The sequence below is a fragment of the Tepidibacillus infernus genome (assembly GCF_048898065.1).
In the GTDB taxonomy this organism is placed as follows: domain Bacteria; phylum Bacillota; class Bacilli; order Tepidibacillales; family Tepidibacillaceae; genus Tepidibacillus_B; species Tepidibacillus_B infernus.
Genome location: NZ_JBLWFI010000001.1, coordinates 1,394,780 through 1,452,450 on the forward strand (window position 1 = coordinate 1,394,780; position 57,671 = coordinate 1,452,450).

General features: G+C 37.6%; 47 protein-coding genes and 1 other annotated feature (1 of these 48 cut by a window edge). Of the genes, 10 read left to right on the top strand and 37 right to left on the bottom strand.

Features of this window, described 5'->3' with window-relative positions:
* The 22 genes from TEPIDINF_RS07090 to TEPIDINF_RS07195 form a co-directional block, all read right to left on the bottom strand.
* On the bottom strand, positions 1–464 hold a 464-nt coding region (locus TEPIDINF_RS07090), incomplete at its 3' end, for a CHASE3 domain-containing protein (protein ID WP_421691627.1).
* An 11-nt stretch (positions 465–475) separates the two neighbouring features.
* The gene (locus TEPIDINF_RS07095) at positions 476–1,486 is read right to left on the bottom strand and encodes a substrate-binding domain-containing protein (RefSeq protein WP_068725148.1); all 1,011 of its coding nucleotides are present in this window, start codon (positions 1,484–1,486) and stop codon (positions 476–478) included.
* A 122-nt stretch (positions 1,487–1,608) separates the two neighbouring features.
* Complete coding sequence (locus TEPIDINF_RS07100; protein WP_421691628.1) at positions 1,609–3,387, bottom strand: acyl-CoA dehydrogenase family protein; 1,779 nt, start codon at positions 3,385–3,387, stop codon at positions 1,609–1,611.
* Positions 3,388–3,416: 29 nt separating this feature from the next.
* Positions 3,417–4,595 (bottom strand): acetyl-CoA C-acetyltransferase, encoded by a 1,179-nt coding sequence (locus tag TEPIDINF_RS07105; RefSeq protein ID WP_421691629.1) that lies wholly within the window; start codon positions 4,593–4,595, stop codon positions 3,417–3,419.
* 15 nt (positions 4,596–4,610) lie between these two features.
* Entirely contained in the window at positions 4,611–7,013 is a 2,403-nt protein-coding gene (locus tag TEPIDINF_RS07110; RefSeq protein WP_421691630.1) for a 3-hydroxyacyl-CoA dehydrogenase/enoyl-CoA hydratase family protein, read from the bottom strand.
* A 74-nt stretch (positions 7,014–7,087) separates the two neighbouring features.
* A complete protein-coding gene (locus tag TEPIDINF_RS07115; RefSeq protein ID WP_421691631.1) occupies positions 7,088–8,230 on the bottom strand; it encodes an acyl-CoA dehydrogenase in 1,143 nt (380 codons plus the stop codon).
* Between the two features lie 23 nt (positions 8,231–8,253).
* Positions 8,254–9,393, bottom strand: a complete 1,140-nt coding sequence (locus TEPIDINF_RS07120; protein ID WP_068727555.1) for an acyl-CoA dehydrogenase — start codon at positions 9,391–9,393, stop codon at positions 8,254–8,256.
* Position 9,394: 1 nt separating this feature from the next.
* Positions 9,395–10,246, bottom strand: a complete 852-nt coding sequence (locus TEPIDINF_RS07125) for a 3-hydroxybutyryl-CoA dehydrogenase (protein WP_421691632.1) — start codon at positions 10,244–10,246, stop codon at positions 9,395–9,397.
* Between the two features lie 86 nt (positions 10,247–10,332).
* A complete protein-coding gene (locus TEPIDINF_RS07130; RefSeq protein ID WP_421691633.1) occupies positions 10,333–11,508 on the bottom strand; it encodes an acetyl-CoA C-acetyltransferase in 1,176 nt (391 codons plus the stop codon).
* A gap of 19 nt (positions 11,509–11,527) precedes the next feature.
* Positions 11,528–13,618 (bottom strand): (Fe-S)-binding protein, encoded by a 2,091-nt coding sequence (locus tag TEPIDINF_RS07135; RefSeq protein WP_421691634.1) that lies wholly within the window; start codon positions 13,616–13,618, stop codon positions 11,528–11,530.
* 62 nt (positions 13,619–13,680) lie between these two features.
* The gene (locus TEPIDINF_RS07140) at positions 13,681–14,661 is read right to left on the bottom strand and encodes an electron transfer flavoprotein subunit alpha/FixB family protein (RefSeq protein WP_421691635.1); all 981 of its coding nucleotides are present in this window, start codon (positions 14,659–14,661) and stop codon (positions 13,681–13,683) included.
* Between the two features lie 15 nt (positions 14,662–14,676).
* Positions 14,677–15,435: an electron transfer flavoprotein subunit beta/FixA family protein gene (locus TEPIDINF_RS07145; protein WP_068725169.1), complete on the bottom strand. Its 759-nt coding sequence runs from the start codon at positions 15,433–15,435 to the stop codon at positions 14,677–14,679.
* Between the two features lie 17 nt (positions 15,436–15,452).
* Complete coding sequence (locus TEPIDINF_RS07150; RefSeq protein ID WP_068725171.1) at positions 15,453–16,232, bottom strand: enoyl-CoA hydratase-related protein; 780 nt, start codon at positions 16,230–16,232, stop codon at positions 15,453–15,455.
* Between the two features lie 18 nt (positions 16,233–16,250).
* Positions 16,251–16,838, bottom strand: coding sequence for a TetR/AcrR family transcriptional regulator (locus tag TEPIDINF_RS07155; RefSeq protein WP_068725173.1), 588 nt, complete (start codon positions 16,836–16,838; stop codon positions 16,251–16,253).
* Positions 16,839–17,003: 165 nt separating this feature from the next.
* Positions 17,004–18,704, bottom strand: coding sequence for an AMP-binding protein (locus tag TEPIDINF_RS07160; RefSeq protein ID WP_421691636.1), 1,701 nt, complete (start codon positions 18,702–18,704; stop codon positions 17,004–17,006).
* A gap of 155 nt (positions 18,705–18,859) precedes the next feature.
* Positions 18,860–19,471, bottom strand: coding sequence for an anthranilate synthase component II (locus TEPIDINF_RS07165; RefSeq protein WP_068725178.1), 612 nt, complete (start codon positions 19,469–19,471; stop codon positions 18,860–18,862).
* A complete protein-coding gene (trpA, locus tag TEPIDINF_RS07170; protein ID WP_068725180.1) occupies positions 19,468–20,259 on the bottom strand; it encodes a tryptophan synthase subunit alpha in 792 nt (263 codons plus the stop codon). Before trpA ends, TEPIDINF_RS07165 begins: the two co-directional genes overlap by 4 nt.
* Positions 20,256–21,467, bottom strand: coding sequence for a tryptophan synthase subunit beta (gene trpB / locus TEPIDINF_RS07175; protein ID WP_068725182.1), 1,212 nt, complete (start codon positions 21,465–21,467; stop codon positions 20,256–20,258). Before trpB ends, trpA begins: the two co-directional genes overlap by 4 nt.
* Complete coding sequence (locus TEPIDINF_RS07180) at positions 21,464–22,075, bottom strand: phosphoribosylanthranilate isomerase (protein WP_082732443.1); 612 nt, start codon at positions 22,073–22,075, stop codon at positions 21,464–21,466. Before TEPIDINF_RS07180 ends, trpB begins: the two co-directional genes overlap by 4 nt.
* Positions 22,072–22,863: an indole-3-glycerol phosphate synthase TrpC gene (gene trpC / locus TEPIDINF_RS07185; RefSeq protein ID WP_421691637.1), complete on the bottom strand. Its 792-nt coding sequence runs from the start codon at positions 22,861–22,863 to the stop codon at positions 22,072–22,074. The genes TEPIDINF_RS07180 and trpC overlap by 4 nt, the downstream gene beginning before the upstream one ends.
* Complete coding sequence (gene trpD / locus TEPIDINF_RS07190) at positions 22,860–23,882, bottom strand: anthranilate phosphoribosyltransferase (RefSeq protein WP_421691638.1); 1,023 nt, start codon at positions 23,880–23,882, stop codon at positions 22,860–22,862. Before trpD ends, trpC begins: the two co-directional genes overlap by 4 nt.
* A 16-nt stretch (positions 23,883–23,898) precedes the next feature.
* The gene (locus TEPIDINF_RS07195) at positions 23,899–25,419 is read right to left on the bottom strand and encodes an anthranilate synthase component I family protein (protein ID WP_068725188.1); all 1,521 of its coding nucleotides are present in this window, start codon (positions 25,417–25,419) and stop codon (positions 23,899–23,901) included.
* Between the two features lie 557 nt (positions 25,420–25,976).
* On the opposite strand from TEPIDINF_RS07195, the gene scfA reads away from it, so the two are divergent.
* Positions 25,977–26,129: a six-cysteine ranthipeptide SCIFF gene (gene scfA / locus TEPIDINF_RS07200; RefSeq protein ID WP_068725191.1), complete on the top strand. Its 153-nt coding sequence runs from the start codon at positions 25,977–25,979 to the stop codon at positions 26,127–26,129.
* A 51-nt stretch (positions 26,130–26,180) separates the two neighbouring features.
* Positions 26,181–27,572 (top strand): thioether cross-link-forming SCIFF peptide maturase, encoded by a 1,392-nt coding sequence (gene scfB, locus TEPIDINF_RS07205; RefSeq protein ID WP_421691639.1) that lies wholly within the window; start codon positions 26,181–26,183, stop codon positions 27,570–27,572.
* A gap of 38 nt (positions 27,573–27,610) precedes the next feature.
* Here scfB and TEPIDINF_RS07210 read toward each other — a convergent pair whose 3' ends face one another.
* Positions 27,611–28,342 (bottom strand): pseudouridine synthase, encoded by a 732-nt coding sequence (locus tag TEPIDINF_RS07210; RefSeq protein ID WP_068725193.1) that lies wholly within the window; start codon positions 28,340–28,342, stop codon positions 27,611–27,613.
* Between the two features lie 300 nt (positions 28,343–28,642).
* On the opposite strand from TEPIDINF_RS07210, the gene rpsD reads away from it, so the two are divergent.
* On the top strand, positions 28,643–29,242 hold the full coding sequence (gene rpsD / locus TEPIDINF_RS07215) for a 30S ribosomal protein S4 (RefSeq protein ID WP_068725195.1): 600 nt from the start codon (positions 28,643–28,645) through the stop codon (positions 29,240–29,242).
* 100 nt (positions 29,243–29,342) lie between these two features.
* On the opposite strand, the gene tyrS is transcribed toward rpsD, so the two are convergent.
* Entirely contained in the window at positions 29,343–30,599 is a 1,257-nt protein-coding gene (tyrS, locus tag TEPIDINF_RS07220) for a tyrosine--tRNA ligase (protein WP_421691640.1), read from the bottom strand.
* A 139-nt stretch (positions 30,600–30,738) separates the two neighbouring features.
* Positions 30,739–31,022: a binding site (T-box leader), on the bottom strand.
* 135 nt (positions 31,023–31,157) lie between these two features.
* On the opposite strand from tyrS, the gene TEPIDINF_RS07225 reads away from it, so the two are divergent.
* A complete protein-coding gene (locus tag TEPIDINF_RS07225; RefSeq protein WP_421691641.1) occupies positions 31,158–34,187 on the top strand; it encodes a PBP1A family penicillin-binding protein in 3,030 nt (1,009 codons plus the stop codon).
* Between the two features lie 271 nt (positions 34,188–34,458).
* Here TEPIDINF_RS07225 and ccpA read toward each other — a convergent pair whose 3' ends face one another.
* Together ccpA and TEPIDINF_RS07235 are read right to left on the bottom strand one after the other, a co-directional pair.
* On the bottom strand, positions 34,459–35,457 hold the full coding sequence (gene ccpA / locus TEPIDINF_RS07230) for a catabolite control protein A (protein WP_068725201.1): 999 nt from the start codon (positions 35,455–35,457) through the stop codon (positions 34,459–34,461).
* A gap of 295 nt (positions 35,458–35,752) precedes the next feature.
* Entirely contained in the window at positions 35,753–36,820 is a 1,068-nt protein-coding gene (locus TEPIDINF_RS07235; RefSeq protein ID WP_421691642.1) for a bifunctional 3-deoxy-7-phosphoheptulonate synthase/chorismate mutase, read from the bottom strand.
* A 297-nt stretch (positions 36,821–37,117) separates the two neighbouring features.
* Here TEPIDINF_RS07235 and TEPIDINF_RS07240 point away from each other — a divergent pair, with 297 nt between their 5' ends.
* Together TEPIDINF_RS07240 and TEPIDINF_RS07245 are read left to right on the top strand one after the other, a co-directional pair.
* Complete coding sequence (locus TEPIDINF_RS07240) at positions 37,118–38,374, top strand: IS110 family RNA-guided transposase (protein ID WP_415802040.1); 1,257 nt, start codon at positions 37,118–37,120, stop codon at positions 38,372–38,374.
* A gap of 251 nt (positions 38,375–38,625) precedes the next feature.
* Positions 38,626–40,785, top strand: coding sequence for a cell division protein FtsA (locus tag TEPIDINF_RS07245; RefSeq protein ID WP_421691643.1), 2,160 nt, complete (start codon positions 38,626–38,628; stop codon positions 40,783–40,785).
* Between the two features lie 50 nt (positions 40,786–40,835).
* Here the strand turns inward: TEPIDINF_RS07245 and larE are convergent, their stop codons facing one another.
* The 4 genes from larE to TEPIDINF_RS07265 form a co-directional block, all read right to left on the bottom strand.
* A complete protein-coding gene (gene larE / locus TEPIDINF_RS07250; RefSeq protein ID WP_421691644.1) occupies positions 40,836–41,645 on the bottom strand; it encodes an ATP-dependent sacrificial sulfur transferase LarE in 810 nt (269 codons plus the stop codon).
* Positions 41,646–41,888: 243 nt separating this feature from the next.
* Positions 41,889–42,665: an anti-sigma factor family protein gene (locus TEPIDINF_RS07255; RefSeq protein WP_068725206.1), complete on the bottom strand. Its 777-nt coding sequence runs from the start codon at positions 42,663–42,665 to the stop codon at positions 41,889–41,891.
* 13 nt (positions 42,666–42,678) lie between these two features.
* On the bottom strand, positions 42,679–43,218 hold the full coding sequence (locus tag TEPIDINF_RS07260; protein WP_161937311.1) for an RNA polymerase sigma factor: 540 nt from the start codon (positions 43,216–43,218) through the stop codon (positions 42,679–42,681).
* A 107-nt stretch (positions 43,219–43,325) separates the two neighbouring features.
* Positions 43,326–43,754, bottom strand: coding sequence for a Fur family transcriptional regulator (locus TEPIDINF_RS07265; RefSeq protein ID WP_308789510.1), 429 nt, complete (start codon positions 43,752–43,754; stop codon positions 43,326–43,328).
* 279 nt (positions 43,755–44,033) lie between these two features.
* Here TEPIDINF_RS07265 and TEPIDINF_RS07270 point away from each other — a divergent pair, with 279 nt between their 5' ends.
* Positions 44,034–44,933, top strand: a complete 900-nt coding sequence (locus tag TEPIDINF_RS07270) for a DUF1002 domain-containing protein (RefSeq protein WP_068725211.1) — start codon at positions 44,034–44,036, stop codon at positions 44,931–44,933.
* A gap of 231 nt (positions 44,934–45,164) precedes the next feature.
* Here the strand turns inward: TEPIDINF_RS07270 and TEPIDINF_RS07275 are convergent, their stop codons facing one another.
* Positions 45,165–45,506, bottom strand: coding sequence for a DUF1294 domain-containing protein (locus TEPIDINF_RS07275; RefSeq protein ID WP_235589083.1), 342 nt, complete (start codon positions 45,504–45,506; stop codon positions 45,165–45,167).
* Positions 45,507–45,695: 189 nt separating this feature from the next.
* Between TEPIDINF_RS07275 and TEPIDINF_RS07280 the strand changes: the two genes are divergently transcribed.
* Together TEPIDINF_RS07280 and TEPIDINF_RS07285 are read left to right on the top strand one after the other, a co-directional pair.
* Complete coding sequence (locus tag TEPIDINF_RS07280; RefSeq protein ID WP_421691645.1) at positions 45,696–47,453, top strand: ABC transporter ATP-binding protein; 1,758 nt, start codon at positions 45,696–45,698, stop codon at positions 47,451–47,453.
* Between the two features lie 15 nt (positions 47,454–47,468).
* Positions 47,469–49,571, top strand: a complete 2,103-nt coding sequence (locus TEPIDINF_RS07285; protein ID WP_421691646.1) for an ABC transporter ATP-binding protein — start codon at positions 47,469–47,471, stop codon at positions 49,569–49,571.
* 107 nt (positions 49,572–49,678) lie between these two features.
* Here TEPIDINF_RS07285 and TEPIDINF_RS07290 read toward each other — a convergent pair whose 3' ends face one another.
* Positions 49,679–50,065: a hypothetical protein gene (locus TEPIDINF_RS07290; protein ID WP_068725218.1), complete on the bottom strand. Its 387-nt coding sequence runs from the start codon at positions 50,063–50,065 to the stop codon at positions 49,679–49,681.
* A gap of 196 nt (positions 50,066–50,261) precedes the next feature.
* Here TEPIDINF_RS07290 and TEPIDINF_RS07295 point away from each other — a divergent pair, with 196 nt between their 5' ends.
* Complete coding sequence (locus tag TEPIDINF_RS07295) at positions 50,262–50,720, top strand: hypothetical protein (protein ID WP_421691647.1); 459 nt, start codon at positions 50,262–50,264, stop codon at positions 50,718–50,720.
* 81 nt (positions 50,721–50,801) lie between these two features.
* Here the strand turns inward: TEPIDINF_RS07295 and pdxA are convergent, their stop codons facing one another.
* The 5 genes from pdxA to acsA form a co-directional block, all read right to left on the bottom strand.
* Positions 50,802–51,797 carry a 4-hydroxythreonine-4-phosphate dehydrogenase PdxA gene (gene pdxA / locus TEPIDINF_RS07300; protein WP_421691648.1) on the bottom strand — a complete coding sequence of 332 codons (996 nt, stop codon included), beginning with the start codon at positions 51,795–51,797 and terminating at the stop codon, positions 50,802–50,804.
* Positions 51,790–53,091: a four-carbon acid sugar kinase family protein gene (locus TEPIDINF_RS07305; protein ID WP_421691649.1), complete on the bottom strand. Its 1,302-nt coding sequence runs from the start codon at positions 53,089–53,091 to the stop codon at positions 51,790–51,792. The genes pdxA and TEPIDINF_RS07305 overlap by 8 nt, the downstream gene beginning before the upstream one ends.
* Positions 53,092–53,227: 136 nt before the next feature.
* Positions 53,228–54,175, bottom strand: coding sequence for a 2-keto-3-deoxygluconate permease (locus tag TEPIDINF_RS07310; protein ID WP_421691650.1), 948 nt, complete (start codon positions 54,173–54,175; stop codon positions 53,228–53,230).
* A 183-nt stretch (positions 54,176–54,358) separates the two neighbouring features.
* The gene (locus tag TEPIDINF_RS07315; RefSeq protein WP_421691651.1) at positions 54,359–56,188 is read right to left on the bottom strand and encodes a sigma-54-dependent Fis family transcriptional regulator; all 1,830 of its coding nucleotides are present in this window, start codon (positions 56,186–56,188) and stop codon (positions 54,359–54,361) included.
* A 114-nt stretch (positions 56,189–56,302) separates the two neighbouring features.
* Positions 56,303–57,671 carry the 3' portion of an acetate--CoA ligase gene (gene acsA, locus TEPIDINF_RS07320; RefSeq protein ID WP_421691652.1) on the bottom strand. It continues 314 nt past the right edge of the window, so 1,369 of the gene's 1,683 nt are visible here — the last part of the coding sequence; its start codon lies off the right edge, out of view; the stop codon is at positions 56,303–56,305.

The window sequence follows — 57,671 nt, forward strand, 5'->3', positions numbered from 1 at the left end:
AATTTAATATATTCACTTATTTCATTAGATCTTTTAAAACTTGCTATATATTCACTACTAATTCTTCCCCTTTTAGCCATTATGGCACGATCGGTTTCTTCAAGTAAATGATCAATCATATACCCTATATCTTTCAACATTAGATCATCCAACTCAAAACTGGGTTCTCTAGAGATCTTTGCTGATTTTTCCTGAAGGCGATTATAATAAGTGTAATAATTTAAAAGAGCATCCGATGATTTAGATGTTAGATATTTTTCTACCTCTGTTGTAAGTAATGTCACTTCGTTATTTAAATTATTTAAATAAATATAGTCTACAAAAATATCTTTTACTTTCGACAGCATTAATTTGGCATTATAATACGAAAAAGTACTGGTTGCCCCTAATAAAATAATTGTAATTAAATAGTAAATCATCAGTTTTTTTCTAATCCCTGTAAAACGAAACAAGCTCTTGAACATCTCTTCACCGTCTATTCTACTTTACTATATCTGATATTTTGATAATCTTGCAGATTTTTCATCGTAATCACTTTTACTCCTGTATCGATAAAAGTAGATGTTGTCTTTTTTTCTTTAATATCTATTAATGCTTCAATACTTTCATAACCCATTTTGTATGGATCGCTCATTACAGTACCATATATAATACTTTTCCCGATATATCTTAGGATGTTTTCTGTATCACCATAACCAACTAATGTAACAACCCCAACTTTATTACTATCAACGATAACTTGAGCTGAACCTAAAGTATCTACTGAGTTAGTTGTATAGATCGCATTTACTTGAGGATAATCTTTTAGGATAGATTGAGTGATCTCCTCCGCGCTTAAAATCCCTAGCCTTGAACTAAATATTTTTATGACTTCCATTTCTTTATAATCTCTTATTGTACTGAAGAAACCGTTAATTTTAAGATTTTGACTTACTTCATCCAGTTCATAATCATTGTTCATGATAATAGCAATTTTTGCTTTTCCGGCTGTTGCTTGAACCATTAAATTTCCTGCCTCTTTTCCAAGCAGGAAGCTATTTGTACCAACAAAGGCATTTCTGCTACTATTTACATCATCATTTTCCACAGTTACCACAGGTATATTTTTTAGATAAGCTCTATCTATTACATCCTTAAAATTCGCATTAGGTGATACATGGGTAATAATACCGTCAACATGTGAAGCTACAGCAATATCTAGATATTTTAATTCTTCTTCAGGATTGTTAAATCTAGGACTATTAAATTCGACTGCCACATTATTCTGTTTGGCTGCCTTCTCAATTCCAAGCCTAATCTCCTCCCAAAATGGATCAACAGAACTTTGCAAAATCACAAAAAAATGATATTTTGGTTTTTGTAAAACTTCTATTTGTTCATAGGTTTGAATCTTATAAAAAATAAAACTAATGGTCACAATCAAAATCAATAAAATAATATTGATATATTTCTTCAATTTGTAAGTAAATCTTGATCCTTTTTCCATTACATGAATTGTCTCCCTACTGATCAACTATCATTATATTCAACATATTCGACACAAGGGTTCAAAATCCTTTTGACACTCCCTGCGAGGATGGCTTTCTACAGCCATCCTCTTTCATTTCCTTACACCACGTATTTCTCCGCCTCCAAAATACGTGCAGCAATGTTGCGTTTTAATTGAACCGTGTTGATAGGGGTGTAACGAGTGAGTTTCTTTAAGATCGAGAGTTGGGTTCTTAACACATCCCCCTCTTCCAACGACGCTAGGGTCACCTTTGCTAGTTGAGACAATCTTTCAAAAGTCTCTTGGAAGTAGACTTGGGTCATTTCAATCTTTTGGATAGACTTCTCTACGCCGACCTTGTTTATGGATTTTAATGTCCGTAAAAGAATACTTTCTAATCCATAGATTTCGATGATCATATCGGAAATATTGCGCAAAATTTCTTGTTCCTGTTCTAGCTTTTGTTGATATTTTTGAACTGCGATTCCAGCCACCATTAGTGCCATTTTCTTGGTTTTTTCTAGCAGATCCTTTTCTTGGTTTAATGGAGTTTCTTCAAGTATGGAAGGCATGATTCCCATCAGTTCTTGTTGTAACCCTTGTGCTTTTGCTAAAAGTGGGAGTTCGCCTTTTAATGCCTTTTTCAATAGAGTTCCCGGGATTAAAAGACGGTTAATCTCGTTCGTTCCCTCAAAAATTCGATTGATTCGAGAATCTCGATACAATCTCTCAATTTCATATTCCTCAATAAAGCCATACCCTCCATGGATTTGAACCCCTTCATCTACAACAAAATCTAAGGCTTCTGAACCGTAAATTTTGTTTATGGAACATTCAATTGCATATTCGGCAATTCCATTAGCCACTTTTCGCCCTTCGTCTTCTTTGACACCTTTTAATGCGTTTAATGAATCCTCAATTAATCCACCCGTCCGATAAACAGTGGTCTCATTCACATACGTTCGAATTACCATATCTGCCAACTTCTCCTGAATCAGTGGGAATGAGCTAATCGGGGTCTTGAACTGCTTCCGTTCCTTGGCATACTTCACCGCAAGATCAATTACTCGTTTGGAAGAACCCACTGTACCAATTCCCAATTTGTATCGACCAATATTTAAGATATTAAAGGCGATCACATGACCTTTTCCGACTTCCCCTAAAAGATTTTCCATTGGAACCTTTGCATCCTCAAGGATCAATGGACGAGTCGAAGAACCACGGATTCCCATTTTCTTTTCCTCCGGTCCAACTGATACGCCTTCGAACTCTCTCTCCACGATAAAAGCAGAAAATTTATCCCCATCAACTTTCGCATAAACGACAAAGACATCAGCAAAACCTGCATTGGTAATAAACTGTTTCGTTCCGTTTAAAATATAATATTTGCCATCTTCACTTAATACGGCGGTTGCCTTTGCCCCTAATGCATCAGAGCCTGATGTAGGTTCGGTTAAGGCGTAAGCGGCGATCTTCTCCCCAGATGCTAAAGCTGGGAGATATTTTTGACGTTGATCTTCATTTCCAAAAAACACAATGGGAAGTGAACCAATCCCGACGTGCGCTCCATGACTTAAGGCAAATGATCCTGCTTTTGCGATATTCTCCGTAATTAAGGACGAGCTGATCTTATCTAACCCAATTCCGCCATATTCCTCAGGTACATCTGCACCGAGTAGCCCTAATTCTCCTGCTTCTTTTAATAGTTTCACAACCAAATCAAAATTTTTGTGTTCGATCGCCTCAGCTTGAGGGAGGATTTCTCCTTCGACAAAGTCCCATGTCGTTTTAGCGATCATCACATGCTCCTCATTAAAATCCTCTGGTGTAAAAATATCTGTTGGCTTTACATCCTCAATTAAAAAACTACCACCTTTGATTTGCTTTTTATCTTCCATCCGAATCCCCTCCATCACATCTATTATTTTTATAACAGTTCAAAGACTCCTGCGGCTCCCATTCCTCCGCCAATACACATCGAAACCACACCATATCTTCCATTTCTTCGTTTTAATTCATGTAAGAGTGTCACAGAGAGTTTGGCACCTGTGCAGCCTAATGGGTGCCCGAGTGCAATTGCTCCACCATTAACATTTACTTTTTCTGGATCAAGTCCTAATTCGCGAATGACATAAACTGCTTGTGCGGCAAAGGCTTCATTTAATTCAAACAGATCAATATCCTCAAGTGTTAATCCTGCTCTTTCGAGTGCTTTTGGAATCGCCGTTACAGGCCCAATTCCCATGATATCTGGTGCAACACCTGATACTGCATAACTTATAAAACGAGCGATTGGTTTTAATCCAAGTTCCTCGGCCTTTTCCCTTGACATGACCATCACTGCAGCAGCCCCATCACTGGTTTGTGAGGAGTTCCCCGCTGTCACCGTGCCATTTGCCATAAATGCGGGTTTTAACTTTGCTAATGCTTCCATTGACGTATCCGTACGAACCCCTTCATCGGTGTCAAAGATAATCTCTTCTTTACGTACCTTGCCTGTTTCATCCATCATTGTTTTCGTTACCTTAACAGGGACGATTTCCTCTTTGAATTTCCCTTCCGCAATTGCCTTTGCTGCTCGCTGATGACTTTGTAATGCGAAAGCATCCTGTTCTTCTCTAGAGACTTCGAATTGCTTTGCGACTTGTTCTGCCGTTAATCCCATCGCCATATAAGCTTCTGGCATATGTTCCATTAACCATGGATTCGGAGCTAGCTTATTGCCACCCATTGGAATCATACTCATACTCTCTGCGCCACCGGCAATAACCACATCAGCAAACCCGACCATAATTTTTTCAGCTGCAATTGCAATCGTCTGAATCCCAGAGGAACAATAACGGTTCACCGTCATTCCTGGAACGGTTTTTGGTAATCCCGCACGCAAGACAATATTCCTAGCCATATTCATTCCCTGCTCCGCCTCTGGAAAAGCACAACCGATGATTACATCATCAATTTCTTCTGGTTTTAAACCTGGTGTTCGACGTAATAATTCTTCAATTACATAGACTCCTAAGTCATCAGGGCGAGTATCCTTTAACATGCCTTTAGGTGCTTTACTCACCGCAGTTCTTACTGCTGCAACAATGACAGCCTCTCTCATTTTCCATCCTCTCCTTTAGTTTCGAAGTGGTTTCCCAGTTGTTAACATATATTGCATTCTTGCTTGTGTTTTTGGTTCACCAACCAAGCTTAAAAATGCTTCCCGTTCTAAATCGAGCAAATATTGTTCGGAAACCATTGTATTGGCTGGTACACTACCTCCTGCGAGAATAAAGGCTAATTTCTCAACAATCTTTTGATCATGTTCACTAATCATGCCACTAACGAGGAAGGAATAAATTCCTAGGCGTAAAGTGTTATAGCCCGTTTCTCCTACTACTGGAATTTTCTTTGGCTTTGGTGGCCGATAGCTAAGTTGATCAAGTGCTATAACCGCTTGTTTCGCATCATAGATTTGCGTATCCCGATTCACTGATATTCTATCCTGCTTTCTGAGATAACCAAGCGTTTTTGCATCTTTTGCGCTCGTCGAAACTTTTGCCATCGCAATCGTTTCGAATGCTCGATTCACAAGTGGCTGAACATCCATTGTTAGACCATCTGGAATTCCTTCCAGACTGCGAAGTAATAATTCTTTCGTTCCGCCCCCACTAGGGATGACGCCAACACCAACCTCGACAAGTCCCATATAGGTTTCTGCGGCCGCCTGAACATAGTCCGCTCCAAATGCGACTTCGGCACCACCACCTAATGTCATTCCAAAAGGTGCAGCTACAACAGGCTTATCTAAATATTTCAACTTCATGTTGGCATCTTGGAACATCCGAATCATTAAGTCTAATTCATCCCAATTTTCATCCTGTGCTTCCATTAAAATCATCATTAAATTGGCACCAACGCTAAAATTCTTCGACTCATTGCCAATCACAAGACCTCGATAGTTCCTCGACACTTCTTCTGCGCTCTGGTTGATCATCGAAATAATATCCGTAGCGATCGAATTATTCGGAGAATGAAATTCAAGTAAAGCCACATCATCGCCTAAATCAATAAGACTAGCACCAGAATTAGACTTGATCACCTTCTTTTGTTCTTTTAAGTCGGCTAAAGAAATTTTCTTAGGATTTTTTGAAATGCTTTCAAAGTTTCCATTCATAGACAGATAGAATCGTTTGCTTTCTACTTTCTCATAGAAATGAGTTTTACCACTTTCTAGAAGTGTTTTTACAAATAGAGGAATCTGAACACCCTCTTCTTCCATTCGTTTTACAGATTTTTCAACACCAATGGCATCCCAGATTTCAAAAGGTCCTAATTCCCAGTTAAACCCCCATTTCATCGCTTGATCGATATTCACAATATCGTCAGCGATCTCACCTAATTTATTGGCTGAATAGAGCAATACTTGTTTTAACGTGTTCCAAGCAAATTGTGCCGCTTCATCTTTGCCATAAACAAGTGTCTTTAATTTATCTTTTAGGGTTTTGGTCTGTTTCGCCATTTCAACGGATGCCGATTTGAATTTTTCCTTTGGCACATATTCCATTGTCTTCTGGTCAAATACAAAGATTTCTTTGCCCTTTTCAGTCATCACCTTTTTATAAAAACCTTGCTTGTTCTTATCACCAATCCATCCCTGTTTTACCATTTCAAGAATATAACTTGGAATCGTAAAGACGCGTTTTTCCTCTTCATCCTCTGAGTTGTCTCTTACATTATTGGCCACATGGACAAATGTATCGATTCCAACCAAATCTAACGTTCGGAAAGAGGCGCTTTTTGGCCGTCCCATTAATGGTCCTGTTATCAAATCCACCGCATCTGCCCGTAATTCCATCTTCTCCATCTCATGTATGGTAACCATTAATCCATATGTGCCAATTCGGTTGGCAATAAAGTTAGGTGTATCCTTTGCCAACACAATTCCTTTGCCAAGGACGTTCTCACCAAAATCCATCATAAATTCCACAATTTCTGAATCGGTTGTTTCTGCAGGAATTACTTCTAATAGTTTCATATAGCGTGGTGGATTGAAGAAATGAGTACCTAAGAAGTGCTTTTTGAATTCATCGGATCGATCCGCCACCATTTCGTTAATCGATATCCCTGATGTATTGGAACTGACAATGGTTCCTGGCTTACGATATGTTTCAATCGTTTCTAGCACTTTCTTTTTTATTGCTAGATTTTCCACAACAACTTCGACGATCCAATCCACCTCTGATAAACGATGCAAATCATCTTCCAGATTGCCGATTTGGATGAGGTCAGCATCTTCAACTGAGTAGAGTGGCGAAGGTTTCGTTTTTAATAGAGCTTGTTTTGCAGTAGCTGCCAGTCGATTTCTTACTGCTGGATGATCAAGTGTAAGACCTTTTTTCTCTTCATCAAGCGTTAGTTGCGTTGGAACGATATCCAATAGATAAACAGATATTCCTACATTGGCCAGATGGGCTGCGATTCCTGAACCCATCACCCCTGAACCTATCACCGCGGCTTTTTTAATTTTCCTTTTCATGGACAAACCTCCATTTCAATTTCAATGTTCAGTGTCAAATTAAGGAGATCATATACACCTTTTCTATTTTTTCATTACTCTTTCAATAAGTAGTTAGCTATAACTACCCGTTGAATCTCATTTGTGCCCTCATAGATTTGCGTAATTTTGGCATCTCGCATCATCCGTTCTACTGGATAATCTCTGGTATAGCCATATCCACCAAAGATTTGAACGGCTTCAGTGGTAACCTCCATCGCCGTATCTCCAGCCATCAATTTGGCCATGGCCGATTGTTTGCTATATGGAAGACCGTGATCCTCTAGCCATGCTGCTTGATAGGTTAAGAGTCTTGATGCTTCAACTTTTGTTGCCATATCTGCGAGTTTGAATTGAATCCCTTGTTGGGCGCTAATCGGTTTGCCAAATTGAACCCGATCCTTCGCATAGTTCAGCGCTGCATCCAAGGCTCCTTGAGCAATTCCAACCGCTTGTGCCGCAATTCCATTTCTTCCACCATCTAATGTCATCATTGCAATTTTGAACCCTTGCCCTTCTTCCCCTAATAAATTTTCTTTTGGAACCCGTACGTTCTCAAAATGCAATTCAACGGTTGTAGATGAACGAATTCCTAACTTCTTTTCTTTCTTTCCAAAGGTAAAGCCTTCCATCCCTTTTTCTAAAATAAAGGCACTGATCCCTTTATGTTTTTTTCCTTTATCTGTAGTGGCAAAGACAATATAGGTGTCTGCCTCCATTCCGTTTGTTGTAAAAATCTTTGAACCATTGATCAGGTAATCATCCCCATCCTTCACCGCCGTGGTTCTGAGATTGGCAGCATCAGACCCAGCACCATTTTCCGTAATTGCAAAAGCACCTAGTTTTTCTCCCGTTGCTAGAGGCTTTAAGTATTTCATTTTCTGTTCCTCATTGCCAAACTTATAGATGGGCCAACTGGCTAAAGATATATGGGCTGACAAGGTAACGCCAACCGATGCATCGACTCTTGAAAGCTCTTCAACGGCAATCACATAACTCAAAAAGTCTGATTCTGCCCCACCATATTCCTCTGGCCAAGGAATCCCTGTAAGTCCTAATTCTGCAATCTTTTCAAATATCTCTCGATCAAAAAACTCTTGTTCATCCCTAAGTGCCACTGTTGGTTCCACCTCATTCTCCGCAAAGTCCCGTACCATCTTCCGAAACATTTCTTGCTCCTCAGTTAAACGAAAATCCATATCACTCGCTCCCCCAAAGCTTTCTATTTAAATAGTTGATTCGCAATCACCATTCGCTGAATTTGATTTGTACCTTCGTAAATTTGTGTAATCTTCGCATCTCGAAAATATCGCTCAACTGGATAATCTCTCATATACCCGTATCCGCCCATAATCTGAACCGCTTCTGTTGTCACTTTCATCGCGACATCACTGGCAAACATTTTGGCCATGGATGACAATTTTGTACTATTCCCCTTTGCTTGATGAACTGATGCTGCTTGATAGATGAGTAATCTTGCTGCTTCAATCTGTGTGGCCATATCTGCAAGCTTCCACTGGATCGCTTGAAAGGTAGAAATCGGCTGTCCAAACTGTTTTCTTTCTTTCGCATACTGGATACTTGCTTCAAGGGCTGCTTGCGCGATTCCTAGTGCCTGAGCACCAATACCGATTCGTCCCCCGTCTAAATTGGACATTGCAATTTTGAAGCCTTCACCTACTTGCCCTAACTGATTAGCTTTTGGTACTTTGGCCTGATCAAAATGAAGCATCGTTGTATTGGAACCATGAAGTCCCATCTTTTTTTCCTTTTTGCCAATCGTAAACCCGGGCGTATCCTTCTCTACAATAAAAGCCGAAATCCCCTTTGTTCCTTTGGTTGGATCGGTAACGGCAAAGGTTACATAGAGATCTGCAACTCCACCATTGGTAATGAAGATTTTGCTTCCATCCAATTGATAATGGTCATCTTTGTCGATCGCTATAAGTTTAATTCTTCCAGCATCTGAACCTGCCTGTGGTTCTGTCAAAGCAAAGGCACCAATCATCTCCCCTTTTGCTAGCTTTGTTACATATTTTCCCTTTTGTTCCTCTGTACCAAAGTTGAGGATAGGTAGCGTTCCAACGGAAGTATGTACCGCTAGAATGACACCAACCGCAGCACTTGCTTTTGAAATCTCTTCGATTGTAGCAATATAGGAAATAAAATCAGCACCTACCCCACCCCACTCTTCTGGGATTGGAATACCTAGAAGACCAAGTTTCCCCATTTTCTTGATTAACTCCAAAGGAAATTGATCACTTACATCGATTTGGGCTGCAATTGAGGCAATCTCGTTTTTCGCAAAATCCCGTACCATTTTTCGTATATACTCTTGCTCTTCGGTAAAATGAAGATTCATCTTATTCATAGACATAGAAACCACGTCCTGTTTTTCGACCAAGCCATCCAGCTTTAACATACTTTCGTAAAAGTGGACAAGGGCGATATTTGGAATCCCCTAATCCCTCATGAAGAATCTCCATGATTGACAAGCAAGTATCCAAGCCAATAAAATCGGCTAATTCTAAAGGACCCATCGGATGATTCATCCCTAGCTTCATCACTTGATCCACGGCTTCTGGTGTGGCCACTCCTTCATAGACGGTATAGATAGCCTCATTAATCATCGGCAATAAAACACGATTGGAGATAAAACCTGGAAAATCATTCACTTCTACAGGTGTTTTTTTCATTGTTTTGGCTAAATTTTCAACCGTTTGGTACACAACATCCGTTGTAGTTAATCCACGAATCACTTCCACTAGCGGCATCACAGGAACCGGATTCATGAAGTGCATTCCAATCACTTGATTTGGTCGACCAGTTACCGCTGCAATTTCCGTAATCGGTAATGAGGAAGTATTGCTTGCTAGAATCACGTCGGGTCTAGCGATTTGATCAAGTTCTTGAAAGATTTTCGTTTTGATTCCCATATTTTCCGTTGCAGCCTCAATAATGAAGTCCGCCTCACTCGCCAAGCCTAATTCCGTCGTCAGTTGGAATCGAGCAAGGATCTGCTCCTTTTCTTCTTCTGAGATTTTTCCCTTTTCGATATAGCGAGTAAGATTTTTTTCAATCACCTTTAGACCTCGTGCAAGATATTCATCTTTAATATCTTGCAAAATGACTTGAAAACCTGTTTGAGCAGCCACTTGGGCAATTCCGCTTCCCATCTGCCCTGCTCCGATCACCATGATCTTTTGTATGGACACTTTCCTCAACCCCTTTCAATATCCCAACCTTATACCCAAACTTCAATAAACCTACCATTACATCAATCAAACGAAGAACATAAACTCTAAACTTGAACAAGAATAGCATCCCCTTGACCGCCACCACTACAGATGGCTGCTATTCCCAATCCTCCACCCCGACGTTTTAATTCATAAATTAGGGTGAGTAAGATTCTCGTTCCGCTTGCGCCAATTGGATGACCAAGGGCAATCGCTCCCCCATTGACATTCACTTTTTCCGGGTTCCATTTGGCAATTGTGGCACTGGTTAAAACGACGGAAGCAAAGGCTTCGTTAACCTCAATCAGATCGATTTGGTCAATCATATATCCTGTCTTTATCAACAATTTATTAATCGCTTGACCAGGGGCAATGGCTAAATAAGGAGCTTCCACTGCGACTTGTGTATGACCGAGAATGGTTGCTAATGGTTGCAAACCATATTCTTGAGCCTTTTCTTCTGACATCAGTACCATCGCTGCTGCCCCGTCATTAATTCCTGGTGCATTTCCTGCTGTAACACTCCCATCCTGTGTAAATACCGGGGGTAATGTTGCTAGTTTTCCTAAGCTCGTATCTCTTCTCGGTGATTCGTCTGTATCAACAACCAGCGAATTCTTTTTTTCCTTAATGGTGACAGGAACAATCTCTTCGGCTAATTTGCCATTATCGATCGCTGCAATAGCAAGTTGATGGCTACGTAACGCCCATTCATCCTGTGCTTCACGGGAAATTTCATATTCCTTAGCCACATTACTTCCATGGACCGCCATGTGAACATTATGAAAGGCACAGATTAAGCCATCATGAACCATGATATCGATCAACTCGTCATTCCCCATCCGCATTCCGAATCTTCCATTTTTCAACGCATAGGGAGCTTGGCTCATACTCTCCATTCCCCCAGCGACAATCGTATCCGCATCACCACTACGAATGATCTGGTCGCCTAAGGTCACACTTCGTAAGCCTGAAGCACAAACCTTGTTAATCGTCTCTGTAGGAACATCCCAATCCAATCTTGCTTTCCTTGCTGCTTGTCGAGAAGGGATTTGGCCTGCTCCACCTTGCAGAACCATCCCCATTATCACTTCATCTACCCAATCATTTTGAACTCTCCCCCGATCTAGGGCCCCCCGTATCGCAATTCCACCTAGCTCGGATGCCGACATGGATTTGAATGCTCCACCTAATTTTCCAAATGGTGTACGAGCGCCACTTACAATCACAGTTTTCCTCACAATGACTCTCCTCCTTTTACTAAACCAAAGATCTTTCTAATAGCTCCACCACATCAAGCGTTTTCACATCTTCTTCGACTCCTTTAGCTTTGGTACCGTCAGAAATCATGGTTAAACAGTACGGACAAGCGGTTGCAATGGTAGTTGGGTTTAACTGTAAGGCCTGCTCCGTTCGAAGGACATTAATCCTTGTTCCCTCTTTTTCCTCTAACCACATCAAGCCACCACCTGCACCACAGCACATCGCATCCTGTTTACTTCGTTCCATTTCTACTAATTCCACACCGGGGATAGATTTGAGGATCAAACGTGGTGTATCGTAGTTCTCGTTGTACCGTCCAAGATAACAAGAGTCATGATAGGTAATTCGTTCTTTTACTTCTTTTTGTGGTTTAATTCTTGCCTCTTGAATTAGCTTTGCAAGGACTTCTGTATGATGATAGACCTCTGCATCTAAACCAAACTCTGGATACTCATTTTTAAATGTGTTATAGGCATGAGGATCGATCGTTACAATCCTTTTTACGTTATACTTTTGGAAATTAGCGATATTTTCTTTCGCTAATTGTTGGAACAGATACTCATTCCCTATACGACGTGCAGAGTCTCCTGAATTCTTTTCGTCATTCCCTAAGATGGCAAAGGTGATTCCTGCCTTTTGGAAGATTTTCACTAAGGATTGGGCAATTTTTTTACTGCGATTATCAAACGAACCCATCGAACCCACAAAGAATAGATACTCAAATTCCTTCGTTTCTTTTACCGTTGGTACCATAATATCCTCTCGTTCCTGCCGCCAATTGGCTCGTTCCTTTCGATTTATTCCCCAAGGATTTCCTTGCCGCTCAATATTATTTAAAGTCCGTGCCGCTTCTGGACTCATCTCTCCTTGAGTTAAAACTAGATAACGCCGTAAGTCGACGATTTTGTCCACATGCTCGTTCGTTACCGGACATTGATCCTCACAGTTCCGACAAGTGGTACATGCCCATATCTCTTCTTCTGTGATGACATCTCCAATTAATTGCAGTTCATGAAGCGGTTTTAATGCCGTTGCACCATCCGTTGTTGCCGCAGCCTCTTGACGGGCAAGTACCGACGGGAGCCCAACGGATGCGGGATCTTTAAAAATATGTCCCGGAGCCCATGGCGTTGTATGTGGAGCAACAACCTCCCCTTTTTCTGTAAGATGATCTCGTAGTTTTGTAATCAGTCTCATTGGCGATAAAGCTTTCCCTGTGGCAGAAGCAGGGCACATATTGGTACAACGACCACATTCTACACAGGAATAGAGATCCAATAATTGCTTTTGCGTAAAATCTTCAATTTTCCCTACACCAAATTCTTCTTGTTCTTCATCTTCAAAGGAAATAGTAGATAACTTTCCAGGTGAATGTAATCTCTTAAAATAGACGTTGACGATTGCAAAAATCTCATGAGCCTGCTTAGATTGAGGGAGATAGACGAGATAAGATAATAGAAGTAAGATGTGTGCCCACCAAGCCGCATAAAAGAGGATATATGCTACGTTAGTTGGAATGTTTTGAATGACAAAATAGATAAGAGAAGAGAATGGTTTGTAAATGGTTGCATCCTCATGTAGAATCACCATTTCAGCTCCACCGGCAACAATGACAGATGTCATTAATGGAGCAAGGAACCAATAGACAAGCCCTGCTCGAAAACTCCGTTGTAATCGTGGCAGTTTTTCTACATATCGTCGATAAGCCATAAAAAGTACCGCAAAGAAAACGGATCCAACTAATAGTTCTTGAGATAATGTAAAGAAATGATAGAAAGGCACTGGGAGGTACCATCCATTGACCATCATAAACCCTTTCCCAATTAAATCGATTGCTCCGAATTGAACAAGAATCGCACCATAAAATAAAAAGACGTGCATCACCCCACTCTTTTTATCCTTCAGCAGCTTCTTTTGACCTAATACAAATGTAACGATTGATTTCCATCTTGCCTTGGTATTCTTCTCTAAGTTGGGATCTTTCCCTAATTTTATATAGGTGTAACGAGCATATAACACTCGGTAAAATAGCCAGAAACCATAGATAACTACAGCGATAAACGCAAATAGGTTAAACAGTTGCCACATTCATCTCCCTCCTATTTTCTTGTTTCATAATAGCGATGTTTCAGAATATATTGAGTCGATGTTCATTCATTTTTAAGTACTTTGAGTTCGTCGACTAAGATGGGCAAGACATCGAATAAATCACCGACGATTCCGTAATCAACAATTTGGAAGATGGGGGCTTCTGGGTCTTTATTCACAGCAACAATAACCTTTGAATTGGACATTCCTGCCACATGTTGAATCGCACCAGAAATACCTAAAGCTATATATAAATCGGGTGTAACGACCTTACCTGTTTGACCAACTTGTAAGGAGTAATCAGCGTACTCGGCATCACAAGCACCACGAGAGGCACCAACAGCGGCTCCAAGAAGATCTGCCAATTCATAAAGCTTCTCAAAACCCTCTTTGCTTTTCATTCCCCTCCCACCAGAAACGACAATTTTCGCTTCACTCAGATCTACACCCTTGCTTGCTTTACGAAGAACATCTCGCACCTTTACTCGTAACGCATCATTAGAAGGAGTGAAGGAAAGTGGAATCTTCAGTCCACTTCGGGAAGAATCTGCATCTTCCATTGCGATATTATTTGGACGAATGGTCGCAAAAACAAGTGAATCATTGCTTACTTTTTTCACAAATGCTTTTCCTGCATAAATCGGTCTAGTAAAGACAATCTTTTCATCTACCATTTCTATTGCAATAGTATCTGTTATCAACCCAACTTGTAACGCGGCTGCAATCTTTGGTGCCATATCTCGAACGATGGATGTATGACCCATTAAGATCACATCAGGTTGAAACTGGTTCACTACCTCAAGAAAAGCTTCTTTGTACACATCAGTTACATATTGCGTTAATAATGAATCTTGAACGACAAAAACCTTATCCGCACCATGTTCGACTAGTGCTTGAACGTATTCATTTGCGTCAGTACCGAACAAGACACTGGCAATTTCCCCACCGTCGACTATTTTTTTTGCTGCTGCTAATACTTCAAAAGAGACATTACGCAGCTTTCCGTTTTTTTCTTCCGCAAAAACCAATACCTTTCGGCTCATTTTGTCTGCTCCTCTCTATATCACTTTTGCCTCGTTATGCAATAACTGAATTAATTCTTTTGCCTGCCCATTGATTTCACCAAAAAGAATCCTTCCTGCACTTTTCTTCGATGGTAGATAAGTTTCGAGCGTTTCTGTCTTTGCTTGAATCGCTTCTTTCTCTATCTCGACATCTGGGCGACTTAATGGTTTTTTCTTGGCCTTCATAATACCTGGTAAAGAAGGATATCTGGGTTCATTCAATCCTTGCTGAGTCGTAATTAAAACAGGTAGTGAAGCTTCTACAACTTCCGTATCCCCCTCAACATCCCGATGAACGGTTACATGTTGATCATCCAATTCAATTTTGACGGCGGTTCCGATAAAAGGAATACCTAAAATCTCCGCGATCCGTTGTGGCACCTGTCCAGAACCATCATCTACTGCTACATGACCCGCCAAAATCAGGTCATAGGATTGTTCTTGAATCACTTTTGCAAGAACTTGTGAAACCGTATATTCATCCCCAAATAAGTTCTCATCATCTAGTAAAATGGCCTGATCTGCTCCCATTGCGAGTGCTGTACGTATCGAGCTCTCAAAACGATCTGGTCCCAAGGAAAGGAGAGTAATCGTCCCACCATGGTTTTCCTTGATTTTTAAGGCCTCTTCGACCGCATACTCATCATAGGGGTTAATGATGAACTCTACACCTTCTTCACTAATTTGCCCATCTTTTAAGACGATTTTTTCTTCTGTATCAAAGGTTTGTTTTAATAGGACTAGAATATCCATCCATTTTTCCTCCTCTACTATTTATCTTCAAAAAAAGGAACACGTTTTTCTAGGAAGGCTTGAGTTCCCTCTTGTTTATCATCAGTGGTACAAACCTCACCAAATAACTTTGCCTCGTTCTTCAATCCTTCTTCTAACGTTCCTGCCAAACCTTGATCAATTGCCTCTATCGATTTTGCAATCGCGATTCCACCCTTTGTTGCAATATGATGAGCCAGTTTTTTCGCCTCGACTAAAACGCTTTCATGTGGAACAACATGATTAACAACCCCGACACGATAAGCTTCTTCTGCTGAATAAAGGTTCCCTGTTAAAATCCATTCGATCGCAATAGAACGGTTGGTTAAACGAGTGAGTCGCTGTGTCCCTCCAAAACCTGGGATAATTCCCAAATTGATCTCCGGTTGACCGAATTTCGCTTGATCTCCAGCGATCCGAATGTGACAAGCCATTGCTAACTCCATTCCACCTCCAAGACATACCCCGTTGACGGCGGCAATCACTGGTTTTTTCATCTTTTCGATTTGATCAAACAATTGTTGTCCCGTACGTGCTAATCGTTCCCCTTCTTCTTGAGAAGAAATTGCGGCAATCTCTTTAATATCTGCACCTGCTATAAATGCTTTTCCCTGTCCTGTTAACACCACCGCTTTCACTCGTGAATCCACACACATCGCTTCTAGAGCTGTCTCTAGCTCCTGCAACGTCTTCATACCTAACGTGTTGACTGGCGGATGATTAATCGTAATCACAGCAACTCGATCCTCTAATTCATAATTCAAACGTTCAAATTCCATTTCGTTTTCCACTCCTTTTTATTTGCATTTCAGTGCATTCATTAATAAGAAAAATACTGGCTGTACCAATGAAAGCAAATCATATTTCATTTCTTTCATCACCCAAGATGTCACTGTTTCATCAATCGTCCCAAAGATCATTTGCCGCATCACTCGAATATCTAACTGCTGATGAAATTTTCCTTCATCAATTCCTTGGCGGATCAAGTCTTCTATCAGTTGGTGATAAATTTTGAGTGTAGCTCCAATTAATTTCCGAATATCTCGGTTGGATTGCCTTAACTCAATTTGTGTGACTATCGCAAGGTCTTGATCCATTGCCAATTGTTTAAAATGCATATAAATTAACTGATAGAGCTTTTGCTCCACGGTATCGACTAACTCGATTTGATGTTTAACCTTCTCAACGAATCGAGTCATTTTTAAGCGAAATAAAGAGATAAGAAGGTCATCCTTACTTTCAAAGTATAAATAGATCGTCCCGTCTGCTACTTGAGCTTCTCGTGCAATCTTTGTCACTTGTGCATTGTGATAGCCATGTTCAGCTATTACTTTGACCGCCGCATCAATAATCGCATGATATTTATCTCCAGCTTTTTTCACCATAATCCTGTTCCCCTTTATACTGAATGATGATTCATTCATGTATAGTTATAGAATAACGTTAAATGAACGAAAAATCAATATATTTTAAATATTCAGAAAATTTTAGGGACAAATAGACATTTTTTTATGTTGTCGTTCATATACTGTTATTTTAGTTACGATCAACTAACTCACCTTATCCTGATCTATTTTTTTCTTTTCCTCGTCAACGAGTGCTCGTCGTAATATTTTTCCTACCATGGTTTTTGGAAGTTCCGTTCTGAATTCATACGCTCTCGGAATTTTATATGCAGCTAAGCGTTCCCGACAAAAAACATCCAACTCTTTTTCTGTGATTGTTACTCCCTGTTTTAGAACGATAAATGCTTTAACTGTTTCACCGCGATACGGGTCAGGAATCCCTATAACAACTGCTTCTTGAACGGCCTCATGTTCGTATAGAACTTCCTCAACCTCTCGAGGATAAATGTTGTACCCACCTGCAATGATCATATCTTTCTTCCGATCTACAATGTAAAAGTACCCTTCGTCATCCATTGTTGCCATATCTCCAGTTAGTAACCAACCATTTAAAAATACTTTTGTCGTCTCTTCTGGACGATTCCAATATCCTTTCATCACAACTGGCCCTTTGATAGCCAATTCTCCAATTCCTCCGAATTCTACATCTTCAGCTGTAACTGGATCGACAATTTTGGCGTCAATGTCTGGCCATGGCAAACCAATACTTCCTGTTTTTCGTTTCTGCCAAATTGGATTGGCATGGGTTACAGGCGAGGTCTCGGTTAAACCATACCCTTCAACCAATCTTGCTCCTGTTAATTTCTCGAATTTTTCCTGCACTTCTAAAGGTAATGGAGCAGAGCCACTAATGCAAGCATTGATGGATGAGAGATCATATTGTTTGACATTTGGATGGTTGAGAAGAGCAATATACATGGTAGGAGCACCCGGGAAAAAGGTGGGCTTTTCTCTTTGAATCGTCTCCAAAATTTCCTCTGCTTTGAAACGTGGAAGTAGGATCATGGTAGAAGCCAAGTGAATACTTAAATTCATAACAGAAGTCATTCCAAACACATGAAAAAAAGGTAACACACCTAAAATTCTTTCCTGTCCTTTCTTTGCCTGATACAGCCAATGAGTTTCCTGGACCACATTCGCAACCAGATTATAATGTGTAAGCATGACTCCTTTTGCTACCCCTGTTGTTCCCCCTGTATATTGTAAAAGAGCAATATCTTCTTTGGGGTCAATCGAGACACGGATTGGAAATACCGGCTGACTTTTGAGTAATTTAGAAAAGAAACAAACACCATCTTGTTTGGGAATCGGCACATACTGTCCTTCTTTTTTTAACTTCAAATTATAGAGTAGGTTCTTGGGGAAAGGTAAATAATCTTTAATGCTCGTAACAATAATGGTCTTGAGGAACGTTTTGGATCGAATGTTCATCACTTTTGGATATAATAAGTCCAGAGTCACTATCGTTTCAGAACCTGAATCCACCAATTGTTGTTCTAATTCTCTCTCGGTATACATGGGATTATTTTGAACCACGATGGCACCTAGTAATAACGCTCCATAATAGGAAATGACGGATTGTGGGGAATTAGGGAGTAAAAGGGATATACGATCCCCCTTCTTAATTCCTAATTGCTTTAACCCATGAGCAAATTTGTATACATCATTCATTAATTCATTGTATTTCATCGTTTTGCCCATGAAAGAAATGGCGTCGTGATTAGGAAAGTCCTTTGCAGATTGAACTAGCAAATCCGTAACAGGAATCTCTGGATATGCGATACTTGCCGGAACTTCTTTTGGATAGGAAGATAACCAAACTTTATTAAATTCATCCTTGTTCATCTTTTCCCTCCTCAATATATTTTTTAATGTGTATCTCTATTGTATATAATTTTCAGAACATTTTGAATATTTTTTTTAAATTTTCTATTTTATTTTTAATAAAAAAAGGTAGGCGATAAACAACCTACCTACACTTAAAATAGAACCCGTACTTTTTAAGCGTACCTTTTTCCCTTTTTATTGCTGGCTTTATGTTCTCCTTTATAATACTGGATAAAATTTTGCAAAATTTGCCTTCCGTAAGGGGTTAAGATGGATTCGGGATGAAATTGTACTCCTTCAATTGGATACTCCTTATGGCGAATGGCCATGATCTCTCCTTCTTCTGTTACTGCTGTAACTTCGATTTCTTCAGGCAAAGACTCTCGATCAACTACCCAGGAATGATATCTCCCTGCTTCAAATAGTTCTGGAACTTGAGTAAAAATTTTTTGATGATTATGGGAAATGGTTGATGTTTTCCCATGCATCAATCGTTCAGCTAACTTTATTTCTCCTCCAAAGGCTTTCGCAATTGCTTGGTGTCCTAAACATACCCCTAATGTAGGAACTTCTGTCCCTAATTGTTTAATCACTTCTAAGCTAATCCCGGCATCCTCAGGAATCCCAGGCCCTGGTGAGATAAGAATAAAGTCAGGATTTAATTTACGTATCTCTTCTACTGTGGCTTGGTCATTACGGATGACGTAGCATGTTTCTCCTAGATCTTCAACCAATTGCACTAGATTATAGGTAAAGGAATCATAATTATCAATCACTACGATCATTGAAGAACCTCCCTCAAGTAAAGACGGAGTTCTTCGATCAATTGCTTTTCAAATTGCTTTGAGATTGCTTCATCCTGCAAAATATTTTCTCTTGTTAGTAATCGTTGTTCGATCTCTGTAATTGCTCGAATCAATGCACTTCCTATCACAAAGCCATCTAGATTTTCAGCTAAAGGCTCAAGTTGAGACTTTTCCTTAATGCCAAAGCCAAGCACGATAGGAACCTTAGCCACATTTTTTACTTCATTAATTAATGTCGCGATTTCTTGATGAAAGGTTGAACGTTCACCTGTCACACCTAAGGAAGAGACAATGTAAATAAATCCTTCTGCTTGCTCGGCAATTTGTCTGATTCTTCCTTTAGAAGTAGGGGCAATCAACGAGATGATTGGAATCTTGTATGGTTGTAAAGCTTCTTTCAAAGCACCGTTTTCTTCTAAGGGTAAATCTGGGACAAGAATCCCATTAAAGCCACTTTCAGATAATCTTCTGGCCAATCGGTCTAAGCCCATTTGCAATAGGGGGTTATAATAGGTAAACAAAACTAAAGGAACTTGAAGCCCTTCTTTTCTTACCTCGCTAACTAGCTCTAAAGTTCTTTCTAAATTCATGCCTTGGTCAATCGCTCTAAGAGAAGATTGTTGAATGACTGGCCCATCTGCTAAGGGATCAGAATAAGGAACACCGATCTCAATCATCTCAGCTCCTTCTTCCTGCAACAAAAATAGAATTTTCTTGAATAATGACTCTGTTGGAAAACCTGCAGTAATAAAAGGAATAAACTTCATTCGACTCCCTCCCCTGTAAAGAACTGATGGATCGTGTTCATGTCTTTATCTCCTCTTCCAGAGAGATTGACAAGAATAATATTCTCTTTTTTCAGGGTAGGAGCTAGTTTGATTGCTTGAGCCAAGGCATGTGCTGACTCAATCGCAGGAATAATTCCTTCCTCTTGACTTAATCGCTTTAACGCATTCATGGCTTCTTCATCAGTAATCGTGGTATAGGTAGCTCTTCCACTGGAATGTAGATAAGCATGTTCTGGCCCAACCCCTGGATAGTCTAATCCTGCTGAGATAGAATAGGCTGGTTGAATCATCCCGTGATTATCTTGAAGTAAGTAGGTATAGGCTCCATGAATAATCCCTGGTTTGCCTTTGGTTAAGGTTGCTGCATGCTCTGAATCGAGGCCTTTTCCTGCCGCCTCTACACCTACAAGCTGTACTTGCTGATCTTGGATAAAGGGATGGAAGATACCAATCGCGTTACTTCCCCCGCCAACGCTAGCGATCACCACATCAGGCAAACGACCCTCTTGGTCAAGCATTTGTTGACGTGCTTCAATTCCAATCACCTTTTGAAAATCTCTTACCATCGTTGGATAAGGATGAGGACCGACAACAGAACCAATTAAATAATGAGTGTCCTCTACATGGGCAGCCCAATACCGAATCGCTTCATTGGTTGCATCTTTCAATGTTCCTCGGCCACTATGAACGGGAACGACTTCTGCCCCTAACAACTGCATTCGAAACACATTTAACTTTTGTCGTTCAATATCTTCTGCTCCCATAAAAACTTTGCATTCTAAGCCAAGCCTAGCAGCGATCGTTGCCGATGCGACTCCATGTTGGCCTGCACCAGTTTCAGCGATGATTTTTGTTTTTCCCATCCGTTTTGCTAGTAATCCTTGACCAATCGCATTATTAATTTTATGTGCACCCGTGTGGTTCAGATCCTCACGCTTAAGATAGATTTTGGCTCCACCTAAAGATTCACTCAGTTTATCTGCATAATAAAGTAAAGTTGGCCGTCCTGCATACATCTTCACCCATGTTAAATATTCTTCTTTGAACGCTTCGTCCTCCCGAATTTCTTGATATGTGGCTTCTAATTCTTTTACCGCATGCATCAAGGTTTCTGGGATATAAGTCCCACCAAATTCTCCAAACCTTCCATTATCCAGTTCAACAGTCCATTCCTTTGGATTGATCATTTTCTAGCCTCCTCTAAAACCTCTACAATCTTTTCCAAGGATTTTAATCCTTCTACCTCTACTCCACTGGATAGATCAACACCATCAATCGAATATGGTTTAAGTTGCTTTAGATCATTTGCTGTTACTCCACCAGCAACCAGAATAGGCAACTTGATTTTCTCCCAAGTTTCTTTGTGAACTCCCCAATCGAATTTGGTTCCAGTACCGCCACGATTCGCTCCTGCTGTATCAAAGATAAAACCATCTACCACATCAAGATAAGGTTGGTAGGGAAGATGAAGCTCTTCTCCTTCTACGGAAAGGACTTTCCAAATCTGCTTTCCAGTCATATCTTTGATAAGTTGGCAATAGTTAGCTGTTTCGTCTCCATGTAATTGAATGATATCTACTGGAGCTTCAACGATTTGTTCTATACTTGGATTTACAAATACGCCAACCGTTTTAACAAAATTTGGAATATGCATTTTCCATTGTTTAACTTGTTCAGCACTGACTTGTCGCCTACTTTTCGTAAAAACAAAACCGATATAATCTGGCCAAATCTGCCTTTCCTTTAATTCAACCAGGGTTTCTTCTTGAAAAATACCACAGATTTTCACTTTCATCTTTTTCCCACCAACTCGTATATCGCTTCAACTTGGTTAGCCGCTTTTACGATCCTTTCGCCAACTAATACCCCTTTAATTCCTAAATTGCTTAGAGTTTCTACTTGTTCATGGGAATGAATTCCGCTTTCGCTGATCAACAACGTTTCCTTTGGAAGTTGACCCAACAACTGATGAGTATGTTGGATTGAAGTATTAAAGGTCGTTAAATCACGATTATTGATGCCGATCATTTCAGGAGTAAAAGCTTTAAGCACTTTTTGAATATCGTCTTGATCGTGAACTTCTGTTAACACTTCTAATCCGAGTTCTTTTGCTTGAAGATAAAGTTCTTGGTATTGACTTGGTTCTAAAATCGCCGCGATTAGTAAAATTACGCTTGCTCCATATCCTTTGGCCTCATCTACTTGGTAGGGGTCAATGATAAAATCCTTCCTTAATAAAGGAATCGTTTCCGTTAATTCTCGTATTTGTAAGAGGTGATTGATACTCCCTTGAAAAAATTCCTGATCCGTTAAAATGGAGATTCCCTCAACTTTCGCCTCTTTATACTTCTTAAAGAGAACCGTTGGTTGGTAATCTTCCATCAAAACCCCTTTTGAAGGAGAAGCTTTTTTCATCTCAGCGATGATCCCAACAGGCCTAGGTGTTTCGATTAGATTTTTTCTTAAAGAACAGGTGGATGCATGATAATAAGGCAAAGACCTTAGTTCAGATTGACTGATTCGTTGTTTACTTTCAGCGATGATTTCTTTCTTTTTGGATACGATGCGATCTAAGATATTCATGAAACATGATCCACCTTCTTTGAGAACCTTTGTAGCTTAAGGATCTTTTGATAGACTTTGCCTGTATCCACTAATTCTCGTGCTTGTTCGATTCCTTCCGCAATATTGCTAGCTTTTCCTGTTACATAAAAACTGGCTCCGGCATTGATCAAAATAAAGTCGCGCTTTGGACCTTTTTTCCCTTGGAAAATATCTAATAAATCTTTTGCATTTTCTTGGGGGGTATCTCCTCGTAGATCAGATAATGAAGATCTAGTAAAACCAAATTGTTCAGGAGTTACAAAGTAAGTTTGGATTTCCCCATCTCTCAATTCTGTCACCTTGGTTTCGTTCGTCATCGTGATTTCATCCATTCCGTCAAGGCCAGATACGACAATTGCTCTTTTTACCCCAAGGCCTTGTAACACTTTTGCAATTGGTTCTGTCAAGTTAGGATGATAGACGCCCATCACTTGATGATCTGCTTTTAAAGGGTTGCTTAATGGCCCAAGGACATTAAACACGGTTCGAATTCCTAGCTCTTTTCTAGAAACGGCTGCATGCTTCATTCCTTGATGAAAGATTGGGGCATATAAAAACGCAATATTTTCTTCATTTAATAGTTGTTCTAGATCTTCAGGGGATTGTTGAATAGGAATATCCATTGCTTCAAGAACGTCGGCACTGCCACTTTTCCCTGAAACGGCACGATTTCCATGTTTGGCAACTTTAATTCCACCAGAAGCTGCAATCAATGCGGCTGCAGTCGATACGTTGATCGTACCGCTGCCATCTCCTCCTGTTCCACAGGTGTCAAGTAAGGGACCATTGATCTGAAATGGGGTCTTAACCTGCTCCCTCATCGCTTCAACCATCCCGATAATCTCTTCTGTTGTTTCTCCTAATACCTTTAGTCCAACCATAAAAGCGGTCACTTGGTGGGGAGGTACGTTCCCTAAAATGATTTCCTCCATAAACTGTTTACTCTCTTCTCTTGTCAAATGGTTACCAGCTAACAATTTTTCTAATATCTTTCTCATCTCTACTAATCTCCTCTCAACTTAAACTCTCTGAAATCTCAATCGCTTTTAACATCGCCTTTGCCTTATTCATGGATTCCATATATTCGTTAAGCGGTACAGAGTCGGCGACAATCCCTGCACCTGCTTGCACATAGGCGGTTTCTTCTTTAAAAAAGATCGAACGAATCGTAATACAAGTATCCAAATTTCCATTAAAGGCAAGCGCTGCTACCGCACCAGCATAAGGACCTCGCTCGATTGGTTCTAGTTCAGCAATTAGTTCCATCGCTCTTACTTTTGGTGCCCCCGAAACCGTTCCTGCTGGGAAAACCGCTTTTAATACATCAAATGCAGATTTCTCTTCCTTTTGTTGGCCTATCACTTTTGAAACAATATGCATGACATGAGAATAACGTTCAATTTTCATCTTTTCTGCCACAATGACAGAGCCTGGTTTACTTACTTTGCCGATATCGTTTCTTGCTAAATCTATCAACATTACATGTTCTGCTCGTTCCTTCTCATCGGCCAAAAGCTCCTGCTCTAAAGCGAGATCTTCCTGCTCTGTCTTTCCTCTTGGCCTTGTGCCGGCAATGGGGAATGTAGAAATTTCCTCGTTGAACACTTTGACCAGTGTTTCAGGTGAGGCACCAACAATCGTTTCATGATTCATTTGCAAATAAAACATATAGGGAGAAGGGTTGATTTGCCGCAATACTTGATAAACGATTGCTGGATGTACTTTTGTCTTCGTGATCAATTTTTGCGAAAGAACCGCTTGGAAAATCTCCCCTTTAAGAATATTTTTCTTAATCGTTTCTACTGCTGCCATAAATTGATCGGGCAAAAAAGGTTGTTCAAAGTTTTTCCTTATTTCAGGTAAATCATGAAGTGGGATGGGTTTCTGTAAACACTGCTCTATACGTTCTTGCCAAAATTGAGCTCGCTGTTTCAGATATTCAATAGCTCGCAAATATTTGTCTTTCTTTTGTTCTTCTGTATCTTCCGTTTCAATCATTACGTTATAAAACAGTTGTAATTCTTTTTCCGCATGGTCATAAACGAGTAACTCTTTAACAAAAGCTAGATGGATTTCTGAAAATAGGGAAGGCTTCTGATTAGCATTTTCTATTCTTTCAAGCCTTTTGATAAATTCATAGGAAAAATATCCGATTCCCCCGCCTGTAAAAGGTGGGTATCCTAAAATTCTAGGTGAACGGTATCTCTTGCTAATATTTTCAATCCCACTTACTGGATTATCAATAATCTTTTCATATAGGCCATTTGTTTTTAACTGTTGAAACTCATCAGGATCGGCCTCGATCTTCACTTGATTGTCCTCTACTTGAATCACTAAAAAAGGTTGGTCAGCAAAATAGGTGAATCGACCCCTTTCCTTGCCATGTTCACCACTTTCTAATAACAAAGAATAAGGGTAATCTTGGCTAAGCTTAAATAAATCAAGTTGAAACCATTCAAAAGAACCCAATGAATTTTTTAATGGGATGACAGAATAATGAGTAGCTAATTCTAAAAAATGTTCTAGGGGTAACATTGTGATACGCTCCTCTCTTGTACCTGTTTAGAAGGATGATTTCCTTCTTGCAAGAAGAGGAGTGAGGAATAGGAATAAGAAGTAAAAAATAGAAAAAACTAGGAATACTCCTAGTAGTAAGCATACTTACCCTAAGCAATTCCTCCACTCAACTTTTCTCTTCTTAACTAAACTCTTCTCTCTACTCAACTAAACTCATACTTAGGATTTCATTTTTGATAAACAAAATCGTTTAATTTAACAATAATCTTACTTTACTCTAAACTTGTCTGTCAAGGAAAGATGCAAAAAAACACAATTTTATTATTTTCTGCAACCATGTTGATGAGTTGTATGATAAGTTGTTCAATTCTATTGATTTTCTCCTCCAACTTTAGTCACCTCTATACATACAGTCTAACATTATAAAAAAATTGGGACAATATTCAATTTATATTAGAAAACCGAAAATTCTAACAATCTAATTTCAAATTGAAAATGTTGATATTTTACTTTACGAAAATGTAATTTATGGTAAAATATAATAGTCAAATTGCTTTATGAGGGGGGGAAGAAACATGAAACACATCAAAGTTTTATCTCGCAATCGTCTACAAGATACTATGTTATCTGGAACTTGTAGTAAATGTTCTGCTTCTTGCCAATCAGCATGTAAAACCTCTATCACTGTAGGTAATACAATTTGTTATGCTAAGATTGAAATGAAGTAGATAGAAGATTGCTCCCTTCGGGAGCCGTTTTTTTTTGAGAGGAGAGCAAAAATGATAAAGGGACAAGTACATGTATTCACTTATAAAAATTATAATATTGTCCTTGATGTAAACAGTAATTCTTTATTCACGATAGATGAATTAGCAAAAAAAATAATTGAGTTATATCCTTCTTTTTCATTAATTGAAATAAAAGCAAAATTAGAGAATGAATATGATGAAAATAAAATTTATGAAGCATATGAGGAAATAGAAGAGCTTATTCGGGAAGGTATTTTATATTCTGAAGGCGTTACTCCAAACGAAGAGTATAACCCGGAAGAATTTGAAATGAAATCAATGTGTCTGCATGTATCACATGACTGTAATTTAAGGTGTAAATATTGTTTCGCCGGAACTGGCCCGTACGGACAAAAAAGAACTCTTATGTCAGCAGAGACGGGTAAAAAAGCAATTGATTTTTTGGTTGCTCAGGCTAAGTATACGACTCATTTTGAAATAGATTTTTTTGGCGGGGAGCCTTTAATGAATTTCCCTGTTATTAAAGAAATTGTGGCCTATGCGAGGGAAAAGGAAAAGCAGATAGGGAAGACATTTGAATTTTCTTTGACAACTAATGGTGTCGATTTAAATGAAGAAGTTGAAGAATTCGTCGCACAGGAAAACATAAATCTGATCTTAAGCATTGACGGACGCAAAGAGGTTAATGACCGGATGAGGCCAATGGCAGATGGTGCGGGGTCCTACCAAACCATTGTCAATAATTTTTTGCGTGTAAATTCGAAGCGTTATGGTTCTGCTGATAACCGTTACGGCAAAGGCATCTATACTTATTTTCGCGGAACATTTACCAGTGAGAATTTAGATTTCTCCAATGATGTTTTACATCTGTCTGATCTTGGTTTTAAAAGGATTTCTGTCGAACCAGTTATTTTGCCGGAGAATCGAAAATACGCTATAACAAAGGAACATTTACCTGAACTGTTTAAGCAATATGATATTTTAACTGATGCGTATCTTGAAAGGAAAAGTACTGATAAGGAATTTCATTTTCATCACTTTGAAGTAGATATGGAAGAAGGTCCTTGTTTTTCTAAACGTGTAACAGGATGTGGTGCCGGTTATCAGTATATGGCGATCACACCGGAAGGAGATATCTATCCTTGCCACCAATTTGTAGGTAAAAAGGAAACGAAAATCGGTAATCTTGAAGAAGGTTTTACGAATAAAAAACTAATGAATCAGTTTAGAAATACAAATATTTATACAAAACCTGAATGCAAAACCTGTTGGGCCCGTCATTTGTGTGGCGGTGGCTGTCATGTTAATGCTTATGGTTTTAATAATGATTTAAGTAAGCCCTATGCAGTTGGCTGTGCATTAACAAAAAAACGTTTTGAAAATGCACTTTATCTAAAGGTATTGGAATTGGAAAAGGAATAAAACTAAAGGAAGTCCATTAAAGGCTTCCTTTTTGAATACTAAGTAAGAAGGTGAATTATCCCTATCTCTTCTTCTGTCAATTCACGATATTCTCCAGGTTCTAATGTTTCATCCAAAAGGAGTGAGCCCATTGAGAGCCTTTTTAAAAAGATAACCTTTTTGCCAATGGCTTCAAACATTCGCTTAACCTGATGGAATTTTCCTTCATATATGGTTAATTCAATTTCAGACTGATGTCCTGACTGAAGAATCTTAAGTTCTGCCGGCAAGGTTAGATAGCCATCATCAAGATAGACCCCTTTGTGGAAGGCTTTTTGGTCTTCCTCTGTCACCACTCCTTGAATCATGGCAAAATAGGTTTTGGGAACATGCTTTTTTGGAGACAAAAGCTGATGAGCCAATTGACCATCATTGGTTAGTAGAAGAAGTCCTTCAGTATCTTTGTCTAATCTTCCTACGGGGAAAGGATCAAATACCGCGTGCATCGGTTCTAGAAGATCGATTACGGTTTCTGTAAAATGATCCTCAGTTGCTGAAAGAACCCCTTGTGGCTTATTCATCATCAAATAAATGAATTCTCGATATTTAACAACTTCATCATCAACAATGATTTGATCAAGGGTTGGAGTGACTTGCATTCCTGAGTCTTTTGCATAAGCCCCATTTACAGTAACTCTCTTTTCTTTGATCATTTTTTTGATTTGTTTGCGAGTCCCAAATCCCATATGGGCTAATATTTTATCTAAACGTTGTCTTTCTTTTCCGGACATGTTCTCACCTCACTTATCCTTTTCAATCCACCATCTTATCATATTTTCTTCCAGCGCCGAAGAGATATTGACATTGTCCTTAGAAAAGTTATATTATATAAGTTGTGATTATGGGTAGCTTTATCATTTAAATGGTAAAAAGGACGTGAACACCCTCGCTCTTTTTGTGCTTATAAGACGCGGCTGATTTATTCTTATAAGTCATAAATTGTTGCTATCCCGCAATTTATGTAAAACAAATAGAGCACGTCATATTAGACCATCCTAAAATATTTATTTTGAGAGGGGTTATTGTTTAATATGGCACGTTATACAGGACCAAAACACAAATTAAGTCGTCGTGTAGGAATTTCATTAAGTGGTACAGGTAAGGAGATGAAGCGTCCTTATCCTCCAGGTCAACATGGACCAGGCCAACGTAAAAAATTAAGCGAATATGGTTTACAGTTAAATGAAAAGCAAAAGCTTCGTTTTATGTATGGCTTAAACGAAAAGCAATTTGCTAACCTTTTCGAAAAAGCAAACAAAATGTCTGGCGTTGTTGGTGAAAACTTCATGGTTCTTCTTGAAACTCGCTTAGACAATCTTGTTTATCGTATGGGATTATCTCATACTCGTCAAGGTGCTCGTCAATTAGTCAACCATGGACATATCACTGTAAATGGTAAAAAGGTTGATATTCCTTCCTACCATGTGCAAATTGGTGATGTGATTGGCGTTCGTGAAAGAAGTCGTAATTTAACTGTTATTAAAGAAGCTTTAGAAGATCGTAACTATCTTCCAGATTACGTCACATTTGACGATAAAGCAATGGAAGGTAAATTAATTCGCTTACCAGAGCGTTCTGAATTGCCACAAGAAATTAACGAAAAACTTATCGTTGAGTACTACTCAAGATAGGATGAACGAAAAGCATCCATTGGAGAAATCCTTTGGATGCTTTTTATTTTTAAATAACTAAACTTCATGGTTGAAACCCATTAGTGATGGGCTTCTTCATCTAATTGAGCTTGATTTTTGCAAATTTACGTTTTCCTACTTGAATAATCATTCCGTCTTCAACAATCACTTCATAATCAACATCTTCAACTTTTTCTCCATTGATCTTAACGGCGCCTTGCTGGATCATGCGACGCCCTTCGCCATTCGATGGAACTAATCCCAAATCTACCAGCAATTTAACAACCCAAATTTTTCCATCCCCCAATTTGCTTTGGTCTATTTCAGTAACAGGGATATCCTCAGGAATGTCTCTTTTTTGGAAAACCGTTTTAAAATGGTGTTCAGCTTCCTTGGCTGCTTCTTCTCCATGATACATTCGGACAAGCGTATAGGCCATCTTCATTTTTGCATCTCTTGGATGAATCGTTCCTTCCTCTAATCCTTCCACCATGACTTGAATTTCTTCATGTGGGAGATCGGTTACTAACTTATAATATTTAACCATTAACTCATCAGGAATAGACATGGCTTTCCCATAGATTTGATTTGGCTCTTCATTGATACCAATATAGTTTCCTAAACTCTTACTCATTTTTTGAACACCATCAAGTCCTTCAATCAATGGTAACATTAACACCGCTTGTTGAGCTTGTCCGTATTCTTTTTGTAATTGTCTGCCCATTAAAAGGTTAAATTTCTGGTCAGTTCCCCCTAATTCAACATCTGTTTTTAGAGCAACGGAATCATAACCTTGCATCAGAGGGTAGAAAAATTCATGGACACTGATCGCTTGATTGTTATTAAATCTTTTTTCAAAATCGTCACGTTCTAACATTCTTGCTACGGTTGTTTTTGCAGCTAATTGTACAACCTCAGCAAACGTTAATGGAGCTAACCAAGTACTATTATAATGAACCTCTGTTTTAGCTGGATTTAACACTTTAAATAGTTGCTCGATATAGGTCTTAGCATTTGCTTTTACTTGTTCAGGTGTCAATTGTTTCCTTGTTTCTGATTTACCAGTAGGATCGCCAATTTGTCCGGTAAAATCGCCAATAACTAATTGAACAATATGGCCTAAATCTTGAAATTGTCTTAACTTCTGTAATGGCACCGTATGACCAATATGAATGTCTGGTGCAGAAGGATCTAATCCTAATTTTACTTTTAAAGGGTTCTTTTTGATAATCGCCTTTGCTAATTTCTGCTTGAACTCATCTTCAGGGATGATTTCAACAGCCCCACGGCTAAGAATCTCCCATTGTCTTTGTAATTCTTGTTCCTGTTCCTTTGTTAATTCAAATTCATTTGTCATCGTGTCAACCTCCATTTTTATGATAAACCACACAAGTGTCGATATCCTTCGAGGCCTATTACGATTACTATTATGAGGCCCCATTATAATTGTGAAAAGAAAGTTATACTTTTTGATAAAAAAAACCACATCCCATCTAGCTAGGGACGTGGTTTAGACGCGTTACCACCCTACTTAAAAAAACAGGAAAATTAATGCCCACAAATGTGATGCCCTCCTTAAAAGCTATTCTAATTACTTTTGTGGGGTCTGTCTTCTTCACTTCATTGCATAACGGGATTCCCGGAAAAGACGATTTTTCAGCTTCGTCTATTCAGCTCTTGTAGGGTAATTCGGTTTGATAATAATGTACCGATTTTCACCAACCACCGGCTCTCTAAAAAGCAGTCATTACCACCTACTAACTACAATCATCGCGATTTCTTATTCATTTTAATTGTATTTTCAATTCAACTCTTCTTTTATCATATTATACTAGCAATGTCAATGCAGATGATTGAAAATGTACTTATCATTCTTATTTATGCTATAATACCTTTATTAAGGGGGAATTATTTTATGACATCATCTCATTCGCCCAATAAATCAAAGAGAACAAATGGGCTTCGACCAAGGAATTTATTAAAGTTTATATTAATAGTAATCTTTTTAGGATTCTTTTTGGGTGCAGGGACTGCCACAGGTTTTGTTGCCGCACTTGTAAAAGATGAACCAGTTCGGAGTGCTGAGGAAATACGCAAACAGGTATTTAAAAACACGGAAACTGGTTTTGCATACTTCTCTAATCAAGACAAGAATGGTACCTTTGAACTGATCGGTGCTTTTAGAAATGATGAAGATCGTCGGTTTGTAAAATTTGAGGAGATTTCACCAAACGTAAAAAATGCTTTTCTTGCGGTAGAAGACCGTGCTTTTTATGATCATCATGGTGTTAATTTTAAGGCTTTCACACGTGCCGTTCTTCAACAGATTTTTCAAAGTGATGTTCAAACGGGTGGAAGTACAATTACTCAACAATTAGCCAAAAATACGTTCTTTTCTTTAGAAAAAAGCTATCAAAGAAAGGCAAAGGAAATCTTTCTGGCCTTAAGAATGGAACGAGTGATGCCAAAAGATGATATCTTCACCGCCTACTTAAATAAAATCCCGTTTGGTAAAGCTGCTAATTTAAATAATGTCTATGGAATTCAAGCAGCTGCAAAAGGATATTTTAACAAAAATGCGAGTGAACTTAATCTAGCCGAAGCTGCTTATTTAGCTGGAATCCCCCAACGCCCTACTGCATATTCTGCATTTAATAGCAAGGGGTTTGATGAGGAAGGCTACAATTTGGCAAAGAAACGTCAGGAATTAGTACTTAAGAGTATGCTGGAGGAAAAATTTATTTCTCAGCAGGAATATGAAGAAGCCCTTAGATTTGACATTAAGGCTGCTTTTGATACCTCCACTAAAAAAGCGTATAGTAAATATCCCTACTTAATCTTAGAGGTGGAAAACCAAGCAGCTGAAAAGTTTGTTGAAGCGCAAGGGATTACGCCAGATGCTAAAGAGTATAGCGAAGCATTAGAAAATGCCAAACAAGAGATTTTAAGTGGTGGTTACAAAGTTTACACGACCGTAGATCGTAAAATCTATGAAGCGATGAATAATGTGGCAAAAGACCCTAAGAATTTTCCAAATCCAATCTCCTATAACTTCTCTTTAGGAGATGGAAAAACGAAACACCTTGAAAATGAAGATATCCAAATCGGTGCTACACTCATTCATAATAAGACAGGAGCTATCTTAGGTTTTATTGGTGGACGCGATTATAATGTTTCTGCTGTCAACCATTCTAATTTTAGAGGAACGACAAAAAGACAACCCGGTTCATCGATTAAACCATTGTTGGATTATGGTCCAGCTCTTGAATTAGGTAAGGTTCAGCCAGCAACTCCAATTGATGATATCCCATTAGGTGGAAAATGGGAGCCAGACAATTGGAACAGCAAATATAATGGCCGTATAACGGCTAGACATGCATTAAATCAATCATTTAATATTCCTGCCATAAAGGTATATAAAATGGTTGGCCCAGAAAATGGCTACGAATTTTTAAGTAAACTTGGTTTTCAATTAAATAAAAAAAGATTCCTTGAAGCTGGTTTGACTCCAGCGATTGGTACGATTGAATCATCACCAGAAGTGATGGCTAGTGCTTACTCAACCTTTGCCAATGGCGGTACCCATCTTGACTCTTACATGATTGAACGGATTGTGGATCGTGATGGCAATGTGGTCTATGAACACAAAGCAAAACCTGAAGTCGTCTTTAGCGAACAAACTTCCTATTTAATTACGGATATGTTAAGAACCGTTATTAAGGATGGAACAGCAAAAACGATTTTGAGATATATTGGCAGTCGAGATGTTGCTGGTAAAACAGGAACAACGAATGACACAAAAGACTTATGGTTTGTGGGTTACACACCTGAAATTACTTTAAGTGTATGGACAGGTTACGATTATCCAACAACCATTAGATCTGGTAATATTGCTAAAACATCTTGGGGTAAGATTATAACAGAAATTTTTAAAGCTGACCCAGAATTATCTCCTGCAAATGCAAAATTTGAACGACCAGGTGGATTAATTCAAATGCAGGTATCTAGTACTTCTGGAAAGTTACCATCTGACTTGACAAAAGAAGCTGGCTATTTAGTCACTGACTGGTTTAATAAAAAATTCATTCCAACAGAGATTGATGATTCTTTAGAAAAAGCGAGAGTGGTTGAATTTAACGGTAAACGTTATTTGGCTAAAGATGAAACGCCTGATGACATGGTGGATACAGGAATCTTCTTTAAACGAGAGCCTTATGTTATCCCACCTGGAAAACCAAAGCCATTAGATGTTGATAAAGAATTACCAACTGAGTCTGACCCAAGGGAATCTGCAGGGCAACCTGCTCCACCTTCATCGCCTAGCATCACAACCCAAGGAAATAAAAATACGATCTCTTGGGAAAAGAATCTAAGTAATAGTGTGGTGGGATACAGAATCTATCGTGCTTCTGCTTCAGATTTAGGCTTTACAAAAGTTGGTGTCGTGAAGCAAACAGATCTAAAAGCAGGAAGGTATTCCTTTACAGATCAAGGAGCAAATAATGGGCCTTTTGCTTATTACATTACAACAGTTGATGTTGCAAATAATGAATCTAACCCTTCAGCAATCGTGGGCAATACGAGCCTACCCATTGGACTAGATGAACCTCAAGATCAAGGAAACCAAGATGGAACATCAAATGAACCACCTGCTGCGACTATACCAAAACGGCCAAAAGGGGTCTCTGGTGAGCGAAGTGCATCTGGATTACAAGTTACCTTAACCTGGGCTGCAAATCCTGCAGAAGATCAGGTACTTAATTACAATGTTTACTTTAGTGATGTAGAAGGTGGCAAATACCAATTGATTGGAACAACAGAAGGCACCACTTTCGTTCATCCATCTGTTCCACTAGGTGATGCTTATTACCGTGTAACAGCAACGAATGAAAATGGTGAATCTGAACCATCTAAAGTAGTCAAAATCCCAGTGAAAAATCAATAATATAAAAAAAGGTTTGTATATTCCATCGCTCTCCGTCATCCGTGCCCTTCTATGAATAAAGATTACGGAGAGAAGGGCACTTCTAAAGGCACACAAAGTGTACAAGTCGTGCTACACAGCTAAAGCTGCTAGTCACGCTATGTCGCAGCTTATGGAATATACAAACCCTTAAATGACAAATGGAAGAAAGTTATACTTTCTTAATCTTTAAAAAAAAACAACCTATGATGGTTTATCCATTATAGGTTGTTTTTTGTATTGAACAAGTTCGCTACTTCGTTGACTGTCTATTGATCAATTGATGTTGTAAAATGACAAACTGATCTGTGATTGGTTCCTCATTCATATGTTTCGTTAAAAATCTCATTGCAACTGCTCCAATATCATATTGAGGTTGAGCAACTGTAGAAAGTAATGGCCTTACCATTGATGAAATCGGTATATTATCAAATCCTCTTACTTCAATATCCTGCGGTACTTGAAGTCCATTATCTTGAATAGCATGAATCGCAGCCACAGCCATTTCATCACTAGCGGCAAAGAGAGCTGTTGGTTTTTCTGCTAAGGAAAGAAAGTCGTTCATTGCTTCCAGACCAGATTCATAATGATAATCCCCTACGCGAACATATTGTTCATCAAATGGTATATTCGCTTCTTCTAAAGCCGCCTTATATCCGTTAAATCGATCTAATCCAGTTAAAGGATCAGTCAGTGGCCCAGTAATGATGGCAATTTTACGATGTCCACCCTGAATAAAGGCGTTGACAGCGTCCTTTGCTGCTTGGAAATGGTCAATATCTACAGATGGAAACATTTTGCTAGGGTCTTTGGTAGCTGCTAGTACAATTGGAACGGTTGAGGTTTTAAAAATCTCTAAATGATCATTTGTCACTTCTGCTCCCATAAACAACAAGCCATCCACTTGTTTCTCCAATAAGGTATTGATTAGACTTAACTCCTTCTCCACCTTTTTATCTGAACTGGATAAAATAATATTATAGTGATACATACTTGCAATATCTTCTATTCCTCGAACAACTTCGGCAAAAAAAGCATTAGAAATATCTGGGATTACGATGCCGACCGTTGTTGTTTTCTTGCTCGCTAATCCCCTTGCTACTGCATTTGGACGATAACCTAACCTTTCAATGGTTTCTAATACTTTTTTTCTTGTGCTTGGTTTTACATTAGGGTTCCCATTAACGACCCTTGAAACCGTAGCCATTGATACTCCAGATTCTCTGGCTACATCATAAATAGTTACTGGCATTTCAATCTCTCCGTTCGACTAATTTATTTTCATTAATTTTCATCATTTAATGTTAATTATTCTACGTCAAAAAAGCAATTCCTACAATCTTTTCATATATTTTCCCCAATTTAATACCATAACCATACAAAATAGCCCACAAAAGTGACGACCTCCTTCGAAGTGTATTCCGATTACTTTTACGGGGTCCCATTATATTCATAACAAGAAAGTTATGCTTTCTTTAGTATTAAAAAAAGAAACGCTAACCTTAGTGGTAACGTTTCATTATGAGCTACTTTTAAATCACAAAATTCTATAATAATTGGGAACCCTTTAAAGCAGTCATCAATTCGTTAAATTGATCTAAATTGAGTTGTTGATTTGCATCGGATAACGCAACAGCTGGATCAGGATGAACCTCCACCATAATACCATCAGCCCCAGCAGCTAAAGCTGCTTTTGCTATAGGAATCGCAATATCTTTACGTCCAGCAGAATGACTAATATCTACTAACACTGGTAAGTGGCTTTCTTGTTTTAAAATGGGAACAGCGAGGATATCCAAGGTATTTCGTGTCCACTTCTCATAGGTACGAATACCACGTTCTACTAAAATCACTTGATTATTTCCCCTTGAAACAATGTATTCGGCTGCAAATAAAAATTCCTCGATCGTCGCTGCCAAACCTCTTTTTAGTAAAACCGGAGTTTTAACTTGGCCAGCTGCTTTAAGTAATTCGAAGTTTTGCATGTTTCGTGCACCAAGTTGAATCACGTCCACATATTGGGTAGCCATTTCAATATCAGCAGGGTTAACAATTTCACTAACCACCTTTAGCCCATACCGATCTGCTACTTTCCTCAATATTTTAAGTCCTTCAATACCCAATCCTTGGAAATCGTAAGGGGAAGTTCTTGGTTTAAATGCGCCACCACGAATCAGTTTTATTCCCTGTTCAGCTAATCCTTTTGCAACAGTATCTACTTGTTCTTCGGTCTCAACTGAACATGGACCTGCAATCATCACTGGCTTTCTTCCAACTTCCACATCCCCAACCTTTACGATCGTGTCCTCAGGATGACGTTTTCTACTAACTAACAACTGTTTATTTTTATCCTCTTCTTGTAACTCAAGAGAAGCTTTGAAGATTTCTTTAAATAAATGTCTAACTACATTGTCATCAAATGGGCCATGATTATGAGCTACAATTTTATCAAGCATTTCTCTCTCTCTAACAGGATCGAAACGCTTTGTACCTTGTTTCTCTTTTAGATGACCTATTTCCTGAACGATCTCAGCTCTTTCATTGATTAACTGCAAAATCTGCAAGTTAATTTCATCTAATCTCAATCTTAACTCATCTAACTCTTGATTACTCATAATAACCTCCATTCCGCCGCTAGCGCTGGCGGCACAAATAGTAATGAAAAATGGTGTGCGGCTTTCACCACTTTGCTATGATTAACTTAAGGAGAAGATATACTACAAAGCACGGCGAGGTGAGTCGTAGATTACTTCTCAGTTCAAAACAGTATAATAACCAGTGTAAGAATCATCTTTCAAGCACGAATAAGTGGTTCTATAAGACCGCACGCTAATCATTGTTTTAGCTCTTTGTTAAATGTGTGATGGTTCAGTCAATGTCTTCTTCCTCCAATTATGAAAGGAGGCTGTGCCATGAAAGTTGTTTATCCTATCTGTTGCGGTGTCGATGTGCATAAGACTTTTCTCGTCGCCACAATTATTACTTCACAGGGGATTACCCCTCATTATTCAAAAAAGAGATTTTCTACTTTTAACAATTCCATTCTTCAATTCAAGCAGTGGCTGATTGATAACAACTGCTATGATATGTGCATGGAATCGACCGGGAAATATTGGGTTCCTGTCTACAATCTTTTGGAAGATACCATCCGTATGACTGTTGCTAACCCCAAATGGGTGAAGGCTGTAAAAGGAAATAAGGATGATAAAAAAGATTCTAAGTGGATTGCTGACCTTTTCCGCCTTGGTTTAGTACCAGGAAGCTATATCCCTAATAAACCAGTCCGTATTCTTCGTGAATACACTCGCTACCGTTCTAAACTTGTTTCTTGTAGAAGCAGTGAAAAGAACCGTTTTCAAAACGCTTTCACAGTCTGTAATGTAGCCCTTGATGCTGTCGTTTCCGACATGTTTGGCAAATCTGCCACTTCCATCACGGACTATCTGATTTCCTCTGATACCTTTGACCCGGAATACTGTACTTCTCTTCTTCATAAATCTTTGAAAAAAAAAGCAGATAACGTGGTTGAATCTATTGAAGGATACCAAATGACTCAGGAACAAAAAGAACGTATGATCATGGTTCGTTCTCACCTCGACTTCGTAACCAATTCGATTGCTGAACTGGACGAAAAACTGGATAAGTTGGTCGAACCTTATGAAAGTGCCATTAACCTTTTATGTACCATTCCCGGAGTTAATAGAGCATCTGCAATCACCATTATCTCCGAGATTGGTACAGATATGTCTCAATTTGCCAACTCCAAGCGTTTGTGCTGCTGGGCGGGACTAACACCTGGCAATAATGAATCTGCTGGTAAGAAGAAATCTGTCCGTATTACACGTGCCGGTGTATACCTCAAACCTGCATTGGTACAAGTTGCCCATGCAGCCGTGAAATCGGATAAGTCTCCTTACTACAAAATCAAGTACGAACGCATTTCTAAAAGGAGAGGCAAAAAAAGAGCCATAATCGCTATTGCAAGGATGATACTCACCGCCATATACAATATGTTTGTTACTGGCGAAGTGTGGAATCCAAGCGACTTGTATAAAATTGATATGCCACAAGAAATGCAGGACAAGCAGAAAGAGAAAGCTATTAATCAGGCAATAAAACTCCTAATTGCCCAAGGTATAATAAAGGCTTCTGACATTTCTGTAGCTTAAAACCAAAGCTTGATTTTTTTTAGGTCTTTAAAGACCTTAGTTTGCTGCGCCCTTTTTTACCAAATTTAAGCTTATTTTTCACGCTAAGCCACCTCCGAAGTATTGTAAAAAATATACTTTAGATTATACAGATTTATCGTTAAAATGAAAAGGATAAAAGGCCCAAATTACTTTCAAAATGAAAAAGGAATCTCTTCACCAATAGAGAATAATACAGATATTGTCGAAATTTTGTCGAAGGAGGGGCAAACTTGGAACAACATCTTCCCATCTTTGCCTTGGATATAGGAACTAGAAGTGTTGTTGGTTTGATTTTAGTTCCTACTAAAGAAGGACAATTTGAAATAAAAGATTTGAAAATGATTGAACATAGAGAACGATCGATGTTGGATGGCCAAATTCATGATGTTGTAGCGGTTTCTGAAATTATTTCACAGGTAAAAAAAGAATTAGAGCAAAATAACGGCCCCTTACATAACGTAGCTGTTGCAGCAGCTGGTCGTTCTCTAAAAACTCGTCGTGTAAAGTTAGATATATCAATTCAGGGTCAACCATTACTTAGAAAAGAAGATATTCGCGCCTTAGAATTATCTGCTGTTCAAGAAGCACAAAGACAAATCGCAACAGAGAGTCAAATTGAGGATACGACCCATTACCATTGTGTCGGCTACAGTGTGATCAATTATTTTTTAGATGATCAAATTATCGGTAATCTAATCGATCAACGAGGACAAAAAGCAACAGTGGAAATCATCGCTACCTTTCTTCCCCGTGTGGTCGTTGATTCACTTCTTTCCTCACTTACACGTGCTGAGTTAGGTTTGGAGGCACTAACATTAGAACCGATTGCGGCTATCCATGTATTGATACCACCATCGATGAGAAAATTAAATCTCGCCCTTGTTGATATAGGTGCAGGTACTTCAGATATCGCCATTACGGCAGAAGGGACGATTATCGCTTATGGAATGGTGCCAGTCGCTGGAGATGAAATTACCGAAGCCATCAGTCAATCCTACATTTTAGATTTTCATATTGCCGAGGAAATAAAGCGGCAATGTTCGACACAAGAGACCGTTCATTTTTCTGATATTTTAGGGATGTCTTACACACTTAACTCTAGTGAACTCATCGAACAAATCGATCAAGAGATTGAACAATTGGCAACTCAAATTGCAAATAAAATCATTGAATTAAATGGGGGTAAATCTCCACAAGCTGTGATGTTGGTTGGCGGGGGTAGTCAGACACCAAAACTTTCCGATAAAATTGCAACAATATTAAATCTACCTAGACAAAGAGTTGCTGTTAGAGGGGCAGATGCGATTCAACAGCCAATCATTTGGCCAAAAAATCTAGTTAAAGGTCCTGAACTGATTACGCCCATCGGGATAGGGATTTCTTCTCGTCAAAATCCGATTCAATATTTTACCATTGAAGTGAATGGCGAATTTATTCATTTGTTTGAGATGAAAACCCTAACCATTGGCGATGTTTTAATTGCTGCAGGAATTTCGATAAAAAGTCTATATGGTAGGCCAGGGCTTGCTATGACTGTTAATATTAATGGTCAGATGAAAATCATTCCTGGAGAGCATGGCACTCTGCCAGAAATTTTATTAAATGAAGTACCTGCAACAATGGATACTCAAGTGGCTAATGGAGACAAAATTGAAGTAAAGGCTGGGAAAAATGGTAAAAATGCTACCCTTACATTGGATCAAGCCCTTTTATTAAGCCCTATTCGCCCTTATCAAGTTACAATTGATGGAAAATTGCTTGAATTACCTGTTTTAGTTGAGATCAATGGAATCGATGTTGATTTTTCTACACCAATCTCAGATCGCGATTCGATCGTTTTTCATTCTGTTAGAAATATCGAAGAGGCTTTAATCCTTTCTGGATTCTCAACGATCCCTTTTGAAGAGAAAATCATAGAATTTATTTTTCAAGGAGAGCCTAGAAAAATCGTCTATGTTTCTAAAGATCTTTTCCGCAATGGTAAGAAGGTTTTATTGAAAGAACCGATCGCTGGCGGAGATGTGATCACCTTTGCAAAAGAAACAAACCCGTATCCTACTATACGTGATTTAATGAATGAGAATCCTGATTTCCAATGGGGGATAGATGTGATATTTAATGGGAATCCTGTTCATATTCAACCTTCTAGCTTACAGGTACTCATCAATAACAAAAAAAATTCTGTTGATTCCCCTATTGAACAGAATAGTGACATCACCATTCATGTGGAAGACCAGCAAATCGTTTTTAGTGATGTTTTTCGCTATGTTGAATTTGATACAACTCCACCATCGGGGGCAAGTAAATTTGTGATTAAAGTGAATGGGGAAGAAGGAGATTTTAATACCCTCATTAAACAAGGGGATCAATTAGAATTATACTGGGAATAAGAAAAGGTTTGTATATTCCAACACGGCTTATGGAATATACAAACCCGCTACTATCTTTGTAAAAGTTTGTTCATGCTTCCACTTCTAAACCCTTCTAAATCTGCTGTTACATAATCAAATCCAAATGAATGTAACTTCGAAGCAATTTCTTGATGCATCTCCACGATCTTACTTAGTTTATCTGGCTCAACCTCAATTCTCGCGATATCGCCATGTGTACGAACCCTCACTTGACGAAAACCTAGTCTCTTTAAATATTCTTCAGATTGTTCCACCCTTGTTAGCTTTTTCACCGTTATTTCTTCTCCATAAGCAATCCGAGAAGATAGACAGGCAGAAGAAGGCTTATCCCATGTTTCTAATTCAAGTTGCTTGGATAATTCCCTAATCTCCCCTTTAAATAATCCTGCTTCTTGAAGTGGGGCTCTGACCCCATGCTCTTTTGCTGCCTTTACTCCTGGCCTATAGTCATTCGTATCATCAGCAATTAAACCAAAAACGATGTGTTTAAACCCATGTTTTAATTGAATCGGTGCTAATTCTTCAAATAATCCTTTTTTGCAGAAATAACAACGATTTTTGGTATTTTCTTTATATCCAGGGATTGCCAACTCAGATGTTTCAATCACAATATGTTTTGCCCCTATTTTTTTAGCAGTTTGTTTTGCTAATACCAGCTCACTAGATGGGTAAGACTCTGAATCCGTAGTAACAGCTATTACTTTATCAGATCCTAAAACATCTATTGCAACTTTTAACAATAATGTAGAGTCAACTCCACCTGAAAAGGCGACAACCACGCTTTCAAGTTCACTTAAAATTTTTTGAAGCTTTATGTATTTATCTTGCAGCACCTTCATCCCTCCTAACCTCTCTCTGTACAACATTTTAACACAAAACTTTCCTTTCCATAAAAAAGGTTTGTATATTCCATCGCGCTCCGTCATCCGTGCCCTTCTATGAATAAAGATTACGGAGAGAAGGGCACTTCTGAAGGTCGCAGCTTATGGAATATACAAACCCTTAAATGACAAGTGGAAAAAAGTTATACTTTTTTATCTTTTTAAAAAATCTTCACCAAACATTTCATTGGTGAAGATTCATTATTGTAGTTGCAATGGTTGTTGATATGAGACTTCTGTAAAGTGTTCAAATAATCGGCTAACCTTATCCTTACTTTTAGGAAATTGAAAGGCTTTAAAAGTAGAATGTCCTTCCTCTTGTACAAGAGCTACAGAGGTAGGAAATTGAATATTCTCTTCATCAAATTCAATTTTAGAACCAGTAATAAAAGTCATGATTTCCATAAGAGTTTTTTTATCGGGAACATCAACAAAAACATAATGATCAGAGGGAAAAACCGTTTTAAATGTTGGAATTTGACTATAGGCACTAGGATAAACCCAGGTTACATCAATATATTGATGCTCCCCGTGCTCGTTACTTCGATGGGTTCGTAATAACACCATACCTCTACTCTTAGGTCGAAGTAAAATAACTTCAGGGTTTTCTAATGGAATCGGTAACTGCTCCGTATCATCTGCAAAGACATAATTTCGATAAACAGGAAGATTTCCTTTAAAATTCATCAAACCGATACCTAAAGGATCATATACAACCAAGAAAAATGCACTAAATACAGCAAAACAAGCAGTGATACATTTATAAGTTATCCTTCTTGCTCTTTTTTTCCCTTTTTCCTCTTGTATAAAAGAGATGTCTTCCATCAATGAAACCATTTTTACCATATCTTGCAGATCTTCTCTACAATGATCACAATACTTTATATGTTCATTTAATTCCCTTTTTTCCCCTTCACTAATGGTTTGATCAACATAATCCTGAATTAAACGTTCATAGCGACCACAAGACATAGGCATAGGCATTACTCCCTTAATTTGAAAGTCTGCTTTTTAGCATTTTTCTTGCTCTAAACAGTTGTGTTTTTACCGTACCTTCGGGAATTTGCAGCGCTTCACTAATTTCACTATAACTATATCCTTCAAAATGGCGCAATATTAGTACATTGCGATAAATATCAGGGAGCTGTTCTATCTCATTTTTTACTTTTTCAAGAGCTAATTTTTGTTCTACTTGTTCCTCAACAGATGGTGTATATTGGCTTACTTGAGTTGGTGAGAGTACTTGATCTTCAATTGCCACCACTTTTAAACTTTTCTTTCTAACTTTATCTCTAAATCGGTTTGTCATCATCATTCTAAGCCAAGCTTTTAAAGACTTTTCGTAAACATACTTGTCCGATTTACGATGAGCCTGCCACATGGTCTCTTGCGTCAAATCTTCAGCATCTTCTTGATTACCGGTTAACCGATAAGCCAAATGGTATAAATAGCGGCTGTGTTCAAGGATCCGCTCTAGAAATTCATCTTTTTTCCCTGTTTTATGCTCAATTGTATATTGATTACTATTCATATTCCTCAACCCATTTCTACCCTTTAAATTTTTATATGGTAAATTTATGGTAAATGTATTGATATTTTTCTCTATATTTAGAGTAACGTAACATGTCCTAAAAAGTTTCAGGTATTTTTTCCCTGTTGACATTCTTTGCATAATCCATAAATCTCGAACTTATGCCCAGTGACTCTAAAGTCACCTGCTAAACCTTGTAATAAATCCATTGGACACTCAGGTAATACCGAGGTTTGCCCACATTTTGTGCAAACTAAATGATGGTGATGATCCTCGATACAAGTAACTCTGTATTTTGCTTCCCCTTCAAATTGGGTTTCTTCTAGTAGATCTAGATCTGAAAGAATGGATAGGTTTCGATATATGGTATCAAAACTAACGCCAGGGAATCGGTCTTGAACTTCATTTAAGATTTCCTTTGCTGATACATAACGGTTTTGTTTAAAAATCGTTTCAATGATTTCTTTTCTTTGTTCTGTTAGTTTATACCCTTGTTCCTTGAGAATTTGCATAATCTCATTAACCTTCAAAACCATCCCTCCATTCCACAAACCCTTTTTAAAAAAGGAAGAAAGTATAACACTCTCTATTTCAAATACAGTATAGGGTTTTCTCTCCTTTTCGTCAAATCACGGCTATCGTTTCTTTGCTAATGCTCGCCTTGCTTCAGGTACTACGATTTTATTGCGATTTCGTCTTCTACCCATTTATATTTCCTCTTATTCACGAATTGTTATTTAATAATGAATAAAAAAACCTATCTTGTACTAAATCTTAAAAAATTGGTTTATAATGTTAAAATGGAGGGATCAAGAATGATTAAAATAAAAAACAAATTTAAATTAAAATTAAGTTTAATCATGTTCATTTCCATATTTTTATTTGTTAGTATCAACCCTGTTTTTGCAGATTCGATGGCAGGCAGTCAAATCATTACATTAGGAAAAGATTTAAGTAAAACCCAAAGAGATCAAATACTTCAGCAGTTTGAGGCCGCACAAGACGTACCAATTGTTGAAGTAACTAATCAAGAAGAACACCAATATCTAGGTGATACGCTTCCTGCAAAGGTGATTGGTTCCAAAGCGATCTCTTCGTCAATGATTACCTTTGGAGAATCAGGTTCAGGATTAACCATTGATAGCAACAATATCACATGGGTTACCAATGAGATGTATATAAGTGCATTAACAACCGCGGGTATCTCTGATGCAGAAATAAAGGTAACTGCACCCTTTCCTGTTTCTGGTACTGCTGCTTTAACTGGGATTATTAAAGCTTTTGAACAAGCCACAGGCAAAGAAATTAATGAAGATGTAAAAAAAGTAGCCAACGAAGAAATGGTTAGAACTGCTCAATTGGCCGATCAAATTGGCGACAAAGAAAAAGCAGTTGAATTTATGAAACGCATTAAGGAAGAGCTGGCTAAGCAATCAGCAAAATTATCTGATGCAGAATTAAGGGCTTTAATTGAGCAAGTTGCTCAGGATTTAAATATCCAATTAACCGGTGACGAATTAAATTCCTTAATCTCGTTACTTCGAAAGCTGCAAAATGCCAATATCGATTGGGATTTAGTGAGTCAACGATTAGACCAAATAAAGACAGGTTTTCAAAACTTTGTCCAAAACAATCCAGAAGCTAAATCCTTCTTCAGAGAATTATTAAATTTCATTAAGAATCTAATCGATAAAATTCTGTCCTGGTTAGGCTAAAACCAATAAGAGAAGACAAGAAAACTCCTTTTAAAAGGAGTTTTTCTAATAGAAAAAAGATCGCTTTACTCGTGGAAATAATCACCATACCGTGATCCTTTGTAAGACAAAAATTCTGACTTACGCATGATATGAGGCTTCAATGTAATTCCTCCCCTAATGAATAGTCATTATTTAATGTCTACAGTTTTAGAGGAAACTATGTAACACTTTCATATGACACGATCATTACTAATAAAAAATCCATCTATACAATAAGATATTAACCAACACAAGGATGGGAATTCCATATTTAAATGATGGGTGTAAGGTTTTGTGGTGAAAAGTACGCATACCCGCAAAGATCCCTATAGCACCTCCAAAAAAAGCCCAAACAAAGAATAGCTGTTCTGGTATTCGCCACTTACCCCTTCTTGCCTTATTCTTGTCATAACCAAAGACAAAATAGGAAAGAAGATTGAATATAATGATTAAGATCATCAGCCATTTTTGTTGCTGAAACTGATATGTTATTAACATCAAAACCATAAAAATTAAAGGAATTCCCCATATCCATAATCTGTTTTTCTTCATTTTCTTATCCTCTCTTCACTCTTCATTAAAGCTATTTCTTAGATAGTTTTCATACTGTGTGTATTGTATCATAAAATCTTTAGATGAAATCAGACATAACTTGTACTTTTTGGTACTTTGTTGGCCTTTTTTTATTTGTTTTATGTTATTATTATTTCGTATGGCGAAATTTTCTCAGAGGTGGCTTGCATGAAACATTTTCTAACCTTAAAAGACTTTTTTATCAAACACAAATGGCGTTATATCATTGGAATCGTTTGGTTAATAGCAGTCGACGTTCTTCAGCTTATTCTTCCTAAAATTTTGGGAGCCTTTACAGATGATTTGAAAAATCAATCAATCACAACAAAAAGCATGATCCTTTATGGACTTTCTATCATTGCTGTTGCCTTTTTCATGTTCCTGTTCAGATATTTATGGAGAATGTATGTAATGGGTACAGCAAGGTTTTTGGAATATAAACTACGAAGCGATTTATTTGCCCATTTCCAAAAGTTATCTACCAATTATTATAATCACCATAAAGTGGGTGACCTTATGGCTCATGCGACCAATGATATTAATGCGGTACGTATGGCTGCCGGCCCAGGTATCGTCATGATTTTTGATACTTTGGTTTTATTAAGTGCAACGATCTTTATGATGGTTCAAACCATTTCCGTGAAATTAACCATCATCGCTCTACTTCCATTACCTTTTATGGCGTTGTTAACCAGCCATTTTGGAAAATTAATTCACCAACGTTTTCGTAAAGCACAAGAATCATTTTCTCATTTAACAGAAAATGTACAGGAAAATATTTCTGGAATTCGAGTAATTAAAGCCTTTGTCCAAGAACAAGAAGAAATCAAAAAGTTCACACACGCCAACCAAGATTATGTAGATAAGAATATGGAGCTTGTTAGAATCCAAGCGATTTTTAACCCACTGGTTCAATTGATCTCAGGTTTAAGTTTTCTTATCGTTCTAGCCTATGGAGGCATCCTTGTCATCAACCGACAAATCACATTAGGTGATTTTGTTGCTTTTAATAGTTACCTGGGCTTATTAACATGGCCTATTATGGCAATTGGTTGGGTGATTAACATTCTCCAACGGGGATCTGCTTCTATGTCCCGTTTAAATGAAATTTTTGCCACAGAGCCAGAAATCGTTGATCATCCTCAACTGGTGGATCCAGATTTAACAACAATACAAGGCGAAATTGAGTTCAACCATCTTTCTTTTACCTACCCTGGTACGACTAAAGAAGTGCTTTCTGATATCAATATCCGAATTCCTCAAGGTAAAACCCTTGCTATTGTAGGGAAAACAGGAAGTGGCAAAACAACCCTTGTCAATCTATTAGTCAGGTTATATGACGTTAGTACAGGAATGATCAAAATCGATGGGCGAGATATTAAAACCTATCCTTTAGAAGTATTACGACAACATATCGGCTATGTCCCACAAGATAATTTCTTATTCTCGACGACGATCCGCGAAAATATTGGTTTTGGATTAAATCATTATACCCAAGAACAAGTCGAAAAAGCAGCTGATGATGCTCAAGTGTTAGATAATATCAAAGATTTTCCAGCCCAATTTGATACACTGCTTGGCGAAAGAGGAGTTACTCTTTCCGGTGGCCAAAAACAAAGAGTTTCGATTGCAAGAGCGCTAATTAAGAACCCTAGCATCTTAGTCCTTGATGATAGTTTATCTGCAGTAGATACAAAAACAGAAGAAGCGATTTTAAAACGACTACATGAATTGATGAAAAATCGAACCAGTATTATTATTGCTCACCGGATCTCTACACTGAAAGAGGCGGATGAAATTATTGTTCTAGATGAAGGAAAAATCGTTGAAAGAGGAACCCATGGCCATTTAATGGAGCTTCAAGGCCACTACTATGATCTATACCAAAAACAGTTGCTAGAAGAGATGATTGCCAATCAGATTTAAGAAGGATGTGAGGAAATGTCAAACATTCATGAAGAAGAAGCAATTGGCAAAGCTTATGATTATCGATTGATGAAACGTTTGCTTCAATATGCCAAACCTTACCGGTTATTGATCATACTGACCATTACCTTGCTCATGATCATTACAGTTCTTGATCTAGCTGGCCCTTACTTAATCAAAATCGCGATAGATGATCATATCAATGCAATTAGTGATCCAATGGTTGCTTTTGAACCAGGCAAAGCAAATAAAGAAGGGGTGCTGTTTCAAGGGAAAGAATTCGTTCGGGAAAGAAATTTAACGGAAGAAAAAGTAGATCACTTACCACGTTATCAAATCATTGAAGAGAAAAATCAATATTACTTAATAGAAGGGTTTATTGCCAAAAACCAACCCTATCAATGGATAGAAGAAAATGGTCAACTAATCCTTACTCAAAATGGCAAAACGTATCCAACCAAAGCTTTAACAGATGAAGATCTACGGATTTTTAGGCAAAAAGATATTTCTTCCCTTTATAAAATTGGTGCTATTTTCTTTGGATTTTTAGTTCTAGGCTTTATTCTAAACTATATTCAAACCTATCTATTACAATATACAGGTCAAAAGATTATTTTTAATATGAGGCAGGAAATTTTCTCTCATATTCAAACATTACCCTTATCTTTTTTTGACAAAAATCCTGTAGGTCGTCTCGTAACAAGGGTCACTAACGATACTGAAACGTTAAACGATATGTATTCCAACGTATTAGTTAATTTGTTTAAAGATGTTTTTATTCTTATTGGTATTATTATTGTGATGCTGCAATTAAATATTAAACTAGCATTGGTCAGTTTTATTGCTTTACCCCTTATCATTTTATCTTCCACTGTTTATAAAAAGTTAGCTAGAGATGCATTTCGTATCGTACGTACACGACTTGCTAGAATCAATGCAACCCTAAATGAGAACTTATCAGGTATGCGTGTGGTTCATATTTTTAAACGTGAGAAACAACAATTTGAACAATTTGATCAAATCAATACTTCTCATTACGAAGCCAATATGAAAGAATTGAAAACAGCTGCAATCTTCCGCCCATCAATGGATTTTATCTATTCCATTTCTCTAACCTTTTTACTCTGGGTTGGGGGTAAAAATGTAATTCAAGGAGCGGTAGAGTTCGGGGTATTGTATGCTTTTATTGATTATATACGTCGTTTCTTCCAACCGATCAATGACTTAACGGAAAAATATACAATCATGCAATCAGCTATGGCCTCATCAGAACGAATTTTCCAGTTACTTGATCAAAAAGATTCCATCCCTAATCCAAGTACCCCAATACACCTAGACAAAATAAAGGGTGAAATCGAATTTAACCATGTATGGTTTGCCTATCAAGATGAGGATTGGGTTTTAAGGGATGTGAACTTTACGATTAAACCTGGGGAAATGGTCGCTTTTGTAGGTGCAACTGGAGCAGGAAAAAGCTCAATCATTAACCTTTTGGGTCGCTTTTATGATATCCAAAAAGGCGCGATTAAAATTGATGGTGTAGATATTCGTCAAATGGATAAATTCGAATTAAGAAAGCAAATTGGAGTCGTGTTACAAGACGTCTTCTTATTTGCAGGCGATATTAACTCCAATATTCGCTTAAATAATCCAGATATAACAGACGAGGAAATCAAACAAGTGGCCAACTATGTGAATGCCCATCATTTTATTGAGAAATTACCGAACCAATATCATGAGGAAGTAAAAGAACGAGGGTCTACCCTTTCTCAAGGACAAAGACAATTATTGGCCTTTGCAAGAACTCTAGCCTTTGACCCATCCATTCTGATTTTAGATGAGGCAACAGCAAATATTGATACAGAAACAGAACTTTTAATCCAAGATGCATTAAACAAGTTAATTAAAGGACGTACAACGATTGTCGTTGCCCATCGTCTATCAACCATCCAACATGCTGATAAAATTATCGTCCTGCATAAAGGAAAAATTCGTGAGATGGGAACTCACCAAGAACTCCTTGCACAAGGTGGACTTTACTATAATCTTTATCAGCTTCAATACAAAGAGGACTTTGAACAACAAAAAAAAGAAACACAGATGAAGGCAACATCATAGATTTCTAAATGAAATAACTCAATAAATAAACTTAGCCACTAAGTGATATACTTGGTGGCCTTTTTTATACATACTTTCCATTGCATATTAGGATCCCGCAAAAGTAATTATTGAACATAACGCTCGATCTTTTTATGTATTTGTTTTTCCCAATATTCTTCTTTTGTTTCTTCTAGTAAATATTGCTCTAATAACTGTTGAACTTCTTCCTGTAGCATAGTTCCATTAGATGAAAATTCTTGTTCTTGGTACACCATCATCATCAATTGAGTAAATTCGGAGACTTCATCAAATTTTACAGTCTTTTTCTTTTCTGAAGACTCTAATTTTTTTATGGTTTCTTTTAGTTTGCTTTTTACTTGATCCATCACTTGATTTAGGGAACAGACTGGGCAAGTATAGGTTGGTACGTGTTTAATCTCTACATTCTTGTTAAAATAAAGTGTTCTGATAGTGATCTCCATCTCCGCCCCACATTCACATCTTTTTGTCATATGTAAAAATTCCCCTTCCATTATGTTCACATTCATACATTTTGATTTTATAAAAAAGAAAGGATTTTGTACCTAGTAACTTGTTGGAAACGAGACAAATATATAGATACAAGCCCATTTTTTTAGTTTTAATAACCAATTCTTTTGCTAGGCCATAGACTATATGGAAAATGAAATGCCTAGGAGGATGTAACCGATGGAAAGAATAATGTATCCATATCCACAAATGGATTGGATGTCCTTGCGTTTTAAAGATTTTCCACAGTTTTTAAAAAATCTTAAAAAGGCGATTGCTGATGAGAGAGCGGCTATTCAATTTTATAAACAACTATTAACCATGGCACCAACCGAAATGGCGAAATACAGTGTCAAAACGGCATTAGATGATGAAAAAATACACAATAAACAATTAACACAATTATATATTCGCTTAACTGGCCAAAAACCAGAAATTCAGGTAGAAAAGGTAGAATTCCAACACTTTTATGATGGACTTCAAAAGGCTTTTGTTGATGAAGTGGAAGCTGCTAAATTCTACAAGGAGATGTATCTTTCCGTGTTTTGCCAAACCATTCGCGATCTCCTTTATTCCATTCAACATGATGAAATAGAGCATGCAACTTTGTTCAGTTGGGTACATGGTGAGATAAAATAATACTACATTAAAAATGACATACCCTTAAACATATGGAATCCCTTGATTATCACATTACGTGATTTCAAGGGATTTTTATTTTTACTCTTTTGGTGCTAATTCAATTGCCTGACTAATTGCTTCTATTAAACTTAATTCATCAGCTATTCCTTTGCCTGCAATATCAAAAGCTGTACCGTGATCTACGCTTGTTCGAATAATTGGCAAACCTACAGTTATATTTACCCCATTTTCTAATCCTAATACTTTAATTGGACCATGTCCTTGATCATGATATTGTGCTACGACAATATCAAAATCTCCTCGTGTGGCACGGAAAAACACCGTATCAGCTGGAAGTGGTCCATAAACATTTATCCCTTCTTCTTTAGCTTTTTCGATAGCTGGAATTAATTTTTCTTCTTCTTCACCATATCCAAAAAGCCCGTTTTCTCCTGCATGGGGATTTATCCCACAAACTACAATTTTTGGATTTCTATATCCTGCTTTCCTTAATGTTTGATCAGCTAGCTTAATTACAGTATAAACACGTTCAGGTGTAATTTTTTTAATTGCGTCAATCAGTCCAATATGTGTTGTAACATGTATAACTTTTAATTTTGGCGCAGATAACATCATCGCATAGTCCTTCGTATTTGTTAATTCCGCTAATATTTCAGTATGACCAGGATAAATGTGACCGCCTTTATGCAAAGCTTCTTTATTTAAAGGTGCAGTCACTACTCCATCTATTTCTTTATTCTTTGCTAGTTGAATAGCTTTTTCTAAATAACGAAAAGCTGCATCTCCAGCTATTGCGTTTACTTCACCAAATGGAAGATCTTCAGGTAATAAATCTAAATCCAAGCAATCAATGGTTCCAAATTCAAACTTTGCTTCGTTTAAAAATTTTATGGTCTTAATGCTAATGTTACTCTTCAAAATGCTTTTTACCTTTTCTAATCGTTTGGTATCACCAATTACAAAAGGCTTACAGCTTTCATATATAGACTGATCAGAAAGTGCTTTAATAATAATCTCTGGTCCGACCCCAGCACCATCTCCCATTGTAATTGCTAGAGTTGGTAATTTACTCATCGTTAGCATCTCCTTTTAATAATTTAATTGCTTTAAATAAAGCTTTTTTTGATCCAAATGCACCTGCTTTGGTGACGACCGGAAACTCGTATTTCCCAATTAATTTTCCAAGTGGAATTCCATTTTCAACTTCTTTAAATAACTGCATTCCTTGAACTTGAATTTGGCGACTTACTGCTTTTGCCGTGTCCCCACCCGTTAAGACAAAACCAGAAATATTGATATAATTAATTACACTTGCAATGATTTCACCAAGAGATTTAGCAATAAAATTACTTATCTCTATATGATTGAATCCTATTCTCATTCCATTTTCTCTTGCCTTAGCAATTTGTTCAGGTTGAGTACCCACATATAAGACTACATCTCTTCCATTCATTACTTCATTAACAAGAGTAGTCTTGCATCGTTCCAATTCATACCTTTTTAAGGTTTCATTAAAAAGAACTATCGGATTAAGCTCTATAAAGGAAATGTTTTCCATGTCTTTCATATACTCGATCTGTTCCTTAGTCACCAGTGACATACTTCCTGCAACTACAATGGCTGGAGCGTTATTTTTGGAAAATTGCATGTCTGTTTGTTGATTATTTAATTCTGAATTTAAGCTTAAGTGCTCAGCTAAACCTGCGGATCCTACCCACAATACATCATATTCAGAAGTTAGAACATACTTTGTTAACCTGTGTAAATCCTCTTCTTCTTGAATATCTATAACAAGCAGTTCAATTCCATTATCCTTTAAATTTTTCAAATAAGAATGAATATATGCCTCACCTTTTCTTAAATCTTCTAGCTGAATCGTTGCGGATAAACGATTGGTCTGCAACTTTAATAATTTTTCTATATTAGATTCTAATACTGGTGTTTTTGGGTCCATTGCTATTTCCGTTTGATGAATCAATGTTCCATTTAAATAATGGTTACCATTTAATGTGGTCCGCCCTATTGAAGGATAAGCTGGTGCTATAATAGCAAAATCTTTTGGGTAAATATCTAAAATTGCATTGATTTCAGCACCTATATTCCCTCTTAATGTGGAATCAATTTTCTTATAAAGATATTTGAAATCGCGCTTTTGTAATTGACGGCTCGCTTCTAAAACTTTATTATAAGCTTCTTCCTTTGAAATTCCTCGTGAATCTGTATCTATAATAACAACATCTGCATCTATTTGATACTTATTTAGATGGTTGAGATTAAAGAAAACGGATGATTTTAATCCTTTTTTAGCAAATTGGACACCACTATCACTTGAACCAGTCAAATCATCTGCAATAATCACAAAGTACATCTTTTCTCACCCCTTCTTTAATCTAGCAAATAAAACTTTTAAACTATTATAAAATTGAATAGAAAAAGCCCATAAAACGGGCTTCCCCTTAATAATATAAGCAGTTTAAAAATCCCGTTTTTAAAATGGGAAGATATCATTTTTTAGCTAATTTAACTAAGAAACCTATATAAATAGGTAATAAGATCGCTGTTGTTACGGTTGAAGCAGCTACTTGAACTGTTGCTAAATCTGCAACTGAAGCAAATGTAGCGTTAGCTGCTGCTATTGCTGCAGGAGTGGCAACCGCGTTACCTGCTGTAGACCCTTCTGCAGCTCCTACAATAGGATTCCAGCCAAACATCTTAAATATAAAATAGCCGGCTGTACCTGTTAAAAATACAGTCATTAAACCTAATAAAATCCCTGATAATCCGCCCTCAATAATCTTCCCAAAATCAATTCCCATTCCTAATGCAAAAGCAAAGAATGGAATTAACATATCGCTACCTTTTCCTAAAAACTCTCTCATTTCATGGTCTAAGTTACCTAATACCATCCCAACGACAATTGGTAGTAAAACAGAAATAAAAGAAACAATTGAAAACATTCCATTAACAAATCCCATGGCTCCAAAAATTGATAACGCTACCATTGTTAAGAATGGACCATCATTTAATGCTAATATAGAATAGGCTGCTTTGTCATCTTTTTCACCATATTGGCCAACTATTGCCATATATAGTCCACCATTACTATTGGTCATAGCTGCAATAATAGCTAAGGGTGCTAAACCCAAAAATAAGCCATTAGCCCCAGCAAACATATAAGCAATTAAACCAACTACTGCACCAACTAACCACTTTACCACTAATAATGTGGTCCCTTTAGCAATACTAACTCCAAAGCTCTTGACATCAATTTGGGCACCAGCAGTTAATAAGAATAATGCAATAAGTGTTCCTGCTCCACTAACAAATAATTGTTCTGTAAAATTACCAATTCTCAGTAAGTTAGGCGCTACAGTATTGATCGTTGCAGCCAACAATAAAGGAACAACCATCATACCTCCTGGAATTCTGTCTAAAGTCGCCTTAATTTTCATAGACTCTCCTCCATTCTAATTTTATATGTTTAATATTGCAACAAATAAATAATAAAGAAAGCGATTACATTTATTATACTAAACAATATTGTTTTAAATTTCAATACTTTTATATAATTATTTGAAAAAATAAATCTCCAAAAATAAAAAATGCAACGATATGTTGCATTTTAAAACATATACTTATATATTATCACTCATTTTACTTTTTATTTTTCTCCATAGTGTAGTCCGATTAATTCCTAATCTTTTTGCCGCTTTTGATTGATTCATATCTTCTTCTTTTAAGACTTGCATAATAATATTAAATTCCATTTCTTCTAGAGTCATATTTGGAGGTAGATAAATATTCTCTTTATCTGATTTTTGAACAACGGAATCCTTATATCTTTGTTTCAGAAAAAGAAGGTCTTTTTCCTCAATATAATAACCTTTTACACGAAAGATTACTTCTTCAATTATTTTATCTAATTCTTGAACATTATGAGGCCAGGGGTATTCTTTTAAAATTTCCAAAGCATCAGATTTAATCCCAACAACTTGTTTCCCATATTTCGTATTATATTTTGCAAGAAAAAGGCGGACTAAATCTGGTATATCATTGATTCTCTCTCTCAGTGGAGGTATAGATAGTACAAAAGGGGAAAAGAAGTGGCAAAACCGTTCCGCTTCATCACTCTTTTTAATAAACTCTTGTATTGTAATTTGGGAAGATAAAATAACTTTAAGATTAGGCCATTTTTGATATCCCTTTATGATGAGGTGATATATTTTTTCAGGAATAACTTCTACTCCCTCTAAATATAACGTGCCTCCTTGGACTAACTCAAATAAATTAGATGAATGCCCAGCGTTTGATAAATACTCCTCAAATTTGTCAGATTCATTATCATAAAAAGAATAGGAGAGAAAAATTCCTTTAAAAAATGAACTAGCTTGGTGAATGGACTCAGCTAACATATCTTTTCCAGTTCCTTTTTCTCCTGTTATCCATACAGGTTCTTTTTTAGATGCATAATATTTTGCTTGTTCAACTAAATCGTTCATAGATTGACTTGACTTAATAAATTGCCCAAAGTTTGCTAAACCATCTTTTTTAATCATTTTTTTAACCTTGTGTTTGTTTAATTCTATCCAAATATGTTCTAATCTTGGATAATTTATAAAATAGTAAACGAACTTTGTCTTTCCCTCAATCATTATTTTCTTTTTATTTACAACAATTTTCGTCAGGTTCTCTCCAATTTTAATTAAAAAAAGATCCTTATTTTGATCAAATTCAAACTTTGAATCAGGAAAAGTTAGTTTGTTACCAATTTCCAGTGTATTAAAAAGTGATTTTGCAATTTGATTCATATAGATGATGTTATATTCATCATCAGTTAACAATATACCTCTATCATCATGCTCTATGAGATATTCTAATTGTTTTCTTTCTACTTCTTTCCTTTTAACAATTTCATATACTTTATGAACATTTTCCAAAGCTTCTCTTACCGACTCTTGACCTGAAGTAATGAGTATACCCTGAAGCCCCATTTTACTAGCGACATGAACCGTAATTACATCACCAAGTACTATCTCAATCCCATTATCTATCGCTTGACGAATTGCACCTTCAACTTCCGATTCATGATAAACGGTAAATCTAGAAATATCAAAATCCAATAGAGTACTTATTGAAGCTGCCCCTTCAGTAGTATTTGAGAAACCAATAATCCCAACCTTCCCTTTATAATCTTTTATTAGTGTAAAAGAACGCAAAATATCATAACCAGAAACCGGGATTTCAACCATAGGTATCATTACGTTTGCCCTAATAAGTGTCGCAGTCCCCCCCCTACTTATTAATAGATCATATCCTTCCCTTTCTGCTCTTTTGGCAATTTCAAGCCCTTTTCTCAAATCACCAACTTCTGCATTTACCACTAAATCTTCATGTTCTTTGGCTAAGTCTAACACGAGATCTCTCAAACCCTCATAAGGCGCAATTACTTTTACTTTAATCTTCATTTCTCTTCTCCTTTAGATTGTTGCAAAATACGACAACATTATTATATCCATTGTTTTCTAAAAATAAAAGGAGTAAAGAGAAAAACCGTCCTTATTTAGGGACGGTAATAAAATCTAAACTTCCATTGTTGATAAATCGCCTGGGGGTAATCCTAATTCCCATGCTTTTAATACTCGGCGCATAATTTTTCCTGACCTTGTTTTGGGGAGTGTATCAATAAACTCAATTTGTCTTGGTGCCGCATGTGCAGCCAGATTTTCTTTTACAAATTGACGAATTTCTTCTTTTAGTTTTTCTGTGGGAACGACTCCATTTTTAACAGTAATAAATGCTTTAACTACTTCCCCTCTAAGCTCATCAGGAATCCCGATGACTCCTGCTTCAGCAACAGCCCAGTGCTCGATCAGCTTACTTTCTACTTCAAATGGGCCTACTCGTTCACCTGAGGTGTTGATCACATCGTCCTTTCTTCCTTGAAACCAAAAATAGCCATCCTTATCTCGATAAGCTTTATCACCTGAGATGAACCAATCGTTAATAAAATACTCTTGATATCTTTCTGGATTGTTCCAGATCGTTCTTAACATCGCAGGCCATGGTTTTTTTATCGCTAAATTCCCCATTTCATAGGGTGGTAATTCTTTTCCTTTGTCATCCACAATTGCTAAACGTATGCCAGGTATTGGTTTTCCCATTGATCCTGGTCGAATAGGGATTGTCTTGTAATTGGCACAAATCGATGCTCCTGTTTCTGTCATCCACCAATTATCATAGATTGGTTGCTGAAACACTTCTTCACCCCAACGAATCACTTCGGCATTTAAGGGCTCCCCTGCTGATAAAATATGCCTTAATGTAGAAAGATCATACCTTCTTGGAATCTCATTTCCTTCCCGCATTAACATCCGAAATGCCGTAGGTGCACTAAACCAAACCGTAACCTGATATTTTTCAATCGTTTTATACCAATCATCTACACTAAATCTCCCACCTCGGACAACAATTGGAACACCATTTAACCACGGAGAAAATATTCCTGCAGATGTTCCCGTTACCCAGCCGGGATCTGCAGTACACCAATAGATATCAGTCTCTTTTAAATCATATACCCATTTTCCTGCCATATATTGGTGTAACATCGCATCATGTACCTGCAAAACCCCTTTTGGTTTTCCCGTTGACCCAGAAGTATAATGAATCAGCATTGGTGTTTCTCGGCTAACCCATTCAATCGTATATTCCTGAGAATGATTCATTAGATCTTGATATAATACTTGATTAGGTGATTCTACCTCTTCACTACCGACTAAAATCACATATTTAAGTTCATGTAATTCATGAATTGGTATCCTAGAAAGAAGCTGGTGTGTCGTCACAATTGCTACAGCACCACTATCTAATAATCGATCTTTGACCGCCTCCTCCATGAATGCTTCAAATAAGGGACCAGCAATCGCCCCAATTCGAATAATTCCAAGTAAA

Bases quoted from the DNA above. Each gene is read 5' to 3' on its own strand.
- TEPIDINF_RS07095 (WP_068725148.1), bottom strand. From the start codon at position 1,486: ATGGAAAAAGGATCAAGATTTACTTACAAATTGAAGAAATATATCAAT.
- TEPIDINF_RS07100 (WP_421691628.1), bottom strand. From the start codon at position 3,387: ATGGAAGATAAAAAGCAAATCAAAGGTGGTAGTTTTTTAATTGAGGAT.
- TEPIDINF_RS07105 (WP_421691629.1), bottom strand. From the start codon at position 4,595: ATGAGAGAGGCTGTCATTGTTGCAGCAGTAAGAACTGCGGTGAGTAAA.
- TEPIDINF_RS07110 (WP_421691630.1), bottom strand. From the start codon at position 7,013: ATGAAAAGGAAAATTAAAAAAGCCGCGGTGATAGGTTCAGGGGTGATG.
- TEPIDINF_RS07115 (WP_421691631.1), bottom strand. From the start codon at position 8,230: ATGGATTTTCGTTTAACTGAGGAGCAAGAAATGTTTCGGAAGATGGTA.
- TEPIDINF_RS07120 (WP_068727555.1), bottom strand. From the start codon at position 9,393: ATGAATCTTCATTTTACCGAAGAGCAAGAGTATATACGAAAAATGGTA.
- TEPIDINF_RS07135 (WP_421691634.1), bottom strand. From the start codon at position 13,618: ATGTGGCAACTGTTTAACCTATTTGCGTTTATCGCTGTAGTTATCTAT.
- TEPIDINF_RS07140 (WP_421691635.1), bottom strand. From the start codon at position 14,661: ATGAGCCGAAAGGTATTGGTTTTTGCGGAAGAAAAAAACGGAAAGCTG.
- TEPIDINF_RS07145 (WP_068725169.1), bottom strand. From the start codon at position 15,435: ATGGATATTCTAGTCCTATTAAAACAAACCTTTGATACAGAAGAAAAA.
- TEPIDINF_RS07150 (WP_068725171.1), bottom strand. From the start codon at position 16,232: ATGGAATTTGAACGTTTGAATTATGAATTAGAGGATCGAGTTGCTGTG.
- TEPIDINF_RS07155 (WP_068725173.1), bottom strand. From the start codon at position 16,838: ATGGTGAAAAAAGCTGGAGATAAATATCATGCGATTATTGATGCGGCG.
- TEPIDINF_RS07160 (WP_421691636.1), bottom strand. From the start codon at position 18,704: ATGAACAAGGATGAATTTAATAAAGTTTGGTTATCTTCCTATCCAAAA.
- TEPIDINF_RS07165 (WP_068725178.1), bottom strand. From the start codon at position 19,471: ATGATCGTAGTGATTGATAATTATGATTCCTTTACCTATAATCTAGTG.
- trpA (WP_068725180.1), bottom strand. From the start codon at position 20,259: ATGAAGTTTATTCCTTTTATTACTGCAGGTTTTCCAACAGAGTCATTA.
- trpB (WP_068725182.1), bottom strand. From the start codon at position 21,467: ATGATCAATCCAAAGGAATGGACTGTTGAACTGGATAATGGAAGGTTT.
- TEPIDINF_RS07180 (WP_082732443.1), bottom strand. From the start codon at position 22,075: ATGAAAGTGAAAATCTGTGGTATTTTTCAAGAAGAAACCCTGGTTGAA.
- trpC (WP_421691637.1), bottom strand. From the start codon at position 22,863: ATGAATATCTTAGATCGCATCGTATCCAAAAAGAAAGAAATCATCGCT.
- trpD (WP_421691638.1), bottom strand. From the start codon at position 23,882: ATGAGAAAGATATTAGAAAAATTGTTAGCTGGTAACCATTTGACAAGA.
- TEPIDINF_RS07195 (WP_068725188.1), bottom strand. From the start codon at position 25,419: ATGTTACCCCTAGAACATTTTTTAGAATTAGCTACTCATTATTCTGTC.
- scfA (WP_068725191.1), top strand. From the start codon at position 25,977: ATGAAACACATCAAAGTTTTATCTCGCAATCGTCTACAAGATACTATG.
- scfB (WP_421691639.1), top strand. From the start codon at position 26,181: ATGATAAAGGGACAAGTACATGTATTCACTTATAAAAATTATAATATT.
- TEPIDINF_RS07210 (WP_068725193.1), bottom strand. From the start codon at position 28,342: ATGTCCGGAAAAGAAAGACAACGTTTAGATAAAATATTAGCCCATATG.
- rpsD (WP_068725195.1), top strand. From the start codon at position 28,643: ATGGCACGTTATACAGGACCAAAACACAAATTAAGTCGTCGTGTAGGA.
- tyrS (WP_421691640.1), bottom strand. From the start codon at position 30,599: ATGACAAATGAATTTGAATTAACAAAGGAACAGGAACAAGAATTACAA.
- TEPIDINF_RS07225 (WP_421691641.1), top strand. From the start codon at position 31,158: ATGACATCATCTCATTCGCCCAATAAATCAAAGAGAACAAATGGGCTT.
- ccpA (WP_068725201.1), bottom strand. From the start codon at position 35,457: ATGCCAGTAACTATTTATGATGTAGCCAGAGAATCTGGAGTATCAATG.
- TEPIDINF_RS07235 (WP_421691642.1), bottom strand. From the start codon at position 36,820: ATGAGTAATCAAGAGTTAGATGAGTTAAGATTGAGATTAGATGAAATT.
- TEPIDINF_RS07240 (WP_415802040.1), top strand. From the start codon at position 37,118: ATGAAAGTTGTTTATCCTATCTGTTGCGGTGTCGATGTGCATAAGACT.
- larE (WP_421691644.1), bottom strand. From the start codon at position 41,645: ATGAAGGTGCTGCAAGATAAATACATAAAGCTTCAAAAAATTTTAAGT.
- TEPIDINF_RS07255 (WP_068725206.1), bottom strand. From the start codon at position 42,665: ATGCCTATGTCTTGTGGTCGCTATGAACGTTTAATTCAGGATTATGTT.
- TEPIDINF_RS07260 (WP_161937311.1), bottom strand. From the start codon at position 43,218: ATGAATAGTAATCAATATACAATTGAGCATAAAACAGGGAAAAAAGAT.
- TEPIDINF_RS07265 (WP_308789510.1), bottom strand. From the start codon at position 43,754: ATGGTTTTGAAGGTTAATGAGATTATGCAAATTCTCAAGGAACAAGGG.
- TEPIDINF_RS07270 (WP_068725211.1), top strand. From the start codon at position 44,034: ATGATTAAAATAAAAAACAAATTTAAATTAAAATTAAGTTTAATCATG.
- TEPIDINF_RS07275 (WP_235589083.1), bottom strand. From the start codon at position 45,506: ATGAAGAAAAACAGATTATGGATATGGGGAATTCCTTTAATTTTTATG.
- TEPIDINF_RS07280 (WP_421691645.1), top strand. From the start codon at position 45,696: ATGAAACATTTTCTAACCTTAAAAGACTTTTTTATCAAACACAAATGG.
- TEPIDINF_RS07285 (WP_421691646.1), top strand. From the start codon at position 47,469: ATGTCAAACATTCATGAAGAAGAAGCAATTGGCAAAGCTTATGATTAT.
- TEPIDINF_RS07290 (WP_068725218.1), bottom strand. From the start codon at position 50,065: ATGACAAAAAGATGTGAATGTGGGGCGGAGATGGAGATCACTATCAGA.
- TEPIDINF_RS07295 (WP_421691647.1), top strand. From the start codon at position 50,262: ATGGAAAGAATAATGTATCCATATCCACAAATGGATTGGATGTCCTTG.
- pdxA (WP_421691648.1), bottom strand. From the start codon at position 51,797: ATGAGTAAATTACCAACTCTAGCAATTACAATGGGAGATGGTGCTGGG.
- TEPIDINF_RS07305 (WP_421691649.1), bottom strand. From the start codon at position 53,091: ATGTACTTTGTGATTATTGCAGATGATTTGACTGGTTCAAGTGATAGT.
- TEPIDINF_RS07310 (WP_421691650.1), bottom strand. From the start codon at position 54,175: ATGAAAATTAAGGCGACTTTAGACAGAATTCCAGGAGGTATGATGGTT.
- TEPIDINF_RS07315 (WP_421691651.1), bottom strand. From the start codon at position 56,188: ATGAAGATTAAAGTAAAAGTAATTGCGCCTTATGAGGGTTTGAGAGAT.